Source organism: Aliiruegeria lutimaris (genome assembly GCF_900099935.1).
In the GTDB taxonomy this organism is placed as follows: Bacteria; Pseudomonadota; Alphaproteobacteria; order Rhodobacterales; family Rhodobacteraceae; genus Tropicimonas; species Tropicimonas lutimaris.
Genome location: NZ_FNEK01000002.1, coordinates 1 through 57344 on the forward strand (window position 1 = coordinate 1; position 57344 = coordinate 57344).

The following is a 57344-nucleotide window of genomic DNA, read 5'->3' on the forward strand; positions in this document are numbered from 1 at the left end:
CTGAACCCGGCCGGATGTCATCGGGTGAGATTGCTGCCATGACCGGTTTGGCACCGGTCCCACATGACAGCGGGGCGATGCAAGGCAGACGCGTTATCGCGGGCGGACGAAGATCATTGCGACATGTGCTGTACCAGGCCGCGCTCGCCGCCGCTTGTCACAATCCGGTTCTGAAGCCGGTCGCAAAACGCCTCAAGGAGCGTGGAAAGCCACACAAGCTCGTCATCATCGCAATCGCCCGAAGGTTGGTCACAATCGCTAACGCGATCATCAAAACCGATACCCCATGGCGTCTTAAGCTCGATGAATAGACACAGTTGCTAGCAACGTCATTGCCAATGCTGCCCGCGGCGCTGGCATTGAAGGCCGAAGCGCCCACGGCCTGCGCAAATCACGCCTGACAATAATGGCGGAACTCGGCGCACCGGCTCATGCGATCATGTCGTGGAGCGGTCACAAGACGTTGGCAGAGGCGCAAGAATTCACGGTCAAGGCGGACCGGAAACGGGTGCTGATTGGACCGGAACAAAAACAGAACACGGTAAACCAAGCCAAACTGAGCAGTAAACTGGAAAGAAAATGATGCTGTATCAACATCTTACAGAAGGGATGGCGACCCCTACAGGACTCGAACCTGTAACCCCGGACTTAGAAGGACCGTGCTCTATCCAGTTGAGCTAAGGGGCCGTTTGGGCGGGCCGGTAACTGGGCCGCGAACCTCTCTTACAGGCAATCGGACGCTGTATCAAAGGGCAATTCGGAGGCGCCAGCACACCGCGCCGTTCCGGTGTTCGAGCGTGGCGCCCGACAGGCCGACCGTGCCGGAACTCAGTAGCCGCGCCGGCGGCTCGCCTGCAGGATCGGCTCCCAGACAGACCGCAGCGGTGTGCTTTCGGGCGTGACATTGGTCCCGATCAGCTCCGCCTTCCGGCGCAGGGAGGTCGCTTTCCTTGGCGCGGTGCCCGTTAGGTAGAGCCGCGTGGAAAGGCGCGCACAGCCGAGCGCCTCTGCGCGCGGAGCGAAACCGGCATGGCCGACGATCAGCAGCGTCTCTGGACGGGCCGATGCGATGACATAGTCCTCCAATTCCCGAAGCTCGCGTGACGCTTTCAGCGGCAGACAGATATGGATCGCGTCGAACATGTCATAGGAGGCGAAATTTCGTGCCTCGCCTTCCAGAACACCCGCCTTCGGGGCGCCGGCGTTGCTGAACAGGTCCCGGGCGGCCTGCGCGCAGTCCGGATCGCGTTCGAGGCCGTAGGCCTCGTCGAAGAACTGCAATGCCGAGAGAACCTGAAGGCCGACACCGCAGCCCACGTCGAGAAAGCGGGTCCGCTCATGGCGGTCCTGTGCCTTGAGAACCCGCCAGCACGCGAGCGCAAGCGCCATGAACTCGGATTGCGACAAGCCGGTCTGCGTGCCGTATCCCGCCCTGCCGGTCGCGGCGGATGGCTGGTTCGGGGCGAGCACGCATAGCAGTTGCGCCATGGTACGGTCCGCCGCATCGAGCGCTGCCGTGTGAACGGGACCTGCCTTTTCCCTCTGGTATTCGAGGCTGCGCCGGCGCGGCGGGCATTGCTCCGAGATCCGGGCCTGCACGGTATTCCATCCATTGGCCCAGTTGCGCATCAGCCCAACCTGCGCCGAAAAGGCGAGCCAGTCCGGCGGGCGGATCTGGCGGGCATCGCCGTCCACCTCCAGCGTCTCGCCGGCGGCGTGATAGGCGGCGTCGAACTGTGGGATCAACTGGCGCAGTTGGTGGATCTGATGGGTAATCCGGGTCTGCGCGGCGAAGATCGCCGGCCGGTTCATCCGGTCCGCCTTGTCGAGTTCCCTGGCGATGAGTTGGCACTGGGCATGGATTTCTTCGCGCAACCCGTGAAGGCGTTGTGCAATCTGCTCAAGGCTCTGGTTCTCATGCAGCACGGCCATTCCCCGCTTTTGGCGGTTTCGCTCAGAAGGAAAGCCTAGGGGATGGGCCCGCCCCGGTAAAGGGCGCCCGGGCCTAGTAGCCGCGCTGGCGGTCCACGACGTGGAGAAAGGGTTTTCCCTGCTCGCCACGGCGGATGTTGTCCACGATCACCTTCGAGGCGGTTTCCGCCCGGGTCGCGGATGCGATATGCGGCGTGACCGTCACCCGCGGATGAGACCAGTAGGGGTGCTCTGCCGGCAGCGGCTCGGTGCGGAAGACATCGAGCGTTGCATGGCCGACATGGCCGCTGTCGAGCGCTTCGAGCAGGGCCGTGTCGTCGATCAGCGGGCCGCGGCCCGGGTTGAGAATACAGCAGCCCTCCGGCAACTGGTCGATATGCGGGGCGTTCAGCATGTTCTCGGTTCCGGGCGTCAGCGGCAGCAGCAGCACGAGAATCTGGGCCCGCGCCAGCGCCTGTTCGAGCCCTTCCGGCCCCGAGAGACAGGAGACACCCGCGACCGATTTCGCGCTGCGGCTCCAGCCCGTGACCGGGAAATTGAGCGCCGCGAGCGCTTTCGCGCAGGCCGAGCCGAGCGCGCCGAGGCCGAGCACCGTCACGGGGCGGTTGCGGGCGAGCGGCGGCACCTTGGGCAGCCATTCGCCGGACTGGTTGGCCAGCGCATGGTCGATATCGAGATGGTAGCGCAGCACGTGGCCCACCACCCATTCGACCATGCCCTCGGTCAGCCCGTTATCGACCATGCGTGCGAGAGGCACCTGCAGCGTCGGGTTGCCGACGACATCCTCCACCCCGGCCCAGAGGTTCAGCACCGCTTTCAGCCGCGAATAGGGCCGAAAATCCTGCACCTCCGAGCTGGGTGCGTAGACGATGTAGTCGATCTCGGAAGGGGGCCCGAGATCGGGGCCGAGTTGTGCCTCGATCCCGGCCTCCGCCAGCCAATGCCGCAAATGCGGCTCGTATTCCGCCCAGCCGGTTTCGTTGGCGGCGAAGAGGATATTGAGCGTCATGCCGGGCCTCGCGGACGGTGCACATGGGCGGATTGGACGAGGCCGAAGGCGGCCAGCAGCACCAGCATGGCGGAGCCTCCATAGCTGACCAGTGGCAGCGGCACGCCGACGACCGGTGCCAAGCCCATGACCATGGACATGTTCACCGCGAAAAACAGGAAAAAGGTCGCCGCGATGCCAATTGTCAGCAGCGAGGCGAAGCGGTCCTTGTTCGTCATCGCTGAAGCGATGCAAAAGACGATGATCAGCCCGTAGAGCGTCAGCAGCGAGGCCGCGCCGATGAAACCGAATTCCTCGGCCAGCGTGGTAAAGATGAAATCGGTATGCTTTTCGGGCAGGAAGTTCAGCCGCGACTGCGTGCCCTGCATGAAGCCGCGGCCGGTCCAGCCGCCCGAACCGAGGGCGATTTTCGACTGCGTGATGTGGTACCCGGCGCCGAGCGGGTCGGAATCGGGGTCGAGGAAGGTATCTATTCGCCGGAACTGGTAGTCCTGGATCAATTGCCAAGGCGTGCCACGCGATTTCAGGACCGCTGCCACCAGCCCGACACCGGCACCGATGACGGTGGCGAAATAGGCCCAATGCACGCCCGCGGCGAACATGACGATGCCGCCGCCCGCGACCAGAAGGATCGCGGTGCCGAGGTCCGGCTGGCGCAGAACGAGGAAGGTCGGCAGCAGGATGATGAGAACGGGCAGGATCACCCAGAAGATGCGGCTGACCTTTCGGATATCGAGCCAGTCGTAATAGGCGGCCAGGAACATCACCAGGGTGATCTTGGTCAACTCCGATGGTTGCAGCCGCAACGGTCCGATATCGATCCAGCGCTGTGCGCCCATGCCTGTCGTGCCGACAAACTCCACCGCGACCAACAAAAGGAGCGAGACGAGATAAGCCAGAGCGGCGATGTTGCGCCAGAAATAGACCGGCACCATGGCTATTACGAACATCGCGACCATTCCGAGGGCGAAACGCTTCATCTGTGGCTCGGCCCAGGGCGTGAGCGAGCCGCCCGCGACCGAGTAGAGCATCAGGAAACCCATGGACGAGACGGCGGTCAGCAGCAGGATCAGGCCCCAGTTCAGGTAGAGAACCTTCGAAAAGCCGGTTGGGACGGTCTGTACGCGGTATTCAAGATAGGACATTCCCGGCCCCTTACGCCCGATCGCTTACATTCGGCCCGCTCTCCCGGCTGCGCAGGGGCATGGACTCGAAAATCTCGGCAACCTTGGCCCGCTCGCCGGCCGGGTAGACCTCAAGCGGCGGCACGTCACCATGCAGGGCGCGGGCCACGATGTCGCGTGCCACTGGTGCGGCTGCGGAGGAGCCGCCGCCGCCATGTTCGATGACAACCGACACGGCGATACGCGGTTTGTCGTAGGGCGCGAAGCAGACGAAGAGCGCGTGGTCGCGCTGCTCCCACGGCACCTCGGAGTTCTTCACTACGACCGAACGGACCTGGCTGGTGCCTGTCTTGCCGGCGAATTCCATCTCGTCGGGCAGCAGCCGCGCGCGATAGGCCGTTCCGCGCCGCGAGTTGACGACCGAGAACATCGCCTTGCGCACCTGTTGCAGGGTGGTGGGCGGCAAGCCGATCGGACCATCGGTCAGGATGGGTTGCTCGACCGAGTCGACGGATTTCACCAGCCGCGGGCTGATCGCCTCCCCGGTGGCGATCCGGGCGGACATCACCGCGAGTTGCAGCGGCGAGGCGAGCACGAACCCCTGTCCGATAGAGGCATTGAGGCTGTCGCCCACCATCCAGCTCTCCTGCCGGCGGGCCTCTTTCCACGCCTTGGTAGGCGCGAGGCCCTCGGCGACGGCGGACATGGGCAGCTCATGGCGGATCCCGATGCCGAGCCGCTTTGCCATTTCCGAGATCTTCTCGATCCCCACGCGCTCGGCCAGTTCGTAATAATAGACGTCGCAGGAGCGCATCAGGCTGTCATGCAGGTCGACGAAGCCATGCCCGCCCCGCTTCCAGCAATGGAAGCGGCGGGTGCCGAGCTGCTTGTAGCCGCCGCAATAGATCGTCTCGCCGGCTGTTACCACGCCTGCCTCATGCGCGGCCAGCGCCGTGACCATCTTGAAGGTGGAGCCGGGCGGATAGGTGCCCTGAACGGATTTGTCCGCGAGCGGGCGGTGGTCATTCTCTGTGAGTGCGCGGTAATCCTTCACGGAGATCCCGCGCACGAACAGGTTCGGATCAAAGGCCGGCGCCGAGGAAATGGCGAGGATGTCGCCGTTGTTCACATCCATCACCACGGCCGCGGCGCTTTCGCTGCCCAGCCGGGCGTTGACGAAATTCTGCAGGTCGTGATCCAGCGTGAGCTGGAGATCCGCCCCTTTCTGGCCTTCCTGCCGGGACAGTTCCCGCATCACCCGGCCACCGGCATTCACCTCGATTCGCTTGGTGCCGGCCGATCCGCGCAGCTGATCCTCGCGCTTCGCTTCCAGCCCGATCTTGCCGATCTGGAATTTCGGGATCTGCAGCAGCGGGTCCGGGTCTTCCAGCTTGGACAGATCGTAATCCGAAACCGGGCCGACATAGCCGACCACGTGGGCGAAATCGGCGCTGAGCGGATAGTGCCGGGTCAGGCCGACCTCCGGCGTCACGCCGGGCAGGGCAGGGGCGTTGACCGCAACTTCGGCCACGTCTTCCCAGTCAAGCTGATCCGCGATCGTGACCGGCACGAAGGGGCTGCGCCGCCGGACTTCCCGCAAGGCGCGCTCGACATCGTCATCCGAGAGCGGCACGAGGGTGCGGAGCTTGGCGAATGTTTCGTCCAGATCGCCCGCATCCTCGCGAACGATCACGATGCGGTAGTTCTGAACATTCTCGGCAATCGGCTGGCCGGTACGGTCGAAGATCAGCCCGCGCGCCGGTGGAATCAGGCGGATATTGATCCGGTTTTCCTCGGCCAGCAGGCGGAACTCCTCGGCCTGGTCCACCTGCATGTAGCGCATCCGGCCGGCGAGCACGCTCATGAAGGCCAGCATGGAGCCGCCAAGCACCAGCCCGCGGCGGGTGATCCGGCGGGCGCTTTCCTCTGTATCCTTGGGCGGGCGTCTCACAGGCGTCTCCCCAATGCATCGGCCTCACGCGGTGCGGCGGCGCGCACTCCGAGCACATAATGCGACAGGAGGACCACAAAAGGATAGACCGCCGCCGTGAAAAGTGATCGCAGTAGCGCCAGCCCGAGCGGCGGTCGCTGGATCATCACGATCGAAAGCGCGATCTGGTTGAGCGCCACCATGGCCAGCATCACCGCCGTGACCGTTGCCCATTCCACCGGGAAGGGCAGCGCGCGGGACATGTCCCGGCGCGACCGCAGGATCTCTGTTCCGATGATAACCAGCGCCGCACCCAGCCCGGGCGGGCGTTGCAGGAGCAGGTCCAGGAAAAGGAACAGCGCGGCCAGCAACAGGACCGGCACATAGGACGAGCGCCGCAGTACCCAGGCGAAGGTCAGCGCAATGGTCAGGTCCGCCCCGGGCAGGTGGCCCGATCCGGTCCCCAGCGGCAACATCTGGAAGAAAGCCAGCAGGAGGACGAGCGCACAGAATAACAGCCGATAGCTCCACGTGCGCAGGGTAATCGGGTCAACCATCCTCGCCGGGCTCCCCATCTCCCTTTGCGTCCGCGGTCTCGTCGGGGGCGGGCTCGGGTTGCGGCTGGGGTGGCACGATCAGCCCGCCGGTATCGGTGATCACCTCGCCCTGGTGGCTGCGAAGAACGCGGAGGAATTCGAGTTGCTCGTAATCGGCCGCGAGCCAGACCCGGTAGCGTCCATCCGGCCCGAGCGCGAGCTGACCCACCAGCATGCCCGAGGGGAACACCCCGCCATCGCCGGAGCTGACAACCCTGTCACCGGGTTTTAGCGCGTCGAGATCCTCGACGAATTCCAGCGCCGGCCGGGCGGAGTTGTCGCCGGCAAGAATGGCCTTCTGGCCCGATGGCTGGATGGTGACCGGCAGTCGGCTGGCGGCATCGGTGAGCAGAATCACCCGCGAGGTGTTCTTGCCCACGCCGGAGATGCGCCCGACGATGCCGAGCCCGTCCATCGTGGCCCAGCCATCCTTGATCCCGTCCCGCTCACCCACGTTCAGCAGGACCGACTGCCGGAAAGGCGAGCCGGAATCGGCAACGACTACGCCGGAAACCGAGGTGAGCTTGGGGTCCAGCCGCACGCTATTGAGCGCCAGAAGCTTTGCGTTCTGCTGTTCCAGCTGAACCGCGGCTTCCTTCCAGGCCTTCATCTGCTGAAGCTCGCGGCGCAGTTCCTGGTTCTGCTGGTAGATGCGCTGATAGGACTGGAAGTCCTCCAGCATGCCGGCGAAATGCGTCAGCGGCACGCTGGCCCATTCGAAGCTGGGCACGACCCGGTCGACAAGGTCGGAGCGGTAACGCTCGACCCGCGGGCTGTCGATGCGCCAGATGAGAAAGACCGCAAGGCAGAACAGAACCAGCCCGCCGACAAGGATCCGGCGCACGGGGCGGACATAGTCGATATCCGAGTTGTTTCGGTTCTGTGCCAAGCGGGGTTGCTCCTGCCAGCCTGCCGGCCGGTATCAGGGCCGGAGCATCGGTTAGCTTTCGTAATCTATCGCATGCCGCAGCTGCTTTTCATACTCCAACGCCTTGCCAGTACCGAGGGCAACGCAACTCAGCGCTTCGTCAGCAACCGAAATCGCCAGCCCCGTCTGCTCGCGCAGCGCGAGGTCCAGCTCACCCAGCAGCGCGCCGCCACCGGTGAGCATGACGCCACGGTCGACGATGTCGGCGGCGAGATCCGGTGGCGTGGCTTCAAGCGCCTGCATCACCGCCTCGCAGATCGCCTGAACAGGCTCGGAGAGGGCCTCGGCCACCTGCGCCTGGTTGATCTCGGTTTCCTTGGGCACGCCGTTGAGCAGATCGCGGCCGCGAATCTGCATGCTCGCGCCACGCCCGTCATCGGGCATCCGTGCCGTGCCGATCGAGGTCTTGATCCGTTCCGCTGTGCTGTCGCCCACGAGGATGTTCTGCTGGCGGCGCAGATAGGAGACTATGGCGTCATCCATCCGGTCGCCACCGATGCGCACCGAGCGCGCATAGACGATGTCGCCCAGCGAAAGCACGGCCACCTCGGTGGTGCCGCCACCGATATCGACGACCATGGAGCCCGTCGGGTCCGTGATCGGCATGCCGGCACCGATGGCTGCGGCGATGGGTTCGGCAATCAGCCCGGCGCGGCGGGCGCCCGCCGAGAGCACGGATTGGCGAATGGCGCGCTTTTCAACCGGGGTCGCGCCATGGGGCACGCAGACGATGATCTTGGGCTTGGTGAAGGTCGTGCGCTTGTGCACTTTGCGGATGAAATGCTTGATCATCTCCTCCGCGGTGTCGAAATCCGCAATCACGCCTTCCCGCATCGGTCGGATGGCCTGAATGCTGCCGGGCGTGCGACCCAACATCATCTTGGCATCCTCGCCCACGGCCAGAACTTCCTTGCGGCCGTTCTTCGTGTGATAGGCAACCACGGAAGGCTCGTTGAGAATAACACCCCTGCCTTTCACATAGACAAGCGTGTTCGCCGTCCCGAGGTCGATTGCCATGTCTGAGGAAAACAACCCGCCAAACAGCGCCATATTAAGTCCTGTTCTTATCATGCCAATGGATTACAATCCCGGCGACTCCCCAGCCGCGGGACGTCGGACTTATAGTCGTGCGGGACGACATGTGAAAGCCACAATACAGAGAGCGTCGGCGGTGCATCGCCGGTCCGGCGCCGACTGCCCGAAACTCGTTCTTGTGCGGTTATGGCGGGAGGGCTTGTCCCGCAGGACAATTCCCGGTGAATTAAAGTAGCTCTCGTTTACAAAGAGGCGACAAGTAATCATGGAATGTGCCGGTCAACCCGAAGCGGCGCAAGAACAAGGCGGCGCGATTTGGATACGATCTTCTTCATACTCTCCAAGGTGGTATGGACCTGTCTCAAGCCCGAAACCTGGATCGTGGTCGGGCTGGTCGCGACCTGCCTTCTGTTGTGGCGGCGTCGGGTTGCGGGGGCCATGGTCTCGACCCTGGTGACGCTGATTTTCGTGCTGGTCGTCGGCTATTTCCCCATTGGGGCGTGGCTCTTGCGCCCGATCGAAGCGCAATACCCCCCGAACCCGCCATTGGAGCGCGTTGACGGAATCATCGTTCTCGGCGGTGGCGAATGGGCGCCGATCCACGGCCAGCCACAAGTGAATGAAGGCGCAGAACGGTTCATAGAAGCGATGACGTTGGCGCGGCGTTTCCCGGAGGCCAAGGTTATGTTCACCGGCGGAAGCGGGGCGCTGTCCGATCTCGGAACGGTGCCGGGCCTGTCGGCGGGCACGGCGGAGCTTTTCTTTAGCGCGATGGGATTGGAGCAGGAGCGTTTGCTGCTGGAGCCGGCCTCGCGCAACACCGCCGAGAACGCGGAAATGGGACTCGCGCTTGCCCAGCCGGCGCCGGACGAAACCTGGGTGCTTGTCACCTCGGCCTTTCACATGCCGCGGGCGATGCGCTCCTTCGAGGCGGTCGGGTGGACCGGCCTCGTCGCCTGGCCCAGCGATTTCCAGGCAGTGTCGGGCGCCGCGCCGAAATGGAGCTTCAAAGAGAATACCGGATGGTGGTTGGCGCTGAACCTCGAGAGCCTGAACGTGGCCGCCAAGGAATATGTTGGCCAGATCATCTATCGCCTGACGAACCGATAGGCGGGCGGGCCGGCACGCCTCGCGCCCGCCCGCCCGTTATCATCGATCTCAGCTCACCGCATCGCGATAGTCGATTTCCTTTTGATCCGTGCCCGTCTTCTTGCGGCGCACGATCAGACGGTTCAGCGCGGCAACATAGGCCTTGGCCGAGGCCACGACCGTGTCGGTATCGGCAGACTGGCCGGTGACGATGCGGCCATCCTCTTCCAGCCGCACGCTGACGGTGGCCTGCGCGTCCGTCCCGCGGGTGACGGCGTGTACCTGATAGAGCTTCAGATGCGCGTTATGCGGGAAGATCTGCTTCACGGCGTTGAAGGTCGCGTCCACCGGGCCGTCGCCGGAGGCCGAAACCATGTGGTCCACCCCGTCGACGCTCATTACCAGGTCGGCCGATTGCGGCGCCTGGGTGCCGCAGATCACGCGCAGGAACTTGACCTTCAGCTTGTCGTCGACCTCGCTGCCCGCGTCACGCATCAGCGCGATCAGGTCGTCGTCATAGACTTCCTTCTTGCGGTCGGCGAGCTCCTTGAAGCGGACGAAGACATCCTTCAGCTGGTTGTCGCCCAGGTCATAGCCCAGGTCATGCAGCTTGGCGCGCAGCGCGGCGCGGCCGGAATGCTTGCCCATGACCAGGTTTGTGGCGCTCAGCCCCACGTCCTCGGGACGCATGATCTCGAAATTCTGCGGGTTCTTCAGCATCCCGTCCTGGTGGATGCCGCTCTCATGCGCGAAAGCGTTCTTGCCCACGACGGCCTTGTTGAACTGAACCTGGAAGCCCGAGACATCGGCCACCCGGCGAGAGATGTTCATGATCTTCCGCGTGTCGATACCGGTGGTGTAGGGCATGATGTCATGGCGCACCTTGAGCGCCATCACGACCTCTTCCAGCGCGGTATTGCCCGCGCGCTCGCCCAGACCGTTGATCGTGCATTCGATCTGCCGCGCGCCGGCTTCCACCGCGGCCAGCGCGTTGGCGGTCGCCATGCCGAGGTCGTTATGGCAGTGGGTGGCAAAGATGACGTCATCGGCGCCCGGCACCCGCTCCAGCAGCATGCGGATCAGGTCGGCGCTCTCGCGCGGAGCCGTGTAGCCCACGGTATCGGGGATATTGATCGTCGTCGCACCCGCCTTGATCGCGATCTCGACCACGCGGCACAGGTAATCATGCTCGGTCCGCGTCGCGTCCATCGGTGACCACTGCACGTTGTCGCACAGGTTGCGGGCATGGGTGACCGTCTCGTGGATCTTGTCTGCCATCTCGTCCATTGTCAGGTTCGGAATGGCGCGGTGCAGCGGCGAGGTGCCGATGAACGTATGGATACGCGGGCGCTCCGAGTGGCGCACGGCCTCCCAGCAGCGGTCGATATCCTTGAAATTGGCGCGCGCCAGGCCGCAGATCACGGCATGTTCCGTCACCTCGGCAATATCGCGCACGGCTTCGAAATCCCCCTCCGAGGCGATCGGGAAACCGGCTTCGATGATATCCACGCCCATATCGTCGAGCATCTGGGCAATCTCCAGCTTCTCGTCATGGGTCATGGTCGCGCCGGGGCTTTGTTCGCCATCGCGCAGGGTCGTGTCAAAAATGACAACGCGGTCTTTGGTGTCGGTCATGGGGTCGGTTCCTTGGTGTCCTTCAATCCTGTGGCGCGCTTGCCAAGCCCTCTGAGCGGACGCGCCGAACTGGCACGCTCAGAGGCGGCTAAGGAGAAGGAGAAGACCGGCAAGCGGACGCGCCTGCGCAAAGGCAGGGGCGGAATGGATATGCCGGTCGGTCATCATGGGGGCGACTATACGCAGGCAAATCGGAAAGAAAAGGTTGAATTCTCGCAAAAGGCGGACAGAAGGCCGCGTTTTACAGTCCTGTGCCGCATGTGCCGCGTGCTTCGGCCGGAGAATTCCGGACGGAAGACGCCCGCATCCACGAAATAACGGCGCGAACGGCTCACTCGGTCGCGGGGGATTCTCCGGTATCGGCGGGTGTTTCCGTTTCCGCCGGTGCAGCGGTGGGCGTGGCTTCCTCGACCAGTTCGCCCTTTTCCCAGATCCCGGCGCGTTCCTCGCCACCGGCATAGCGCATCGTGCCTTCGCCCTGAGGCACGCCGGCGCTGAAGGCGCCTTCGTAGGTGTCGCCGTTCACGTAGGTGGCAACGCCGTCGCCGTCGATCTCGCCGCCGTTCCAGCCGCCTGTATAGGTGAAGCCTGAAGGCGTGGTCAGCGTGCCCTGGCCGCTGCGCTGTCCTTCGACGAAACCGCCCTCGTAGGTGCTGCCATCGGTATAGGTCGCCTTGCCCTGTCCGTTGCGCATGCCCTCGGCCCATTCGCCCTCGTAGCGGTAGCCGTCGGGATAGGTCATCACGCCGTAGCCGTGATATTTCGCCTCCTTGAAGGCGCCTTCGTAGACACCGCCATCGGCATAGGTCGCGACGCCCTGGCCCTCCATCACGTTCTCGACCCAGTCCCCGTCATAGGAATTGCCGCCGGGATAGGTGATCTTGCCCTTGCCATGGGCCATGTTGTTCTCGATCTGGCCGATATAGATCGACCCGTCGGGATAGGTCACCCGGCCCTGTCCCTCCATCTTTCCGTCCACCCACTGGCCGACATAGATGAAACCGTCCATGCCGGTGAAAGTGCCCTGTCCGGAGCGCTTGTCGTCCTCGAAAGCGCCCTCGTAGGTGTCGCCGCTGGGATAGGTGGCCTTGCCCGCGCCGTGCCGGCGGCCATTCACGAACAGCCCCTCGTAGACCTCGCCCGAGGGCTGGGTCAGCGTGCCGAGCCCGTTGATCTGACCGTTCTTCCAGGAGCCGTCATAGGTGAACCCGTCCGGCTTGGTCAGCTTGCCCTGACCGGACCGAAGGCCACGGCTGAGGTTGCCGACATAGACCGACCCGTCCTCCTCGGTGATCGTGCCCTTGCCTTCCTTGATGCCGGCCACCCACTGGCCCTCGTACTTGTAGCCGTCCGGCGAAACGAGCGTGCCCTGGCCCTCGTGCAACGCATTCACAAAGCCACCTTCGTAACGCATCCCGTTGGCATATTGGGCGATGCCCTGGCCGGTCATCTCGTTTTCGACCCATTCGCCCTCATAGGTGGAGCCGTCCGCAAAAGTGATCTTGCCATAGCCATGCGGCTTGCCCTTGGCGAAATGGCCTTCATAGACGGAGCCATCGGGGAAGCGGGCAATGCCCTGGCCGAGAATCTCGCCCTCGACCCAGTCGCCGACATACTCATAGCCATTGGGAAGGCGATAGGTGCCCTTGCCGTGCTGTAGCCCGTTCTTGAAGGTGCCCTCGTAGACCCCGCCATTGTCATACTGCTTGGTCTGAACGGTTGCGCCCTGCGAAAAGGCCGTGCCGGACGCGAAAAGCGCGATTGCCGAGGCCATCAGGATCGGTTTCGCCTGTCGGATCATGTCTGCTCCCCATGTGCGACCGGGGTTTTCTGCCGGGGTCGTTTGGGTGCCAACCCTACTTGCCGGCCCCTTGGGGAGCAACGGTTTTTGCCCCCGATAGGTCCTCTTCGGCTTCCATGCGCGCGCCTTTCTGCTAAGAGGTCTCCGGCCTCGCCCTCCCGAGGCCGCACGAAGGAGCCCGTACATGACCCGCTTCCGCCTGACGCTGGCACAGCTCAACCCCACTGTCGGGGATCTTCGCGGCAATGCCGCAAAGGCACGTGACGCCTGGTCCGCCGGCAAGGCGGCGGGCGCCGACATGGTGGCCCTGCCCGAGATGTTCCTGTCCGGCTACCAGTGCCAGGACCTGGTGATGAAGCCCGCTTTCGTGGCCGATTGCCGGGGCGTTCTGGAAGAGCTGGCCGCGGATTGCGCAGACGGTCCGGCGCTGGGGATCGGCCTGCCCTGGTTCGAGGGAGTGGAGCTGTTCAACATCTATGTCGTCCTCAAGGACGGCCAGATTGCGACTCAAGTGGTCAAGCATCACCTGCCCAATTTCAATATCTTCGACGAGAAACGGTATTTTTCGAGCGGCGACGTACACGGACCGACTTCCGTCGGCCCGATCCGGCTCGGCATCCCGATTTGCGAGGATGCCTGGCACCCGGATGTCTGCGAAACGCTGGCCGAGACCGGGGCGGAGCTGTTCATGGTGCCCAACGGCTCGCCCTATTTCCGTGGCAAGCGCGAGATGCGGTTGACGCATATGGTCTCCCGCGTGATCGAGAACGGGCTGCCGCTGGTCTATCTCAACATGGTCGGCGGGCAGGATGACCAGGTTTTCGACGGTGGTTCCTTCGTACTGAACCCGCATGGCGAGCTTGTTGTGCAGTTGCCGCTTTTCGACGAGGCGATCGCGCATGTCGATTTCGTCGAAGGAGCGGATGGCTGGCACGCCGAGGCGGGCGAGATGGCGCACCTGCCCGATGAGTGGGAGCAGGATTACCGCGTGATGGTCGAGAGCCTGCGCGATTACCTCGGCAAGACCGGCTTCAATAAGGTTCTGCTCGGCCTCTCGGGCGGGATCGACTCGGCTCTGGTCGCCGCGATTGCGGCTGACGCGATCGGGCCGGAGAATGTGCGCTGCGTGATGCTGCCCTCCGAATACACCTCGAAGGAATCGCTGGAGGATGCCGCGGGCGTCGCCAGGGCGCTGGGCACCCGGCTCGACGAGTTGCCGATTTCCGGTCCGCGAGCCGCGGTGACGGAGGCGCTCGCCCCGCTCTTTGCCGGCACCCAGCCGGATCTGACCGAAGAAAACATCCAGTCCCGCCTGCGCGGGCTGCTGCTGATGGCGCTGTCGAACAAGTTCGGCGAGATGCTGCTGACCACGGGCAACAAGTCCGAGGTCGCGGTGGGCTATGCCACGATCTACGGCGACATGGCCGGCGGCTATAACCCGATCAAGGATCTCTACAAGATGCGGGTCTTCGAGACCTGCCGCTGGCGCAACGCCAATCACCGCAACTGGATGAAGGCGCCGGAAGGCGTGGTGATCCCGCCGCGCGTGATCGACAAGCCGCCTTCGGCGGAGCTGCGCGAGGACCAGAAGGACGAGGATTCGCTGCCGCCCTATCCGGTTCTGGACCGCATCCTCGAAGCGCTGGTCGACGAGGACAAGAGCATCGGCGAGATCGTGGCCGAGGGCTTCGACATCGCGGATGTGCGCAAGGTGGAGCACCTGCTCTACATTTCCGAATACAAGCGGTTCCAGTCGGCTCCCGGCGCGCGGCTGACCCGGCGCGCCTTCTGGCTCGACCGTCGCTACCCGATCGTCAATCGCTGGCGTGACCGCTACGAGGGCTGACGATCAGAAGCTGACGATCACTGCCCCGGTGACGACGAGCGCCCCGCCGAGCATTTCCCGCGGGGTCAAAGCGTCACCGACCAGAAAGGCGAACAGGAGAATCAGCAAGGTCTCGGTCGCGATGATCGCGATATAGGCCAGACCAAGGCCGACATGCCGGATCACCACGATCTCGGCAGCCACGGTCGCGGCAAGGACCACCGCGATGGCGATGAGAATTGTCACGGAGATGGTATCGGCGGCCTGTTTCATCAGGAACGTTGCAAACGCCTAGCCGGTGGCGGCGCCAATGGCCATGAGAGTCTTGTTGGATACGATTTCTGTCAAGAACATGTGGTAAATCCAAATTGAACAATGGTACCGAGAGTACCATGACCCTACGGCAACCCCAAAGCCCTTACTTGTCCGAAGGGGAGTGATCGGTCATCACGGGTCTCGTGATCCAGAGACAGGTGATGCGCATGCCTTGGTGTCGGTGGTCCCGGGAACACATTGTACGACACGCATTCTCTGACGAGGTTTTCATGGCTGAAAAGGATCTTGCCCATGGATTGGGCATGTCCGGAACCAAACAGGCCGGAGTCTCCACGAACAAGATCGTCAGGCGGGTTGAGAAACTCATCCGGTCCGGTGAGCGGCGCAAGGTGCTGGCAATCATAGGCGAATGGGCGCCGTCGGATGTGCTCTCGCTCTTTGTCGGCCTGCGGACAAAAGATGCGCGCAGGTTGCTGGAATGGATGCCCGACGAGGTCGGGATCGGGGTGCTTGCCGAGTTGGACCCGCGCCTGCACGCGGTTTTGGCCGAGGAGGAAACGCGCTCCACCTTTCGCAAGCTGATCGAGAAGCTCGACCCGGACGCGGCCTTTCCGCTGCTGGACGAACTCCCACATGAGTATGCGCTCGAAATAATCGCCGGCCATGCCCACGAGGAGGCGCTGCGCAAGGCGCTTGAAGTGGACGAAGACCATGCCGCCGCCCATATGAGGCGCGGGGTGATGACGGCCGGTATCGACAGCACAGTCGGCGAGGTGATCGCCACGATCCGCGCCAATGCCGATGACATCGAGCGCCTGGAGCGGATCTACGTGATCGACGAGGGGCGTCATGTCCTGGGCGAATTGCGCCGGCGGGACCTGTTGATGAGCCCGGACGAGACGCCGGTGGCCGAGATCATGCGCGCTGATCCGGTGGTTGTCGCCGCCGATACCGACCAGGAGGACGTGCTGCGCCTGGCCAAGAAACGGCGCATCCATTCGATTGCCGTTGTCGATGCCGACCGGCGGCTGCTGGGCAGTATCACTCCGCGCGAGCTGCGCCAGATCGCGGTCGAGGAGGCCGAGGAAGACATGCTGCTCATGGGCGGCCTGCACCCGGATGCGACCGAGTTCGATGGCCCGCTGAAGATCGTGGCCCGCCGGCTGCCATGGATTCTCGGCGGTCTGATCGGGGCTTCCGTCGCGGCCTCCGTCATCGGTTCCTACGAAGAGGCGCTGACCGAGGCCGCGATCCTTGCGAGCTTCATCCCCGTGGTCATGGCGACGGCGGGCAATGTCGGCATCCAGGCCTCGACCATGTCGATCCAGGCTCTCGGGCATGGGGTAACCTGGCGGGGCGACTTCCTGCCGCGGCTCGGGCGCGAACTGCTGGCATCGGTGATGAATGGCGCCATCGTCGGGCTGGTGGTGGCCATGCTGGTGCTGCTGGCCTCTGCCTTCGTCGATTTTGCCAACCCCGCGCAACTCGCGCTGACCTGCCTGATCTCCATAACGCTGGTGACGATGGTCGCCGGTAGCTTCGGCGCCCTGATCCCCTTTGCCCTGCGCGCGTTCAAACTGGACCCGGCGGTGGCGACCGGCATTTTCATCACCACGTCGAATGACGTCTTCGGCGTTCTCATTTTCTTTACCATCGCCTCGGTCTTCTATTTATGAACTGCCCCATGCCTGACTCACGGTCCCCATGTCCCAAGATATCCTGACCCTCAGCCGCGCCTTGTCCTTCGCTGCGGAAACCCACCGCAACCAACGGCGCAAGGGTGCCGCGCAGGAGCCCTATATCAACCACCTGATCGAGGTGATGGAGCTTGTCGCGCGCGCAACCGGCGGAGAGGATACCGAGCTTCTGGTGGCCGCGCTCCTGCACGACGTGATCGAGGACGCGAAGCTCCCGGCGGAAGAGATCGAGGCCGAATTCGGCACCCGCGTGGCGCGCATGGTGGTCGAGAACACAGATGACATGCGCCTTCCCAAGCCGAAGCGCAGGGCGGAACGGATCGCGGGGATGCCGCACAAACTGGCGGATTCCCGAACGATCAAGATGGCCGATGTCATCTCGAACCTGCGATCCGTCGTGATCTCGGCCCCGGCGGGGTGGGATGTCGAGCGCAAGCTCGGATATCTCAATGCCTGCAGACGGCTCGTCGATGCGGGACGTGGAGCCAATGCGGAGCTGGAGGCCTTGTTCGACGAAACCGCCGCCGAGGCGGAGGCGGCCCTGCGCGGCGATGTTCCGATGAATGTCGAGGGGCGGGCTGAAGCGCTGCGCCATCTCGAGGTGGAGATCGGCCAGAAGGTTCACCTCGTCTACCTGCCCAACACGCAGATGCGCTGGCTGACCGGCGCCGATATCCAGAAATTTGCGCAGGAGGCGGATATCTTCTTCCCCTCCGCCGCGATCCACGAGGCGCATGCGACGTTTGACGGCAAGCTGCGCAAGATCCTGCTGGCCCGGATCCGGACCGGTGACAGCGACGCGGTCGTTGCCTTCGGCCAGCGCTTGTGCCGTGCCTTCGAGCAGGAATTCGTGGGGATCGAAGTGGGAGGGCGCTACATCCGCGTCTACGTGGACGACACGGACTGAGCGCCTTCCCGAAACGCTTCAGACGCCCGGAACGGGCAGTCCCTGTGCGTCGATCAGCAAGGTTCCGTTCGAACGCGCGAACGGCCCCTCGGGCCAGTTTTCCAGCAGGTCCAGCACCTTGCCGACCGGGCGGCAGAGAGCAACGCCTTTGTCTGTCCGAACGATGGGACGTTCCACGAGGACCGGATGCTCGATCATGGCGTCGAGGATCTGCGCGTCCGTCACGCCCTGTTCGAGCAGGCCAAGCTCCTGTGCCGGGCCGCGTTGGCGCCGAAGAACCTCATGCGGGGTCATGCCTGCATCCGCAAGGAGCTGCACCAGTTCCTCCCGGTCCCATCCGGCTTTCATGTATTGAACGACTTTCGGCTCATAGCCGGCAGCCTCGATGACCCGCAGCACGTCGCGCGACTTGCTGCAGGCCGGGTTGTGATAGATCGTAACGTCGCCCATCGGGGTATCAGAGTTCGATCAGCTTGGATTGCGGCAGCAGGCGTTCCACGTCGTCGCCGCGGCAAAGCTCGGTTGCAGGCGTGGCCACAGCCGCTGCGGCAGCGGCCGCGCCCCAGCGGGCCGCTTCCTGAAGGGTTTCACCGCGCGCGAGGCAGAGCGTGAAGCCACCCACGAAGCTATCGCCGGCGCCAACTTTGGAGATGACCTCGACCTTGGGAGCGGTGGCAAGCCAGGAGCCGTCCTTGGTGGTCAGCACCGAGCCCTCGGAGCCGCGGGCGAAGATGATGTTCTCGGCAACGCCCCGATCGATCAACTCGCGGGAGAAGGCGGCAGTGTCGGCCGGCGTTTCCAGCTTGCGGCCCGCAAGGCCTTCGGCCTCCTCGTCATCGGAGCGCAGCAGGAAGGGTGGCGAGCGGTGATCCTGGACGATCTGGCGCAGCGCGGGGCCGGAAGTATCGACGATCAGCTTCGCACCGGCTTCCATGATCGCGGCCGACAGGTGCTCTTCGAAATCGAGCGGCACGCCCGGCGGCTGGCTGCCCGACAGGATCACAAGGCCACCCTTGGGGGCATGTGCCGCGGTTGTCCGGATCGCTTTCTGGACGTGTTCTTCCTTCCAGGGCGGCCCTGGAAGCATGAAGCGGTATTGCTGACCGGTATTCTTGCAGTTCACCACCACGCTGGCGCGGGTTTCGCCCGGCGACGGAATCGGCATGACCGGAATGCCCTGCTCCATCAGCAATTCGAGCAGACGGTTGCCGTTATGGCCGGCAATCGCCACGACCGCCGTCGCGTCTCCGCCCATGTGGCGGATGGCCCGGGCCACGTTGATGCCCCCGCCGCCCGGATCCACAGTGGGTTCAGTGCAGCGGAGCTTCACGTCCGGAACGACCTTGTCGGCCTCGGTATTCATGTCGAGTGCCGGATTCAGGGTAATGGTGAGAATTTCGTGCACGGGGTGTAACCTCGTTTCCTCGATGTTTGCGCGCACAGTGCTCATTCACAGCGCTTTTGCAACCGAGTATGGCGCGGGATTTTAGCGCAGTCTGCATTGCTGATATTCCGAATATGCAACAAATGCATGATGCGGCGAAAACCCAGGCAATCCCCGATCAATATCACAAAAATCAGGTTACTTTTTATAGTCTCCGTGTGACGTTTCCGTGTGCCGCAGCGGGTATTTCCATTTCTGCGGTGCAGTGAACGCTCGCCGGACGGCAAAGCACGGATTCCTTGCGAATCCGGCCTGGTTCCGAACGAGCGAACGGGGGCCGGTCTCCCGGCCCCCGTCGCGCGCCCGCGGCGCCTGCACGGTTACAGAAGCTGGTAGCTCACCGGGACGTAGCGGAAGCCGTCCTCACGGGTTTCGACGAATCCGGCGGCGGGGAAGGGCATATGGTAGCCGATCATCGGAAGCTTGTCGGCTGCAAGCATGCCCAGCACCTTGCGTCGGGTCGCGGCGGCGGCCGTCTTGTCCATGTCGAATTTCACTTCCCAGTCGGGATAGGCCAGCGACCAAACGTAGTGATTGGCGAGGTCCGCCGCGATCAGGAGTTGCTTGCCCTCGCTTTCCAGCATGTAGTTCATGTGGCCGGGCGTGTGCCCGAAGGCGGCCATGGCGGTGATGCCCGGAGCAATGCTGTCGCCCTCGCCGATGAATGACATCTTTTCGGCCAGCGGCTTCACCTTGGTATCGAAACCTTCATTGCCGGCAGCGGCCCAATGGTCGAATTCCGCCTGCCCGGTCACGTAGCTGGCATTGGCGAAGGTCGGCGCGCCGTCATTCATCAGGCCGCCGATGTGGTCCCCGTGCATGTGGGTGAGAACGACCTTGGTGATGTCGTCGGGGCTCATGCCTGCCTCGGCCAGGGCTGCCGTGATGCCGCCGGCGTTCAGGCCGGTATCGAAGAGCACCACCTCATCCCCGCTGCGCAGAACGGTCGGGGTAAAGAAGAACTGGGCACTGTCGGTGGTGATGTAATTGGACTCGCTGACGGAAGCGAATTCCTCGGCGCTGACATTCAGGCCGAAAATCGACTGCGGTTCGGGCCGTGGCGCCGTTCCGGCCAGCAGGGTGGCACCCTCGAGCGCACCGACGCGAAAGCCGCGCGCCTTGCCCATCGGCAGCATCGCGGGCTTCTCGTCGGCGGCTTTGGCGGAAAAGGCGGTGGCGGCGGCGACGGGCGCGATGGCCGTGCTCAGAAGCGCCTGGCGGCGGGACATGGAAAGAGACATGGCGTACCTCAAATGTTTGAACTGGCCCAAATCGTAGTTCCGAAGGTCAACACGGCAAGAAGAAAATTGATAAATAAAATAAACGTGAAAAAAAATCGTTTTTAACGCACGACTACTCCCACCATCGGTCTATGCGTGCAATGTCAGCGTCGGACCAGCCAAAGTGATGCGCGAATTCATGCGTGACCACGTTCGCTACCAGGTCGCCAAGCGCGAAATCTCCCCGTGCCACCCATTCATCTAGGATGGCACGGCGGAACAACCAGACAATATCGGGCCCTTGCGGCGGGTCGATGACCGAACGTTCCGTCATCGGGGTGCCGTCATAAAGCCCGGTCAGCTCCAACGGGTCCTCGAGCCCGAGATCCGCGAGCATCTCGTCGCTTGCCAGTTCCTCGACACGCAGCAGAACCTGCCGCGCCGGATCGGCGAAAGGCGGCGGGAAGGCTGCGCGCACCTCCTCGGCGAGCTGGGCGAGATCGTCCAGGTTTGGTGCCGTGAGACCGTTCCAATTCGATGTACTGTCCGGTAAATCCATGGCTCCGGTATGGACAAGAACGCCGCCCTGTGGAAGAGGGCGCGGGATAGGAGAGCCGCATCATGACCGTCACCCGTTTCGCCCCGTCGCCCACCGGATACCTGCATGTGGGCAACCTGCGCACTGCGCTGTTCAACTGGTTGATCGCGCGACAGGCCGGCGGCACCTTCATCCTGCGCCTGGACGATACCGATCCGGAGCGCTCCAAGACCGAATATGCCGATGGCATCAAGGAAGACCTCGAATGGCTGGGTCTGACCTGGGACCGGGTGGAAACGCAGTCCTCCCGGCTGGACCACTACGAGGCTGCCGCCGATGCGCTGCGCGAGAAGGGGCGGTTCTACGAGTGTTTCGAGACGCCGGTGGAGCTCGACCTAAAGCGCAAGAAGCAGCTCAACATGGGAAAGCCGCCGGTCTATGACCGCGCCGGGCTGAAGCTTTCCGAAGAGGAAAAGGCAGCCCTGCGCGCGGAGCGCTCGGGTCACTGGCGTTTCCTGCTGGATCAGCAACGGATCGAATGGGTGGACGGGATCCTTGGAGAGATTTCCATCGACGCGGCCTCCGTGTCGGATCCGGTTCTGATCCGCGGCGACGGGCAGGTGCTCTACACGCTGGCCTCCGTGGTGGACGATACCGAGATGGGCATCTCCCATGTCGTGCGCGGTTCCGACCACGTGACCAACACAGCCACCCAGATCCAGATCATCGAGGCCCTCGGCGGCAAGGTGCCGAGCTTTGCCCACCACTCGCTGCTGACCGGCCCGCAGGGCGAGGCGCTGTCCAAGCGTCTGGGCACGCTGGCGCTGCGGGATCTGCGCGAGAAGGGCGTGGAGCCGATGGCGCTGCTGTCACTGATGGCGCGGCTCGGTTCGTCGGATCCGGTGGAAGTGCGCAGCTCGCACCAGGAGCTGATCGACGGGTTTGATCTCAATCGTTTCGGGGCAGCCCCAACCAAGTTCGATGCGGAAGACCTCTATCCGCTGACCGCGCGTTTCCTGCATGGCTTGCCCTTCGACGCGGTCTCCGCGCAGATTGCCGAGCTAGGTGTTCCGGACGCGCTGGCCGAAAGCTTCTGGAAGGTTGTGCGCGAGAATATCACTACTCGCGGCGATATGGCTGGCTGGTGGGATGTGCTCAAGAACGGCGCCGAGCCGCTGGTCGACCCGGAAGATGCCGAATTCGTAGCGCAGGCCATCGGAATGCTGCCGGAACTGCCGTTTGACGAGAGCACCTGGTCGAGCTGGACCGCTTCGGTCAAGGAAGCGACGGGGCGCAAGGGCAAGGGGCTGTTCATGCCGCTGCGCAAGGCGCTTACTGGCCGGCAGCGCGGGCCGGAAATGGCGGACTTCCTTCCATTGATGCAGACGCTTCCGCGTCTCTGACGGCGGGAGCGTCAGGCACGCCCGCCGCCGAACGGAGTTCGCGCGGCGGTGGCGCCGCCAATGGCGGCGCGCAGCTGCGCTGCGGACTGTTGTCGCTCAGCCTTGCGAGAAGGTGAAACGGGTGGTTTGCTCCCACGCCTCTCCCGGTTCCATGCGGATGGCGGGGAAGGTCGGGTGTGTCGGAGCGTCGGGCCAGAACTGGGCCTCGATGGCGACCCCGGCGCGCGGGCGATAAACCTTACCGTCATGGCCCGGCACGCCTTCGGCAGGCAGATGGCGGGTGTCATAGATTTGCAAACCGGGTTCGGTGGTCTCGATGCCGAGGCGGACGCCATCCGGTCCGGTCAGGCTACCGACCTGCCGAAGCGGGACACGTTGCTCTGACAGGCAGAAATTGTTGTCGATCACGTCGTCGGAGGTGAGGGCGCGCGCGATCCGGAAATCCATCTCCGTTCCCGCGACGTCGCGGATTTCGCCGGTCGCGATGTCGGTATCGTCGCAAGGCAGGTAGGTGTCAGCGTCGATCTGTAACTGGTGGCCGTGGAAATCGTCTTTATCGCCAAGGTTCCAATAGCTGTGATTGGCCAGGTTCATCAGCGTCGGCGCATCGGTTTCGGCGCGCAGCTTGAGGGTCAGGCCGGCGCCTTCGAGCACGAACTCGGCCTCGAAGCGGCGATTGCCGGGAAAGCCGCCTTCGCCATCCTCGGCAGTGGCGGAGAGCAGCACGCGCGTTTGCGTCGCCTCCTCCACCTGCCACAGCTTGTGATGCAGCCCCGCCGCGCCACCATGCAGCACATGGCCGCCAAGCCCGTTGGCGTCGAATTGCAGCTCCCGGCCGTCGAAGACGGTCCGCGCCTTGTAGATCCGGTTCGCCACCGGACCGACGATGGCGCCGAAATAGTGCAAATCGCCGCCGTCCTCGTAGTCGGTCACGGTGTTGCTGCCCAGGGTCAGGGGGCGGTCGCACCCGGCCATGCGCAGATCCTGCAAGGTCGCACCGAGGGTGATGATGCTGGCCCGGATCGCGTCGTTCTCCAGCGTGATGCGCTCGACAGGGCGACCGTCTTTCAGGCTGCCAAAGGGGTCCCGCGTCATTTTGTTTCCTTCCAGGCGATGCCGGCGGCAGGGATTTCGAGTCCGTCGAAAGACACGGCTTCGGGGGCGTAGTTGATGTAGAAGCGATAGACTTCCGTGTCGCGCAGGCGAAGGCCTTCGGGCATGTCTCGGGTCTCGATCCCAAGCTCGCCGCAAGCGCGGAAAAGGATGCGGGCGAGCGCCTGCGCGTCCGGCCATCCGGCGAGGTAATGCAAGCCCCCGGAACGCATCAGGACGGGTTGCCCGGAGGCCGTTTCCTCGACCACGTCTGCCGTCCCTTCGAGCCGTTCGAGCCAGCGGATGATCGCGCCGCCCTGGGCAAGCGGCTCGGGAGCGCTCGGCGGCAGGCTCTCGGTGAGGGCGATGGTGGCGTCCAACCCCGGTAGGGCGGGGGGCAGGGGGAGTGGAATGTTGAATTCCGGTCCGCGGGTGCCGCTTCGCGGGCCGATCAGCGTGATGCCTTTCCGCGCGGCCAGCCGCAACTTGAGCGCGTCAGGCAACTCGAAGAGGCCGGGAACAAGCAGCAGGGGATGGTCGCTCGTATCGGAATCGACCGGCAGGATGTCGATACTCAGGCCCAGCTTGCGCAAGCCGCGATAGGTTTCGAGGATCAGTTCGAAATAGTCGAAATCCGCGCCTTGCGGCTGGGTTTCCCAGGCCCAGCCAGAGGGATAGTCGAAGAGGATGGCGACCGGCGCCTTGGCCAGGCGGATCTCGGGCAGGGCTTCGATCTCAGCGGCGACCTGCGCGGCCTCGCCAAGGGCAGGGGCGGGGGCACTGTCGGGGCGGAGCATGCCGGCATGCATCTGTTCCTGCGCAAACGGCGCCTGCCGCCAGCGGAAATAGCAGACCGCCTCGGCACCATGCGCGATGGCCTCCCAAGCCCAGAGCCGCGCCATTCCGGGAAGCGGCGCGGGGTTGTAAGGGGCCCAGTTCACCGGGCCGGGTTGCTGTTCCATCACCCACCAGCGCCCTTTGCCCACGGCGCGGTAGAGATCATGGTGCAGCGCCTGCATGTCCGGATCGCCCTGCCGGAGGTAGCGGCGCTTGTGTTCGGGGCTGTCGTCCAGCCGGTCCGAGAGGAAGCCGATCGGGTAGCTGTCCCAGCTGGCGATATCGAGATCGTCGCCGACGTCGAAATGGTCGAATTCCAGCACCCGGCCCATGTAGTTGTGGATCAAGGGCGCGTTGGTCAGCGGGCGCAGGGCGCCTACCTGCGCGGCGTTATAGGCAACCAACGCGTCCGAACTGTAGCGGCGCCAGGCCATGACATGGGAGGGGTTGGGCTCGGTCACAGTGAGGTTCGGCGGGTCGATCTCGGAGAAATCGGCATATTCCATTGACCAGAACACGTTCCCCCAGGCGCGATTCAGCGCTTCGGGCGACTGGTAGCGCTGCGCCAGCCAGTCGCGGAAGCCCTCCACGGCGGCGCGGGAATAGCTAAGGGTCGTCTCGTGGCAGGCATATTCATTGTCGATCTGCCAGGCCTGCACATGGGGGTTCTTGCCGTAGCGTTCGCCGAGGATGCGCGCGATGCGGGCGCTCTCCTCGCGATAGCCCATGTGGGAGAAGCAGTAATGCCGGCGCGAGCCGAACTTGCGCGGGTTGCCCTGCGCATCGACGGCCAGCATGTCGGGGTGCTTGTCCAGCATCCAGCGCGGCGGGGTGGCGGTGGGGGTACCCAGCACCACTTTGAGCCCGGCTGCGCCCAGCGTTTCAATGGCGCGGTCCAGCCAGTCGAAAGTGAACTTTCCGGGTTCGGCCTCGATCCGCGACCAGGCGAATTCGCCGATGCGGACCCAAGAAAGGCCGGTCTCCCGCATCCGCGCGGCATCCTCGGCCCATTGTGTCTCGGGCCAGTGTTCGGGGTAGTAGCAGACACCCAGTTCCGGCTTCATAGGATTACCTTGTGTTCTTTCTGCCCGCGGGCTTGGGTTTGGGCGGTAAAGGTCATGCCGCTTTCGGGCCGGGCAGCGAGTTCTTCCGCTGTCAGGTCCTCGGCGGCCGAGGTGACGAAAAGCTGCGAAAGGTCCGGGCCGCCGAAGGCCGGACAGGTGGTCTTGCTCGCCCCGAATGTGATTTCCCGCAGGAACTCTCCCTTCGGATTGTAGACGCCCACGCGACCGGCGCACCAATGCGCGTTCCAGAAATTGCCATCGGCATCGAGCACGGCGCCATCCGGGCCCCAGTCATCCTTGCGCATGTCGATAAAGATCTCCGACGGGCCTTTGGGCCAGCCATGCTCCTGCTCCAGCGCGACCTTTCGGATCACGTGCTCGCGGGTGTCGCAATAGAGCGCAAACTGCCCGTTCGGGTCGAAGCACATCGCGTTGGGGATAGAGATCTCCGGGAAAAGCACGCGCAGCTCGCCACGGTAATAGCGATAGATCGCCCCTGCGCCCTGTTCGGCATTGTAGCCCATCGTGCCGATCCAGAAGCCGCCGAACGGGTCTGCGCGCCCGTCATTGGAGCGTGTCACCGGGTTGTCGACCTCCAGCGGAAGAACGTGGTTGCGCTCGCCGGTTTCGATATTGAAGGTGAACAACTCGCTGGCCGAGGCGATGAGGAAGGTATCCTCATCGACCCAGCCGGCGGCAGAGACGCATTGATCGAACTGCCAGAACTGCGTGACGCCGTCCTTTCGCGTTATCAGCCTGTGCTCGAGGATGTCGAACCAGAACAACTGTTGGCGCAGCGGGTGCCAGAGGGGGCCTTCGCCGAGCTGGCACATCGTGGAGTCGAAGACCTGGCTCATTCGAAGGCCTCGTCATAGGCTGCCACGATCATTTCGGCGCGCTCGCGGATTGTGGCGATATCCATGCCCGGCTTGTAGAGCGCCGAGCCGATGCCGAATCCGTTCGCGCCCGCGGCGATCCATTCGCCGAAATTTTCCGGGCCCGCGCCGCCCACGGCATAGATTTCGCAATCGGCGGGCAAAACGGCGCGCATGGCCTTCAGCCCACCAGCACCGGCCATGTTGCCGGGAAAGAGCTTCAGCCCGTCGGCGCCCGCGTCCAGCGCGGCAAAGGCCTCGGTGGGCGTGAAGATGCCGGGCCAGCTCTGCATGTCCAGCGCCTTGGTGGCGCGGATCACCTCCGGCACACAATTGGGCGAAACCACGAGCTTGCCGCCCGCGCCGGAGACCTTGGAGACCTGTTTCAGGTTCAGCACGGTTCCCGCGCCCACTAGCGCCCGGTCGCCCACCGCCGATGCCATCTCGCGGATGGAGGTGTAGGGATCAGGAGAATTGAGCGGCACTTCGATCCGGTCGATGCCGGTCTCGATCAGGACTTCGGCGGCGGCGATAGCGTCGGCGGGCGTGATGCCGCGCAGGATGGCGATGATGTTTCTGCTCATTTTTTGTCTTTCGTATCGAGGGCGCGGGCGGCGGCGAGGCCCTTGAGGACCATTGCCTCGCCGGCGGCGAGGGTCGGGGTGGCACCGAGGCTGTCGAGGGCCGATGCATAAAGGCGGGAGACGCCGCCCGCACCCACGATGGCGACGGCCTGGCCGAGCCAGTAGGGGCGGGTTGCGGCCAGTTCGGCGCCGATCAGCAGGCCGGAGAGGCGTGCCTTGGCCCGGCCTGCGGGCTGCTCGGACAACAGGCCCTCGGCGCGCAGGGAAAAGAGCCGGGCGGCCAGTTTCTCGGGGCGCGAAACCGCGTCGTCCACGGCCTCGGCAAAGGCCGCATCGTCCCAGTCATCGGTTTGCACCGAGTGGCGCAACACGGTGTGGCCCGAGATCGCTGCGAACAGGTCCCCGGTCATGCAGGTCTGGAAGCTGACCACCTCGCCCGCGCTGACATGGACCCATTTCGTATGCGTTCCGGGCAGGCAGATTACCCCGTCGAATTTCGGGTTGAGCGCCTGGAAACCGGCGATCTGGGTTTCCTCGCCTCGCATGACATCGGCCGGGGCCGCCTGGCTCAAGCCGCCGATGATCCGGAAGCGCAGACGCGGGTCCGAGACCGGGGCCTCGGTCATCTGCGAGTCCAGCGGGTGGCAGGGCACGGCGCGGTAGCTCGCCTCGACCCAGCCCTGCCGGGCTCCCACCATGCCACAGGCAATCACTTCGACCCGGTCGGCGCCGTCAATATGCGCGCCGACGAGATCGAGAAAGTTCGGCTCGAATTCGGACGGTGCCAGCCCGCCCATGCCACGGTCGGACTTTTCTTCCCAGAGCACCGTGCCGCTCGCGTCGAGCCCCCAGGCCCGCAGGGACGACGTGCCCCAATCCACCGCTATCCAGTCAAGTTCGCTCATCCGGTTGTCACTGTGCCTCCGTCAAGGACAAGCGCCTGCGCGGTCATCGCGGCGGAGGCATCGGAGGCGAGAAACAGCGCGCCCCCCACCATGTCCGCCGGCTCCAATGTCCGTTTCAGGCACTGTCGTTCCAAGTGTTTGGCCATGCCCTCGGGCGTCAGCCATTTGTCGAGCTGGCGCGGCGTGACCACCATGCCAGGCATGATTGCGTTGACCCGGATGCCGTCCGGGCCGAATTCGCGTGCCAATGTCCGGGTCAGCCCGGTGATCGCGGCATTGGCCGTGATGTAGGGCGCGTAACCCGCATCCGCCATCATGTAGCTGATCGAGGACATGTTGACGATCGCGCCCTTGCCCTCGGCCTGCATGGCCGGGATCACGTGCTGGGAGGCAAAGAAATAGGGCTTGAGATTGATCGCCATGGAGGCGTCCCAGAACGCCTCGTCGATCTCCAGCGTTTCGAAACGCTGGTCGTTGGCGGCATTGTTGAGCAGGACGCCGATCGGTCCATGCGCGCTGGCCGCCGTGTCGAGCGCTCCGCAGAGCGCGTCGAGATCGGTGATGTCGCACTGGATGAAGAGCGGGCGGTTACCGGTTTTCTCCTCCATCTCGTCGCAGAAATCCGTGGCGTCGCTGCGCTGGACAAAGGCGACCTGACTGCCTTGCTCGAGAAAACCCTCGGTCAGGGCCGCGCCAATGCCTGAACCGCCCCCGGTGATGAAGACGGAGGCGCCGGCAAGGTCAGGAAAAACAGGATGGCCGCTCATGGCAGATTCCTTTGCGCTCGAACATGTTCGGAATGTCGGCAGCATGCAGCGCTACCATGTCGGAAATGTCGAGGCGGCGAGTGGAAGCAGGGGGAGGGTTCAGGGCAGAGATGCAGGGGATCCCGCCCGCGCCCGTGAGGGAGTATGGGCGTGAGGGCGGGACCCACCTGCGGGTTTCGCGGCCGCACCGGGCGAGAGTCCGGTATCGGCTCCGGGAGACGGGGGGGAGCCGGGTCGCGATGGCATCAGAGCTTTTCCCCTTCGACGATCCACATACGCTCCGGGAAGGACCAGGGCAGCGCCACGCCTTGCGACATAAGGTACTGGCCTGATGCCTCTATCGGACCGTCCTTGAGCGCCATTGAGCCGCGCGAGAGAGCGTGCAGATCCTCGCGGTTGAGAATGTCCACACGGTAGCGCGCATCCGGGTCGAGCCCGGTCAGGCGCAACGGGCGCGGGGCGATCTGCGCGGATGTGTCGGCCTTGCCGGCAAACACCACGAAACGCTCGCCATCTTCGGCCAGTTGCTGCTCGGCGATCACTGCCGGGTCGGAACTGTCGAGACGCAGGATGTCGGCGCGTGTCATCCATGCCCGGTTGCGCTTCCACCAGGCCGTGACCTGTTGCAGCACCGCGACCTCGTCTTCGGACAGCTCGCGGGGATCCATCTCGAAGCCCATGTGCCGCTGGGCGGCGACCCAGGCGCGGAAGCGGATATCGAGCACGCGGCCCGAGGTGTGGCAGTCGCGCGGGCCGACATGCGAGCCTGTGACCGCCATCGGCAGGAAGAGCGCGGCGTTATGCTGGATGCGGAGCCGCTCCAGCGCGTCGTTGCTGTCCGAGAGCCAGACGCGATGCGTGCGGCTCAGGATGCCGAAATCGATCCGCCCGCCGCCGGAGGAGCAGCTTTCGATCTCCACGGTCGGGAAATCCCGGCGCAGCCGGTCGAGCAACTCGTAGGTGCCGCGCGGCTGCGCTGCATCAGGCATCGGCAGGACGCGGTTATGGTCCCACTTGATGTAGTCGATCTCGTTCTTTCCGAGCAGGTCCGCGAAGCAGCCATAGAGATAGTCGCGCACCTCCGGGTTCGACATGTCGAGGCACATCTGCTGGCGGCCGAGAACCTGATCCTCCGGCCCGAGCGCCCAGTCGGGATGGGCGCGATAGGTCTCCGATTCCGGGTTGATCATCTCCGGCTCCAGCCAGATGCCGAAAGCCATGCCCTCCGAATGGACATGCTCGATCAGCGGGGCCAGCCCGTCGGGATATTTGCGCGGGTCGATCTGCCAGTCCCCCAGCGAGCTGGTGTCGTCGTCGCGGGTGCCGAACCAGCCATCGTCCAGCACGAAACGCTCGGCCCCGAGTGCTGCGGCGCGGGTGGCGATCTCCTTGAGCACCGGCAGCTTGTGATCGAAATAGACAGCTTCCCAGCAATTGTAATGCACGGGGCGTGGGCGGTCCGGGTCCGGCCACGTGACGATCCGGTCGCGCAGGTGGCGCTGGAAAGCGACAGCGCAGCCGTTCAGCCCGCTATCGGAATACGTGGCGTAGAGCGTGGCGGTCTCGAAACGGGTTCCGAGTTCCAACTCGGTGCCGCTCGCATTGCCGAACTGAACCTGCCGCCGCCCGTCCGGCAGCTCCTCGGCCACCATCCGGTGCCCACCGGACCAGCCGTAGTGGAAGGCATAGGCCGCGCCCTGGGTGTTGGTCGCACCACGACAGGGCAGGATAAGGCCGGGAAACGCCTCGTGACCGGTGCGCCCGGTGCGGTTGTCGCGAAGCCGTGCCCCGGTCGTCCAGAGCGTGCGCGTGATCTGGAACTCGCCGCACCAGCGGCCGGTGAAATCCCACATCTCGTCGCAATGCTGCGGGGCGGGCAGGACCGGCGCCGAGAACCAGTGCAGCCGCACGGGGCGGTTGGCTTCGAGAACGGCGCGGGCCTGCAGGATATGTATTTCCGGGTCGATGGCGACATGAACGGTGTAGACCAGACCCAGTTCCGCGTCGGAAAAGGTCAACGAGACGTGGTTCTTGCCCGTCACCTCGCTTTCATAGGCGAAGCGGGGATGGAGCGATGCGCCATGCCCGTCGGCAAGCACGAGCCCCGGCTGGCCGGGGAAGCTGCGTGCGCTTTCGGGGCAGATCGACAGCTCCGGATTGGCATCGAGCATGCCGCCGGTCACATCGATTGCATGGGCATCGTGGAGCTTGCCCAGATCTTCGTCGTCCGGCAGCCCCGGTCCCCAGTAGATCACCTCCGGCAGGCGATCGTTCCGGGAGGCCAGAGCAATCGTCTGGCGGGACGTGTCGAGCCGCCAGACGCGGCTCATTTCACGGCTCCGAGCGTCAGGCCGGCGATGAAGTGCTTCTGCATTAGGAAGAACATGGCAACCGGGGGCAGGGCGGCGATGATGGCGCCGGCCGAGACGAGCTGCCACTGGGCGATCCACTGGCCATTGAGCGAGTAGAGACCGGCGGTCACGGGCTGGGTTTCCTTGGAGGTGGTCAGCACCGTGGCCCAGAAATAATCGTTCCAGATGAAGGTGAAGATCAGCACCGCGAGCGCGGCGATGGCCGGTTTCATCAGCGGCAGCACCACGTACCAGAAGATCTGGAATTCGCTTACGCCTTCGACGCGCGCCGCTTCGATCAACTCGCGCGGAAGTGCGCGGATGAAGTTGCGCATGAACAGCGTGCAGAAGCCCGTCTGGAAGGCGACGTGGAAGAGCACGAGGCCGGTCGTTGTGTTGTAGAGGCCGAGATTCACGGTCATGTCGCGGACCGGGACCATCAGGATCTGGAACGGCACGAAATTCCCTGCGACGAACATGAAGAAAACCCAGATATTGCCCCTGAAACGGTAAATGCCGAGCGCAAAGCCGGTCAGGCAGCTCAGGACCAGCGTGCCGATCACGGTCGGGATCGTCACCTTGAAGGAGTTCCAGATATACTGGCCGATGGGCGAGTTGGTGAACACATCGGCATAGTTCGACAGTGCAAGCTCGCTCGGCAGGCCGAAATAGTTGCCGGCGGCGAGGTCGGAGGCCGGTTTGACGCTCGTCACCGCCACGCCGATCAGCGGCAGCAGCCACAGGATGAGCGCAAGCGGCAGCATCACCTGGTATGAGATCTGGATCGCGCGGGATTGATGTTCGATTGGACGGGGGAACATGGATCAGAACCCTTTCCGTTCGTCGCCGACCATCTTCCAGATGAAGCCGGTGATGAAGACCATCATGATGAGGAACAGGATGACCGCAACGGAGGCGCCGTAGCCCATGCGGTAGCCGTATTCGGAGAGTGCCTGCTCGTACATGTAGAAACTGAGCACGCGGGTGGAGCCGTAGGGGCCGCCATCGGTCATGATCGACACCAGGTCGAAGGAGCGAAGCGCGCCGATCACCGTTACGACCATCGCAAGGAAGGTGGCGGGCCTGAGTTGCGGCAGAATGATGTACCAGAGCATCTTGAAACCCTTGGCGGCGTCGAGCCGGGCGGCTTCGATCTGCTCGGGGTCAACGGCGTTGAGGCCGGTGAGATAGAGGATCATGCAATAGGCGATCTGCGGCCAGAGGCCGGCAAAGATGATGCCGTAGGTGGCGAAGCGCTCATCGGCGAGGATGGCGATCTCGGAGCCGGTGATCTTCTCGATGATCATGTAGAACAGCCCGAAGCCCGGCGCATAGAACCAGGCGAAGATCAGGCCGACCACGACCTGGCTGATCACGAAAGGGAAGAAGAAGAGCGACTTGTAGGCGCGAATGCCCCGGACCTTCTGGTTGAGGAAGATCGCGATGCCGAGACCGGCGGGAATCGCCAGCAGGTAGAGCACCAGCCAGATGACGTTGTTCTTGAGCGAGGTGTAAAACGCTTCGTCGTCGAAAAGCTCGGCGTAGTTTGCCATTCCGATGAACTCTTTTTCGCCCAGCCCGTCCCAGTCATAGGTCGACAGCCAGAAGCTCTCGAAGATCGGGACGATGACATAGAAGAGAAAGAAGATCACACCCGGGATCAGGAAGATGTAGGGAGTCAGCTTCTGCTGGTTCTCTCGCCACCAGGACCGGGAGTGGGTTTCTGTGCTGGCAGAGCTCATGCGCGCAACCCTTCCGCAAAGTGTTGGGAGTGGGACCCGTCATCAGCCCGCGGGCGTGTCGGATCGGCAAGGGGTGGTGGGGCCGGTCGAACCGGCCCCACGAAGGAAGATCACTTGTAGATCCGGCCGCGGGCCTTTTCGAGCCGCTCGAGGATCTGATCCACGCGCTCGGGCTTGACCATGAACTCCTGGAAGCCTTCCATGCCCATCTTGGCCATCTCGGCCGGTGCGTCGCGGTCGAAGAATTGCGCGATGCCGCCCGGGGTGGTGGACAGAAGCTCGAAACCGGCGACGATGAACGGGTCGTCCTCGTTGACGGAAGCGTCCTTGTTGATCGGCAGCTGGCCCATGGCCGCGTTGATCTTGGTCTGGGCGTCAGCGCCGGCCAGGTAGGCCAGGAACTTCTTGGCGTCTTCCACGTTCGAGGCGCCCGACGGGATGTGGACCGTATCAGTCGGCGCCTCTTCGGCGCGCGGCACGTCCGGGTTGATCGTCGGGAAGGGCAGGAAGCCGAGGGTCTCGTCGGTCATGCCACCTTCCTTGAAGACGGCGACGGCGAAGTTGCCCATGACGTAGTTGGCGGCCTTGCCCTGAACGAGGAGCGCGGCAGCATCCTGCCAGTCAAGCGCGGCGTGGTTCTGGGTGATGTAGCCCGGCTCCACCAGCTTGGCCCATTCGGCAAAGGTGGCTTTCACCTCGTCGGAGGTCCAGGCGACTTCGCCATTGGCCAGCGCCATGTGGAACTCGTAGCCATTGGTGCGCATGTTCAGATAGTCGAAGATGCCGGCGCCCGGCCACAGCGCCTTGGTCCCGGTGGTGACGCAGTCGACTCCGGCTTCCTTGAAGGCGGCGCAGTTCTCGATGAACTGGTCCCAGGTTTCCGGAACCTCGACGCCAGCGGCGGCATAGGCCTCTTTGTTATAGTAGATGCCCCACTGGTAGTAGGTATAGGGCACGCCCCACTGCTTGCCGTCGATGGTCATCGAGGGCAGGGCGGAGGCGAGCGCGTCCTTCAGGCCGTGCTCTTCCCAGACGTCGGAAACGTCCATGAATTGGCCCGAATTGACGAAAGGCGCCATTCGGTTGCCGGCGTACCAGTTGGCCAGGTCCGGGGCATCGGCCGACAGGAAGTTGCGGATCGAGGTCTTGTAGCCTTCGTGGTCGAAGTTCTGGAATTCGACCTTGATGTCCGGGTTGGCGGCTTCGAAATCGGCGATGATCTCCTGCATGGCGGCGAGCGGCGCCGGATCGAAATCGCCGTAATATTTCACGGTTCCGGCCACGGAAGCAGAAGCGGCGATCAGGGCGATTGCCGAGATCGACACGGAGAGCATGGAACGCATGGTTTCCTCCCGTTTGCGTTTCATTCGGATGTTCCAAATAGTGAAACATCGTTTTGAATATTGAAACTCTAACTGCGAATCGCCTATGGTTGTCAACAGTCGAGCGGGCGAGTTCCCCAAAACGGTGCGTCGCGTCGACCGGGAGGGAAGATTTATGTCGTCAGCCGGTGATGGCACAGTAGGCAAGGCTTTGGACGTGCTGGACCTGGTCGCGGCGCAGGAAAAGCCGATACGATTTGCCGAGCTTCAGCGCATGTCCGTGCTGCCAAAGGCGACGCTATACAGATTAGCGCAAACATTAGTAAATCAGGGCATGCTGGTTCATAATCCAGAAGGCGGAACCTACTCCCTGGGCGTTCGTCTGGTCCGCCTGGCGCATGCAGCCTGGAGGCAGGCGTCGCTTGCGCCCATCGCCCGCCGGCATCTGGATTCGCTGTCGGTGGACACGGGTCTGACGGTACATCTGGCGCAGATGGATTACGGGCATGTTCTCTACGTGGACAAGCGCAACGCGTTGGAGTCGGCTGCGATGTTCTCCGACGCCGGCAAGATCGCGCCGGCCTATTGCACCGGAGTGGGCAAGGCGATGCTGGCTTTCCTCGACGCGGACGAACTCGACCAGATCCTTGGGATGCAGAGCTTTCACCGTTTCACGCCGACGACGCTGGCCTCGGAGGCCGTGCTGCGCCAGTCGTTGGAGCGGACACGGACGCGTGGCTTTGCCACCGACCGCGAGGAACATGAAGCCGGGGTGATCTGCGTGGCCATGCCGATCCTGTCCGATGAGGGACGGGTTCTGGGCGCGGCGAGCCTGAGCGGGTCCACCTTGCGCACCGACCTGAAATCGCTGGAGGCGCATATTCCGCGTCTCAGGCAATGTGTTGAGGCGATTGCCGAGGAGGCAACGCATTGGGCATTCCCCGTGGAGGGGAACGAAACCGGAGGGAGACTGGGATGACAGGCGTCGTTCTGAACAATGTTGTTAAGCGTTTCGGCGACGTGCAGGTGATCCATGGGGTCGACCTGGAAATCGAGGATGGCGAGTTCTGCGTCTTTGTCGGTCCGTCTGGTTGCGGCAAGTCCACCCTGCTGCGCATGGTGGCCGGCCTGGAGGAGACCACCGAGGGCAAGGTCCATATCGGCGAGCGGGACGTGACACATATGGATCCGTCCGAGCGCGGCGTGGCGATGGTGTTCCAGACCTACGCGCTCTATCCGCACATGACCGTGGCGCAGAACATGGGCTTCGGGCTGAAGATGACCGGGCACCCGAAGGAGGTGATCGCGGAGAAGGTCGGAGAAGCCTCCAGGATCCTGAAGCTGGATCCCTATCTCGACCGGACGCCCAAAGCGCTCTCGGGCGGGCAGCGTCAGCGTGTTGCCATCGGCCGCGCCATTGTCCGAGGCCCGGACGTGTTCCTGTTCGACGAGCCACTCTCCAACCTCGACGCCGAACTGCGGGTGGAGATGCGGGTGGAGATCGCGCGCCTGCACAAGGAAATCGGCGCAACGATGATCTATGTCACCCATGACCAGACCGAGGCCATGACGCTGGCCAACAAGATCGTGGTTCTGCGCGACGGCCGTATCGAGCAGGTCGGCAAGCCGATGAATCTCTATCGCGACCCGGACAACAAGTTCGTGGCGGGCTTTATCGGCTCGCCCTCGATGAACTTCATCGACGGGGTGATTTCCGGTGGCAAGGTCAGCGTACCTGGCCTGGCGCAGGAGTTGGAACTGCCGGTCAACATGCCCGAAGACGGCCGCAAGGTGAGCGTGGGCCTGCGCCCGGAGCATCTCGAGATGGACGCCAACGGCAACAGCCACAGGGTCGAGCTGACCGAGGCACTGGGCGGCGTCTCCTTCGCCTATCTGGAGGCGCCGACCGGGGAGCGGATCATCGTCGAGGAACGCGGCGATTTCCGTACCGAGGCCGGCGCCATGGTTGGCCTGACCTTCCCGATCGAAAAGACGTATCTGTTTGACGCGCAGACGGAGCTTCGTCTCCGCTAAGGCCATGGTTCCCAGTGGGATCGTCCCCCGTTCCGATCGCGCATCGGGGCGGGGTTCCCGTATTGCCGAGACCGAAAACGGGAATTGTCGGGCGGAGTGGTCTCAGCGCGGAGATCGTCGAATACTGCCGCGTTGCGGCGGTAGCGTTCGCAGAATTGACGATTCAGTTCACAAGTTTATCCACAGGCTGGGTGCGGCGGCAGGCGTATCGAACCGTCTTCGGCACTATTTTGGCGTTGCGTTCAGGTCGTTGCTCAGGGCCCGTTTTGTTTACCTTTTATTAATAAATCAGCGCATTAAGCGTCGATCCGTCGTTTCGGGCATCTATCCCGCCTGACGGTGTGCGCGGTTTGTGTGACGCAGGGTCAACATGCGCGTTGTAAGGCCTCGAATGGATCGAAAGTTATCCACAGTTCGACTTCGCGTCTGCGGAATCGCGGAGATTCTCCCGCCCGCGGGACAATTTCACGGGCGGGAGGGGGCTACAGTCCGAGCAGCAATCCGGGCAGGTAGAGCACGATGCCCGGCCACATGACGAGCCCTGCAATGGTCAGCGCATCGGCGACGAAGAAAGGCGACGTGCCGCGGAACACGTCCTGCACCGACAGGTCGGGGCGCACACCGGCCACGACGAAGCAGTTGAGCCCGATCGGTGGCGTGATCAGGCAGAGTTCGGCCATCTTCACCACGATGATCCCGAACCAGATCTCGCAGCCGGTGGCGGACATACCGAAGGCGCTGTCGGCGGCAGTGACATATTCTCCCCCGTTGAGCGCGATCACCGCCGGGTAGACGATGGGAAGCGTCAGCAGAAGCATGCCGATCGCGTCCATGAACATGCCCAGCACGGCATAGGCCAGCAGGATCAGCAGCAGGGTCATCATCGGCGGCTGGTGCAGGGACGTGATCCACTCCGAGAAAGCGCCCGGCAAGTCGGCAAAGCCGAGGAAGCGGACATAGATCAGAACGCCCCATATGATGGTGAAGATCATTACCGAGAGCTTCGCCGTCTCCAGAAGTGCGTCCTTCAACTGCGACCACCGCATGCCGCGCCAGACCGCGATGCAGAAGACGACGAAGGCGCCGAGCGCGCCCCCTTCGGTCGGCGTACCCCAGGCGTCACCGCCGAAGGGGTTGTAGACGAAGAAGAGGATGATTATCACCACGGCGACAATCGGGGCGGCGGCCGGAAGGGCAGCGAACCGCTCGCGCCAGGTGAAGCCTGTTACCGGTGGGCCGAGGTTTTTCCAGACCAACGCCATGCTGATCACCAGCGCACCATAGATCAGCGCGGAGAAGGCGCCGGGGATGAAGCCGGCAAGCAGCAACGCGCCAACATCCTGTTCGACGATGATCGCATAGATCACGAGGATCGCCGAGGGCGGGATCAACGAGGCCAGCGTGCCTGCCGCGGCCACGACGCCCGCGGCGAAACGCTTGTCATAGCCCACGGCCAGCATCTCCGGAATGGCGATACGGGCAAAGACGGCGGAGGTGGCCACAGACGCGCCCGACACGGCGGCGAAACCGGCGGTGGCAAAGACCGTCGCCACGCCTAACCCGCCCGGCAGCCATCCCACCCAGCGTTTTGCGGCGGTGAAGAGCGCCTTGGTCAGGCCCGCGTAATAGGCGAGATAGCCGATGAGGATGAAAGTCGGGATCAGGCTGAGCGCCTGGCTTGCCACCTTGGAATGCGGCACCTGTCCGGCGGTCTTGGCCCCGACCGTCAGCGCCCACATGAATTGCGACGGGTCATAGCCCTTCTTGGCCCAGAAGATCCAAACGAGTCCCGTCACCCCGGCAATCGCCGCGGCAAAGGCCACGCGGGTGCCGATCACCACGAGAAACAGCAACAGGCCGGTAACGATCAGGCCGATATCGATGGGTTCCATCAGCTGTTCTCCTCATCGAAACCGGAAACATGTTCGGCCTCATGCGCTGCCTGCGTGGCGGCATCCTCGATCAGCGGCACGGCTACGGGGCGGTCATCATTGCGGAGGAAGGCACGGCAATACCCCCAGAACTGCAGCAGCAGCCGAACGCACAAAACCGAGAGCGCCAGTGGCACCATCAGCTTCGCCGGCCAGATCGGCAGGCCGATATCGATGGAGCTGTCGCGGCTCCAAAGCGGGGAGGCAAAGTCGAAGCTGCGCTGGAAATGCGCCCAGCTGCCCCAGATCAGCAAGAGCGTCACTGCCAGCATGAAAAGGGTCGCGATTGCCTCTGAGAGCCAGAGCGCCCGGCCGCCAAGCTGCCCGACGAGAATATCCATCCGGATATGTCCACCCAGCCGCATGACATAGGCCACGCCCAGCATGGTGATCACCGGCATGAATTGCTCGATCCAGTCGACATAGCCGGGAAGCGGCGAGTTGAACCCGTTTCGCCCGGCGACATTGATAACCGCGAGGATCATCAGTGCGAAAATCGCCAGCCCGCTGATCAGTGCGAGCAATGTCTCTAGTCGAAAAAGCGCCCGGTCGGCGCGCGAAAGGAAGGAATCGTCGCTAAGGACGGAGGAGGCCCCGGCCATGTGCTCTCTTTCTACAAAAGGAAAAGGGCGCCCGCTCAGGGGCGCCCCAAAAGGGTCACTCGGCCAGCGTCGATTTCACGAGATCGAGCAATTCCTGCGCCGGAAGACCGCGCTTGTTCATGTCTTCTACCCAGGCTTCGGCGGCCGGGCCGGCAACGGCCTCGCGGAAGGCGGCAAGCGTGTCCTCGTCGAAGGTCACCTGCTCGATGCCTTTTTCTTCCAGCAGCGGGCCCCATTTTGCCATGGTGTTGTTGTTGTAGAAGTCCACGTAATAGGCCAGCGCCTCGTTGACAGAACCCAGCAGAGCTTCGCGTTCGGCGTCGCTGAGCGCGTTCAGCGCGTCCGTGTTTACCACCACCGGGCAGTTCACGGCGCCGGGGTTCAGGTTGGTCGTCCACCATGTGGCGTTTTCAACCGTGCCGAAGGACATGTGTGCATGCGGGGCAAAGGCCGCCGCCTTGATCACACCCGAATCCATCGCCTGGCGCACCTCGGAGGCCGACATCGATGTCGGCACCGCGCCAACGGTTTCCAATGCGCTGCCGATTCCGCCGGTGGCCCGCACGCTGAGGCCCTTGAAATCATCCAGCGAATGGGGCGCGTCGCCCACACCGATCACGTTGTATTGCGGCAGCGGCGAGGGCATCAGCAGCGTCGCGTTCCAGCGGCCGAGATCCTTCACCGTCGCGGGGTGCTGGTAAACCGCCATGGAGACGGCAATCTCCTTCTCCAGGGAATCGACCCCGAGGAAAGGCAGTTCCAGAACCGTGATCGATGGGTTCTTGTCCGGGTGATACCCCGCACAGAACTGCGCCATCTCGAAAGCGCCGATCTCGATCCCGTCGAGATTCTCGCGGTTCTTCGACAGGCCGCCATAGGAAATGTTGAAGGTAAACTCCCCGCCGGTCTTTTCCGAAACAAGCTCGGCCAGCTTCTCGACATTCTCGGTGAACGCGCGCCGTTTGCCCCAAAGCGAGACATTCCATTCGGTTGCAAGGGCTTCGCCAGCAAAGGTTATGCCGAGCGCGGCCACGAGGCCCGCCTTCATGGTCTGATGCATTATCTTCTCCCTGTTTCGTCTATTATGCCCGCCGCTTCTGTCGAGCGGTCGGACCCGTGGAACCCTGCGCGGAGGAGATTTCCATTGCAGGATGCCGCGCGCGCAAATTTTGAGCACGGGGAAAACTGCCCTTGCGTCAAGGGGGCGGGATGCATGCGCCTCCTGGAAAGGGGAAAAAACGCCCGAAGGGTTTCGAACCAGTACCGCGCGCCGTCATCTTTTCCGCAGCGATAGGCATGTTTTCCTCTTTCCGAAAATATCCTGGGGGGAGCGCTCGTGAGAGCGCTGGGGGCTAGCCCCCTCCTGACCCATCCTGTCTCGCCCAACGTTTCGACAGCCCGCCCACGTCAAAGCGACGCGTCCGGCTCCCTTGCCCTAGGGGGCGCCCCGGATGTAGGGGAGGGGCGGAAGAAAGCCGGAGATCCGCTCATGCCCAACCCGCTCTATGACGCTCTCTTTGCCCCGCATGTCGACAAGGAAACCCCTTTCCTTGTCATGGACACGGCGGATGACCTGACGCATGCGGCGTTCCTGCGGGAGGCGGCGCGTTTTGCGCATGCATTGGGCGAAATGGGCCTGCGCCCAGGCGACCGTCTCGCGGTGCAGGTTGACAAATCTCCCGAAGCGCTCGCCGTCTATGCAGCCTGCGTCATGGCTGGCATCGTCTTCCTGCCGCTCAATACCGGCTACACCCATCTCGAGGTCGATTATTTCATCGAGAATTCCGGCGCCCGGGCGGTGCTGGGGCGGGCCGACTCGCTGGACGAACTGCACAGGGATTGCGACCGCATGGGCGTGCGCTTCGAGACGCTCGAAGCGGACGGTTCCGGCAGCTTCACCGAACTGGCGACCTTCCTGCCGACGCATTTCGACCCGGTGGACCGCGCCGAGGACGATATCGCCGCGCTGCTCTACACGTCCGGCACCACTGGCCTGTCCAAGGGGGCGATGTTGACCCATCGCAACCTTCTGTCGAATACCCAGGTGCTCAGGGATACTTGGCAGTTCACCGAAAAGGACGTGCTGATCCACGCGCTACCGATCTTCCACACCCACGGGCTCTTCGTGGCAACGAATATCAGCCTGCTGGCCGGCGGCTCGATGATCTTCCTGCCGCGTTTCAATATCGAACAGGTGCTCGAAGCCTTGCCGCAGGCCACGAGCATGATGGGCGTGCCGACCTTCTACACCCGCCTGCTGGATCACCCGGAATTCACGCGGGAAACCTGCGCCAACATGCGCCTGTTCATCTCGGGCTCCGCGCCGTTGCTGTCCGAAACCCACCGGGCCTTTCAGAAGCGGACCGGTCACCGCATCCTCGAACGCTACGGTATGACCGAGACGAACATGAACACCTCGAACCCGATCGACGGCGAGCGGCGCGCGGGCACCGTCGGCTTGCCGCTGCCCGGAGTCGAGCTGAAGATCACCGATCCCGACAGCGGCAAGAGCCTGCCACACGGCGAAGTCGGCATGATCGAGGTGCGTGGCGACAACGTCTTCAAGGGCTACTGGAACATGCCCGACAAGACGGCCGAAGAGTTGCGCCCCGACGGCTTCTTCATCACCGGCGATCTCGGCGTGCAGGGCGAGGATGGCTATGTCACCATTGTCGGGCGCGGCAAGGACCTGATCATTTCCGGCGGTTTCAACATCTATCCCAGGGATGTCGAACTGGTGTTGGACGAACAGCCCGGCGTGCTCGAAAGCGCGGTCATCGGCGCGCCCCATCCGGATTTTGGCGAGAGCGTCGTTGCGGTGCTGGTGCCGGAACCGGGCGCGGTGCTGGATGTCGCCGGGATCGAGGCCGGGATCGGCGGGCGGCTGGCCCGTTTCAAGCAGCCGCGCCATTACGTGATCCTGGACGAGTTGCCGCGCAACTCGATGGGCAAGGTGCAGAAGAAGCTCCTGCGCAAGACCTACAAGCACGTCTTCAAGCGCTAGTCGCGCTGCAAGACCTTACCTGTCCCGCTCCCCGAGTTTCGGTGCGCTCCTGTCCAATGCCAGCTCGGCATCTGAAAACCGCCACGGCCCACGCACCCCGGGGATACCCTCTGGCGTGATCCTGAGCCCGCGCGCGATCACCTGCGGATCGGCAAAGACCCCCGCCATGTCATTGATCGGCCCGGCGGGAACCGTTGCGGCCTCCAGTGCTGCCAGCAACTCAGCCGACGGCCAATGGCCGGTCAGCGGTTCGAGGAAATCGGTCAGCGCCCCCCGGTTCTCCACCCGCGCGGCATTGCTGGCATAGCTGGGGTGGTCTGCCAGCGAGGGCTGCCCGAGCACCTCGCAAAAACGCCGGAACTGCCCGTCATTGCCAACCGCCACGATGATATGGCCGTCCGCGGTCGGCAGCACCTGGTAGGGGACGATGTTGGGGTGCGCATTGCCGCGCCGCGTCGGTGCCTCGCCAGTGGCAAGGTAGTTCATCGCCTGATTGGCCATCATCGCGGTGGCGCAGTCGAGCAACGACATGTCGATATGCTGGCCGCGCCCGGTCCGATGCCGCTGCTCAACCGCTGCGAGAACCCCCACGGCACCATAGAGGCCGGTCACGATATCGGTCACCGCCACGCCGACCTTTTGCGGCTGCCGATCCGGCTCGCCCGTCACCGACATCAGGCCGGACATGCCCTGGATCAGAAAGTCGTAGCCGGCGCGCGTGGCATAGGGGCCGCTCTGCCCGAAGCCGGTGATCGAGCAATAGATCAGGCGCGGGTTGAGCACCTTCAGGCTGTCATAATCGAGCCCGTATTTCTTCAACCCCCCGAGCTTGAAATTCTCCACGAGTATATCGGCATCGGCCACCAGCTCGCGTACGCGCGCCTGACCCTCTTCGGTGCGGAAATCGGCCACGACCGAGTGCTTGCCGCGATTGGCGGCATAGAAATAAGCGGCCGACACATCGCCATCGCGCTCGATGAAGGGTGGACCCCAGCGGCGTGTGTCATCGCCCTCGGGTGCTTCGACCTTGATCACTTCGGCGCCGAGATCGGCCAGCGCCTGGCCGATCCAGGGGCCGGCGAGAATGCGGGCAAGCTCGACGACTTTCAGCCCGGCCAGCGGTGTCATGCCTGTCCTCCTTTTTCGCTTCGGTTCCTTGTGGCGCAGCCTGTCCGGCAGCGCAACTCACGCCGAGCATGTCCCTGTTCTGTCGGCGTCGTTTTGGCCCGTGACATTCCCGGTGGGACCTTCTTTTTTATCGGGCATCGACGGGGGCGTCTACGAACGCGGTCTGAGAAGAACCCTTTGAACTTGAACCAGTATGACGCTGGCGGAGGGAGTCGGGGCAGACAGGCGAGTATCGACTGGCAGCCCGGGGTCTCCGCCACAGGAGACACAAATGTCCACCCCCTCGGAATCCCCTGCCGCCATGCGCGCCGCCGCGCCGCTGGTTCAGTGCATCACAAATTTCGTGGCGATGAATTTCCAGGCCGATGTGTTGCTGGCAGCGGGAGCCGCGCCGGCAATGGTGCATGATCCCGAGGAAGCCGGGGAATTCGCGGCCATTGCGCCGGTGGTCTCGGTGAATATCGGCACGCTCAGCCCGCGCTGGGTGGAAGGCATGCTCGAAGCCGCGTTGGTGGCGCGCAAGGCGAACTCGCCCTGGGTGCTCGACACGGTCGCCTGTTTTGCGACCGGCCTGCGCCGGGACGCGACAGCGAAGCTCATGCAGGTCGGGCCGAGTATCCTGAGCGGCAACGCCTCCGAGATCATAGCCGTCGCCGGGCAAGCTAGCGCGGGACGCGGCGTTGATGCGGGCGACACGGTTGCCGCCGCCGAAGAAGCTGCCTGCAAGGTCGCAAAGCAGGTTGGCTGTATCGTCGCCGTGACCGGGGAAGTCGACTATGTGACCGATGGCGAGAAGGCCGTGCGGATTTCCGGCGGCTCGTCGCTGATGCCGCAGGTCACCGCGATGGGCTGTTCGCTGAGTGCGCTGTGCGCTGCCTATGCCGCCGCCGTGTAGGACAGGTTCGCCGCGACCGTCGGCGCATTGAGCCATTTCGCGGCCGCCGGTGAAGCCGCCGCCGCCAAGGTCGAAGGTCCGGGGGGCTTCGCCTCCGCCTTCGTCGATGCGCTAGCCGCCGTCACGCCGGAAACGATCGGCGATGACCGGGTTGCCCCGGAATGAGGAAAGAGTTGGACCTTTCGGCCTATCTGGTGCTCGATCCCGGTCTTTGCGCCGGGCTCGGCATGGTCGAGACGGCGCGGGCTGCTGTCGCCGGTGGCGTCGGCGTTGTCCAGCTTCTCCACGAGCAGGCCGGCACCGCCGAGATGATCGAGATTGGCCGGGCCTTGCGGGTGGCGCTGGAGGGAACCGGCGCGGCGCTGGTGATCAATGACGTTGTCGCTGCCGCCGTCGCGCTGAGGGCGGACGGGCTGCATATCGGACAGGGTGACATGGCGGTGAAAAAGGCGCGTTCGGCCATCGGTCCGGAGATGCTACTGGGCCTGTCGGTGGAAAATCAGGCCCATGCGCGGGCGGTCGATCCGCATGTGGTCGACTATGTCGGCGTCAGCCCGGTTTTCGGCACGCCCACCAAGTCCGACCACGCACCGCCCGTGGGCATCGACGGGCTGCGCCGGATCGTCGAAATCTGCCCGGTTCCGGCGGTCTGCATCGGCGGGCTGGGACCACAGCACGCGGGCGATGTGATCGGGGCAGGGGCGGCCGGGCTGGCCGTCGTCTCGGCTGTTTGCGGCCGGCCGGACCCGGCAGCGGCGGCGCGCGCCTTGGGCAGTGCGATAGCGGAGGCACGAAAATGAGCGTTGCAACAGCATTGTCGATTGCCGGGTCGGACCCGTCAGGCGGCGCGGGCATCCAGGCGGATCTGAAGGCGTTCTCGGCGCGCGGCGTCTATGGAATGGCGGCAATCACCGCGCTGACGGCGCAGAACACGCAAGGTGTCGCCGGCGTCCACGTTGTGCCGGCTGAGTTCGTCTATCAACAGATCCGGTTGGTGTTCGACGATATCGACGTTCACTCGGTCAAAATCGGCATGATTGCCAATGCCGAGATCGCCGTGGCCGTGGCGGAGGCGCTGGCGGGGTTCTCCGGCGCCATCGTGCTCGACCCGGTGATGGTGGCCAAGGGCGGCCATCCGCTCCTGCCCGAGCAGGCGGTGTCGGCCCTGCGCGCGGCTTCTGCCACTGGCGACCGTTCTGACCCCGAACCTGCCCGAAGCCGGCGCGCTTCTGGGCAAGGATGCGGCCACCAGTCGGGAACAGATGAAATCGCAAGGGCTGGCGCTTCTGGAACACGGGCCGAAAGCGGTGTTCATGAAAGGTGGTCATCTGGAAGCCGAGGACTGCCCCGACCTGCTGATTGCGCGGGAAGCCGAAACCTGGCTCGATGGCCCGCGTTTCGACACCAAGAACACCCATGGAACCGGCTGCTCGATTTCTTCTGCCATCGCGGCAGAACTGGCCAGGGGGAAGGACCTTGCCGAGGCGGTGACTGCCGCCCGCCGCTGGCTTCAGGGCGCCATCGCGCAGGCTGACAGCCTCGGTATCGGCCATGGTCATGGCCCCACCCACCACTTCCACGCGCTCTGGCCCGTCGCCTGAGCCTGTCCGAACGGAGACTTCCCATGCGCATTCTCGCATTCGCCGTGGCGCTTCTGGCCGCAACCCCGGCGCTGGCCGCCGACAAGATGACCCTGATCCTCGACTGGTTCGTGAACCCCGATCACGGCCCGATCATCGTGGCCGAGGAGCTGGGATATTTCGAGACGGTCGGGCTGGAAGTCGAGGTGATCGCGCCGTCGGACCCGTCCGATCCGCCCAAACTGGTGGCCGCGGGCAAGGCGGATCTCGCCATTTCCTATCAGCCGCAGCTGCACCTTCAGGTGGCCGAGGGCTTGCCGCTCATCCGGGTCGGCACGCTGATCGGCAAGCCACTGACCTGCCTTCTGGTGTTGGAAAACGGGCCGGTGAAGGAAATCGCGGATCTGAAGGGGCGCAAGATCGGTTTCTCGGTCGCCGGTGTCGAGGAGGTGCTGCTGAACCGCGTGCTCGCCAATAACGAGTTGAGCATGACGGATGTGGAACTGATCAACGTCGCCCGGTTGCTCTCGCCGTCGCTGATGACGGGTCAGGTGGATGCCGTCATGGGCGCCTTCCGCAATTTCGAGCTGAACCAGATGGAGATCGAGGGCGTGCCCGGGCGCTGTTTCTATCTCCAGGAAAAGGGCCTGTCGCCCTATGACGAGCTGATTTACGTGGCCAACCCGGAGACGATGGACACTGACAGGATTTCCCGTTTCCTCGCCGCGACGGAGAAGGCGACGCATCATATCGTCAACAATCCAAAGGAGGCCCGGGAGGTGTTCTCCGGCACCGCTCGCGAGCTTCAGGACGAGATGAACGCGAAAGCCTGGGCCGACACCTGGCCGCGGTTCTCGCTTGCCCCGGCGGGGTTGGACGCCGGTCGCTATGCACGTTTCGAAGCCTTCATGCACGAGGCTGGTTTGCTGGAGGATACCCGTCCGGTTTCGACCTTGGCGATTGATCTCGGTGCGCAATGAGCGGGCTGGCGCAGGGCTGAGGCAGGATGGAGCAGGCACCGGCGATCGAATTCACCGGCACGGCGCGGTTCGACGCGCATCAACTCTTCCCGCCGGTTTCGCTGGAGATCGACGGTGGCGGCTGGTCCTGCCTGCTGGGCCCGTCGGGTTGCGGCAAGAGCACGATCCTGCGCTTGATCGCGGCGCTTGAAACCGGGGCAACCTTCGAAGGGCATATCCACAGCTCCGATGGCAGGCCGCTGGAAGGGCGGGTGGCCTTCCTGGCGCGGACGGACCTGCTGATGCCCTTGCTTGACGTGATCGGCAATGTGACGCTCGGGGCGAGAAGGCGGACACGGATGCCGCCCGTGCGTTGGTTGCCCGGCTGGGGCTGGAGGCGCATGCGGAGAAACGCCCCGCCCATCTCTCCGGCGGGCAGAGGCAACGCGTGGCGTTGGCGCGAACACTTATGGAGGACCGGCCCGTCGTTCTGTTGGACGAACCCTTCTCGGCGCTCGATGCGCGGATGCCTTCCGAGATGCAGGAGCTTGCCGCCGAGCACCTCGCCGGGCGCAGCGTGCTGCTCGTTACCCATGATCCGGGCGAGGCGGCCCGGATGGGTGACCGTGTCGTCCTGCTCGACGAGGCGGGAATGATCGAGGCCGTTCCGCCGAACCTGCAGACCATCCGCCCGGTGGACCACCCCGGGACGCTGGCCTTTCAGGCGCGGCTCCTGCGGGCCTTGCGGGAGTGGCGCTGATGGATGGGTTCAAGCGCGGATTGGCTGCGGCGGCGCTGTTTCTGGGCCTCTGGCAGGCGCTGGTGGCGTTTGGAGACCTGCCACCCTTTATCCTGCCCGGGCCATTTCGGGTGGCGGAGGCGCTGTGGTCGAATGCAGGGCTGATCGCATGGCATGCCGGTTCACCGTCGTCGGAGTTCTGGCCGGTCTGGCGCTCGGTACGGCTTTCGGGGCGGCCACGGCGCTGCTTCTGGCCGTCTCGCCGGCGGCGCGCTACCTGATCAAGCCGGCGCTCGTGGCGACCCAGGCGCTGCCCGTCTTTGCGCTGGCGCCGATCCTGGCGCTCTGGCTCGGATATGGCATCTGGTCCAAGGTGCTGATGGCGGTGCTCATCATCTATTTCCCCGTGGCCTCTGCCTTTTTCGACGGGCTGATGCGCACCCCGCCGGGATGGCTGGACCTTGGCCGGACCATGGGCGCCTCGCCCGCGCGGCTGCTGTGGCGCATTCGGGTGCCGGCAGCGATCCCGTCGCTGGCCTCGGGGCTGCGGTTGGCGGCGGTCTATGCGCCGATTGGCGCGGTGATCGGCGAATGGATGGGCGCGGCCGGCGGGCTGGGCTACCTGATGCTGCTGGCCAATGGGCGGGTAAAAATCGACCTGATGTTCGCCGCGCTCTTCGTGCTGGCCGCATTGACCCTGCTCTTGCACCGCGCGGTTGGCTGGCGCTGCGACAGGTTGGTGGCGCGGATCGACTGAACTTCGTCCACCAGGTTATCCACAGAAATGAACGGTTTTGGCCGGTGCCAGCCGCGCGTTGGCAGGGATAAATTGTCGGCTTCGGTATACATGTCGATTGTCGGCCGGGATTTTGGAAATGGTTTAATGTTATGAAAATTAAAAGAAAAATTCCAGATCCTCTGTGTTTTGTCACATATTTGGTGTGGGTTTTCACATTTCCGTTTCAAACCCGATACATCAACGCCATGCCTGTTTGATCTTCCGGTTACACGCCGCCGCAAAATGTGGGCTGTCGGGTCATGGGGGCTCTAAAGTTTTGCACATTGTGTCCGGGCGGTGCTGGCGGATGGAAGCCCAGGAGAAAGAGCATGGGGTTGCCGGTTATCGGTGCGGGACCTGCCTCAAGTTCTCTGCAATCCGGCTGTCGGTCGACAACGGACATGCTCATTACGCTTGTGCTACGACCGGGGAGCGCGCTTCGATATTTTCCTGCGCGCGGCGGAAGCCATGTTGGATCATGTTCACTTGCAGGATGCTGACGGATATGCCGATCGTTACTGACAGAACAGGCAGGGCAAGATCCACTGGCTCGCGATCTTCCGGGACGCCAACGAAATCCCCGCCTCGATGCACCATCTTCGTGCGCAGGGGGGTGCGGGGTGGCGACTTCAGTCATCAGGGCAAATTCCTGTTGCAACCGGGACGCTTGCAGGCAGAGGATCGGGACGGGCTGGATGGCCGGTCTGAAGACGTCGAAGGAGAAACAAGGAGCTTCACATGGAAGAAGCAGGCTTGCGGCAAAGGGTGATGATGCTGGAGTTCTGGCGCGATCTGCTGCTCGTGCTGACGCTGGCCGTGACCGGGCTGGTCTATGGCTCCGGGTTTCTCGTGCCCCTGACCTTCGCCGCCCTTGTCGTGGTGCTGCTGAATGCCGTGGCCGACCGGGTCTCCGCGATCCCGCTGGCGGGCCAGTTCGTGCCGCTCTGGTTGGCCAATGTGATCGGCATCCTGCTGGTATTGTTCGGCTTCGCGGTGATTGCCCTGATCCTGTCCAGCCAGGCCGACGGGGTTGCCGAGACCATTCCGCGATATGCCGAGCGGCTGGAGGCCATCCTGGCCTCGCTGGTGTCGCTGGTGGGCGAAGAGAACGCGCTGGAAGTGCGCCAGGTGCTGCAGGAGATGGACATGTCCGGCTGGGCTCTCGGGGCGCTCGGCTCGGCGGGCGGGTTTCTCAGCGGGTTCCTGCTGGTCATGCTCTACATCCCCTTCATGATGGTCGAAACCGGGCCGATGGGACGCAAGCTCCGGATCGCGGCGCCCAATCGGAGGGCCGCTGCGGAGATTTCCAAGATCACGCGATCGATCTCGCGCGGTCTGCAGCGCTATATCGGCGTCAAGACCTTCGTCTCGTTGCTGACCGGGCTGTTCAGCTATGCGGTGATGAAGCCGATGGGGCTCGATTTTGCCGAGACATGGGCAGTGCTGGCCTTCGCGCTCAATTTCATTCCGTCCATCGGCTCGGTCCTCGGTGTTGTCCTTCCGGCGGTCGTGGCGCTGGTTCAGTTCGACACCGTCACGCCGTTCCTGGTTATCGTGTTGGGGTGCGGCACGGTTCAGTTTTCCATCGGAAATATCCTCGAGCCAGCCATTTTCGGGCGCTCATTGAACCTTTCCCCCTTTCTGGTGATCCTTGCGCTGACCTTCTGGACAGCGGTTTGGGGGGTGGCGGGAGCGCTCCTGTCGGTACCGATCATGGTGGGGTTCCTGATCGTTTTTGCCCATATTCCGTGCACGCAATGGCTGGCCATTCTAATGTCGGGCGACGGGGATCTGTCGGGCATCAGGGAAATGGATGGGCAAGAGGGGGCGGAACGCGCATGAGCGGGACGTTCTTCGCAAAAGGTTCTGTCGGGTAAAGGGAGATCGAGATGCCACTCAAAGCGGATTTGGAACGCGAGGTCGCCGAACTGAAGCGCGAGCTGGAAGCCGTGCGCAAACGCGCGACATCATCGGATGACAGCGCCTCCGGGGAAGCCAGCGAACAGACGGCGGAGGAAGATGGGGATCAGGGCGGTGACGGCAAGCAATCCACACTGGACTGGGCACTTGGGCAGCTTGATGGCAGTGAACTGGAGCGGCTGTTCCGGGAATTTGTGGCCGAGTTGGAAGATATGCAGGAACACAAGCCCCTGTTGACGTTATTCGGTGCCTTCGTGCTGGGTTACGTTCTCGGGCGGGCACGGTAGCGGAGGGCGCCATGAGCCGTATTGCACGGAATTTCCAGATCATTCTTCGTTCGGAGAAGCTCATCGCCAGCCGGCAGGTGGCCGTAGCGACCCGCAAGGGTGGCCTGTTTGGGGCGGCGGCGCTGATGGGGGGCATCGCGGTCGTTTTCCTGAATGTCGCCGCCTATCTCGTCTTGGCGGCGCGGCTGGAGCCAGCGATGGCGGCCTTGATCGTCGCCGGCGCCAACCTAGTTCTGGCCGGAATCCTGATCGCGCTGGCGAAAGGCATGAGCGCGGATCGCGACGTGCAAGCCGTCAGCGAGGTCCGCGACATGGCCATGGCCGATCTGGAGGGCGAGTTGCAGGAGGCAACCGACGAGATTCGGGAGTTGGCCCAGAACGTGCGCAAGATGACCCGGGATCCCTTCAGTTCCGCCAGTCTGAGTGTGATTGGCCCGCTTTTGTCGCTGTTGTTGAAGAATCTCAAGAAGTGACCTGTCCAAAAAGGCAGGTAATCCGGGCTGCTGGATCGGCGCGGATTTCCCGGCCGTGACGCTTCTGTTGCATCAAAATTGATCAAGAAACCGACATTACGTTGGGAAAGGCGATTAATTTTAGATCACATGCTTTGATTGTAGCCGGAGTCGGGGCTTCGGAACGCCCATGATTTGCGCATAACCCTTGCCTGCCCTTTGATGCCTCGCGCAGGGCAAAGCGACCCGGCAATCCAGTACGCGGGTAGCGGAGTCCTCCTTCCAGCGCCTGCAACACAGAAACAGGTGGTACGGCCCGGCAGGGCGAACGCCATGCGCCCGGAGCGTGTGGGCGAACGCTCTTTACGTGCCTTCAGGCCGCCAAGAACAGGGACCTGAGACATGAAACTTCGTATGACCTCCGCGCTGGTTGGCGCTCTTGCTTTCGCGACCTCCGCGATGGCCGCAGATGACACGATCAAGGTTGGCGTTCTCCACTCGCTTTCCGGCACGATGGCCATCTCCGAGACGACCCTCAAGGACACGATGCTGATGCTCATCGAGGAGCAGAACGCCAAGGGCGGTATCCTCGGCAAGCAGCTTGAAGCCGTCGTGGTCGATCCGGCCTCCGACTGGCCGCTCTTCGCTGAAAAGGCGCGCGAGCTTCTGACTGTCGAGGATGTCGATGTGATGTTCGGCTGCTGGACCTCCGTGTCGCGGAAATCCGTGCTGCCCGTCATCGAAGAGTTGAATGGCCTGCTCTTCTACCCGGTGCAGTATGAAGGCGAGGAAAGCTCCAAGAACGTCTTCTACACCGGCGCCGCGCCGAACCAGCAGGCCATTCCGGCCACCGATTACTACCTCGAAGAGCTGGGCGTCGAGAAGTTCGCGCTGCTGGGCACCGACTATGTCTACCCGCGCACCACGAACAACATCCTTGAATCCTACCTGAAGTCGAAGGGCATTGCCGAAGAGGACATCTTCGTCAACTACACGCCCTTCGGTCATTCCGACTGGTCCAAGATCGTGGCCGATGTCGTGGCGCTCGGCGCTGACGGCAAGAAGGTCGGCGTGATCTCGACCATCAACGGCGACGCCAATATCGGCTTCTACAAGGAGCTGGCCGCTGCCGGCATCTCTGCCGACGACATCCCGGTCGTGGCCTTCTCGGTCGGTGAGGAAGAGCTCTCCGGTCTCGACACTACCAACCTCGTCGGACATCTGGCCGCCTGGAACTACTTCCAGTCCGCCGAAGCCGAGTCCAACGATGCCTTCATCGAAGCCTGGAAGGCCAAGATGGGCGAAGATCGCGTGACCAACGACCCGATGGAAGCCACCTATATCGGCTTCAACATGTGGGCGAACGCTGTTGAACAGGCCGGCACCACCGATGTCGATGCCGTGCGCTCCGCCATGTGGGGCCAGGAATACCCGAACCTGACTGGCGGCACCGCCGTGATGGGCGTGAACCACCACCTCTCCAAGCCGGTCCTGATCGGCGAGATCACCGAGGACGGCCAGTTCGACATCATCAGCCAGACCGAAGAAGTTCCGGGCGACGCCTGGACCGACTTCCTGCCGGAATCGGCGGTCCTGACGTCCGATTGGAAAGATCTCGATTGCGGCATGTACAACACCGAGACCTCGACCTGCGTGCAGATCAAGTCCAACTACTGATCTGACATACGGACGAACCTAAAGGGGAGGGCGGTCAACGCCCTCCCGATCCCTCAGGGCATATCCAGGCAATGACAAGACTAATAATGGCAGCATTGGCCGCCCTGATGCTTTGCGTCAGCATGGCCGCCGCACAGGACAGCCCGATCCAGGCGCTCCTGCAGGAGCACAGGGTGCTTATAGAAGAAAGTTCTCGCAAGACGATCCAGCCGGCGATCGACGCGCTGCGCGACAGCGGATTTCCCGAGGCGCAGGCCGTGCTGGAGAAATGGCAGGCCAAGGATCTTTGGCAACGCGAGGCCGACAAGCTGTTTTTCTTCGTCGAGAAGGTCGACAGCAAGAACTACCGACTGCTCGACATCGCAACCGGCGAAGCGGCGGGCGAATTTCCCAAGAAGGAGCTGAATCAGCTCAAGCCGAATTCCGGCGTGCGCTCGCTGATCGGCGCCGCGCTGGTGCAGTTCCAGCTCATGGCCAAGGATCCTGCGAAGCGGATCGAGGCGCTGGACGCGATCCAGCGCGATCCGGCCGCGGAGCACCTTGTCGCCCTCTCCGGCGCGATCGCGAAAGAGACCGACCCGGATATTCGCGACCGCAAGGAACGCCTCGTCCGGCTTCTGACCATTTCCTTCGGCGAGACGGAAGAGGCCCGCATTGCCGCCATCGAGAGCTTCAAGGGCGATCTGGGGGTGGATGTGCGCGGCGCGCTCAACCCTTTGGTGGCGACCTCGCGCGAAGTGGCTGTTGGCACGCTTCCCGAAGGCGTGAATATCGCCGCGGTTCTGAAACCGGGCAGCACGGCATTCAGCGAAGCCGAAGCCTATGACCTGCTCGTATCGAAAGACCTGGTGCTGCCGCGTATCACCGCCGCGGACAGGCGTGCGGCCCTGCAGGAGAACATCACCGACGCCCGCGTCGGCGGTGTCCCCGTCGCGCAGTTGAACACCGAAGAGGCCAGGGAACGGGCCTATCAGGCACTGGCCGAAGCCGGGCTGGTGCGCGCAGCGGCAACCCAGGCGCAGATTGCCGAGGCGCTGGCCGCCCATGTCTTCTTCGAGAAATATGCCGAACCCTCGGCGGCCATAACCGAGGCCGCCAACGACACGCTCTCCAGTATCAACACCCAGGTCGGTTTCAACCAGTTCATCGACCTGACGCTTGACGCGATGTCGCTTGCCTCGATCTATTTCCTCGCCGCCATCGGCCTTGCCATCACATTCGGCGTGATGGGGGTCATCAACATGGCCCATGGCGAGTTCATCATGATGGGCGCCTACACGGGCTACGTTGTCCAGCAGGTGATCCCGGATTACACCGTTTCGATCATCGTTGCCCTGCCGCTCGCCTTTGCCGTCACCTTCGCGGCCGGCGTGGCCATGGAGCGGTTGGTGATCCGCTGGCTCTATAACCGTCCGCTGGAGACGCTGCTGGCGACCTTCGGCATCTCCATCGCGCTGCAACAGCTGGCCAAGAACATCTTCGGCACCCAGGCCCGTCCGCTCACGTCGCCCGCCTGGCTCGATGGTGCGCTGGTGCTCAACGACGTTGTCTCGATCAGCTATATCCGCATCGCGATCTTCGTGCTGGCGCTGATCTTCCTCGGCGTCTTCCTCTTCATCATGCGACGCACAAGGCTGGGCCTCGAAGTGCGCGCCGTGACGCAGAACCCGCGCATGGCGGCCTCGATGGGCATCAACCCGGACCGGATCAACATGCTGACCTTCGGTCTCGGTTCCGGCATCGCCGGTATCGCGGGCGTTGCCATCGGGCTTTATGCCAAGGTCACCTCCGAGCTCGGCTCCGATTATATCGTGCAGAGCTTCATGACCGTTGTTGTCGGTGGGGTCGGCAATATCTGGGGCACCCTGCTCGGGGCCTCGATGATCGGCTTCCTGCAAAAGGGGATCGAGTGGATGAACCCGTCCAACACGCTCGCCGCGCAGACCTACATGATCATCTTCATCATCATATTCATCCAGTTCCGGCCAAGGGGCATCATCGCCCTCAAGGGCCGCGCGGCGGGGGATTGAGCCATGGAAAAGAGCTTCTTCGCACGCAATCCCTCCGTTCTGATCTTCATCGGCTGTCTGGCCCTCTTCACCATCGGCGTCACGGCGATGAGCGAGGCGATGGGCACGGACGTGATCTCCACCTCCTTCTTGAAAACCCTCGGCAAAACGCTCTGTCTTTGCCTCGTCGCCATCGCGATGGACCTGATCTGGGGGTTCGCCGGCATCCTGAGCCTCGGGCACATGGCGTTTTTCGGGCTCGGCGGCTACATGGTCGGCATGTGGCTGATGTATGCCCGGACGGAAATGATCGTCGTGGCCTCCATGGCCAATGCCGAGATCCCGCCCACCGCGCAGGAAGTGGTCGACGCCATCGGCACCCAGATCTTCGGCGTCGTCGGGTCCTCCGACTTCCCGGTGATCTGGGCCTTCGCCGACTCGCTCTTCCAGCAATTGCTGCTGGTCGTCGCCGTGCCCGGCCTTCTGGCGCTCGTCTTTGGTTGGCTGGCCTTCCGTAGCCGGGTCACCGGGGTTTATCTCTCGATCCTGACACAGGCGATGACGCTCGCGCTCGCGCTCTACCTCTTCCAGAACGATTCCGGTCTGCGCGGCAATAATGGCCTGTCGGGGCTGCAGAACCTGCCGGGCGCCGACGCCATCCCGCAGGCTCAAATCTCGCTCTGGTTCTTCTGGGCGTCCGCCTTTGCCCTTGGGCTGGGCTACCTGCTCGCGGCCTGGGTGGTCTCCGGGAAGTTCGGCTCCGTCATCCGCGGCATCCGCGACGACGAGGCGCGCGTGCGGTTTCTCGGCTACTCGGTGGAGGGCTACAAGCTTTTCGTCTTCACCCTGACGGCGGTCATCGCCGCCATAGCAGGTGCGCTGTATTACCCGCAGGCCGGCATCATCAACCCGGCCGAGATCGCGCCCATCGCCTCGATCTATCTCGCGGTCTGGGTCGCCATCGGCGGGCGTGGGCGGCTCTACGGCGCTGTCATCGGGGCTGCTTTCGTCTCGCTGCTTTCCACCTGGTTCACCGGCGGACAGGCCCCCTCCATCCCGCTCGGCTTCTACACCATCAACTGGGTCGATTGGTGGCAGGTTCTGCTCGGGATCTCCTTCGTCCTTGTCACGCTCTTTGCGCCCAAGGGGATCGGCGGTCTGGTTGACCACTTAACAGGCCGCGTGTCGCCGGAGCGCTATGGCGCGGATCTCGGCCCCGATTCCGGCAGCCTTCAGGAACAGGAGGCCGAAAAATGAGCCAGCTACTCGAAGTCTCCGGCGTTTCCGTCACCTTTGACGGCTTCAGGGCCATCAACAACCTGAGCTTCTCCATCGGTTCCGCCGAGCTGCGCGCCATCATCGGGCCGAACGGCGCGGGCAAGACGACCTTCATGGATATCGTCACCGGCAAGACCCGCCCCGACGAGGGCTCGATCCGCTGGGGCGATATGAGCCAGTCGCTCCTGAAGATGAACGAGAGCCAGATCGCCCGCGCTGGCGTCGGCCGCAAGTTCCAACGTCCGACCGTGTTCGAGGACCAGTCGGTCTATGACAACCTCGCCATGGCGCTGAAAAAGGATCGCGCGCCGTGGTCGGTGCTCTTCTTCCGGCCCAAGCCGGAAGACCGCACCCGCATCGAGGAGCTTGCGGCGGAGATCGGCCTCTCGGACCAACTCTATCGCAAGTCGGGCGAGCTTTCCCACGGTCAGAAGCAATGGCTCGAAATCGGTATGCTGCTGGCGCAGGAGCCACGCCTGTTGCTGGTGGACGAACCGGCGGCCGGCATGACGCTCGCCGAACGTGAACACACGACCGATCTGCTAAAGGAAGCCGCGAAGACGCGCGCCGTTGTCGTGGTGGAGCATGACATGGAGTTCGTCCGCCGGCTGGAATGCAAGGTCACCGTGCTGCACGAGGGCTCGGTTCTCGCCGAGGGCAGCCTCGACCACGTGACAAAAAACCAAGACGTCATCGACGTCTATCTGGGGCGCTGAGAGATGCTGAAAACCGAAGGCCTTACCCTGCATTATGGCGGCAGCCAGATCCTCCACGGCATCGACCTCGAGGCCGCCGCCGGCGAGGTGACCTGCGTGATGGGCACAAATGGGGTGGGCAAGACCAGTCTGCTCAAGGCGATTTCCGGAACACATCCCCGCTCCGGCGGCTCGATCGAACTGGACGGCGAGAAAATCGGCCGGATGCCGTCCCATCTGCTTGCCCGAAAGGGCGTGGGCTATGTGCCGCAGGGGCGCATGATTTTCCCGCTGCTCACGGTGAAGGAAAATCTCGAAACCGCCTATGCCTGCCTGCCCAAGGCTGAGCACGGCATACCGGACGAGATTTTCGAACTGTTCCCGATCCTGAAGGAGTTCATGTCCAGACGTGGTGGCGACCTGTCCGGCGGCCAGCAACAGCAACTCGCCATCGCCCGCGCCATGCTGACCAAGCCCAAGCTGCTGCTGCTCGACGAGCCCACGGAGGGCATCCAGCCAAATATCATTCAGCAGATCGGCCGCGTGATCGAATACCTGCGTGACAGGGGCGACATGGCGATTGTTCTTGTCGAGCAGTATTTCGAATTTGCCTATGGCGTGGCCGACCGCTTCGTCGTGCTCAAACGCGGTGAGATCTCGATGAAGGGCTCAAAATCCGAGCTGGCCAAGGAAGACCTCAAGGGCGCTGTCTCTGTCTGACGGTTGCGAGACCTGCACGCAGACCGTTTGATGAGGCGTGGATGCGTTGGCGATCAGGCCAGCACCATCCCCAACACGATACCGACGGACACCACGAGGAACGAGACCAGCCCGGAAACAAGCGCGAGCTTGGCTGTCGAATAGGGCCGCTCGCCGAACGTCTGCCCATTGATGCCCGACACCACGACCTTGTAGGGCCGGCCGGAATGGTCGTAGTGGAAGATCCAGACCGGCAGCAGGATCCTGCGGTATCTTGCAGCAATGTCATCTGTTCGAACGGCCAGGGACACGTTTTCCCCGAAGGCGCGGTCTTCGCAGACCTTTCGCTTCGTCCGAAGCCGCTTGTCGGGCGCGTTGAAGGCGAACCCCTCGGCAACGCTCTGGTGGTGGCGCTCGGCCGCGAACCCGGCCAGGTAGCGCGCATCGAAGGACCTCAGCGCGCCAGGGGCGAATTCATGCAAGATGCCGTCGCGGATCAGGGGTGTGACATGCGGCGAGGCGGGCACCAGGAGATCGTCGAACGCGACATCATGGTGACCGGAGGAGCTTCGGGTCACCATGCGCTTGTGCTCGTACTCCATCCAGGTGGCCATGTAGGTTAGCGCCTCGGATGTGTCGAAGGTCCAGAACGGCGCATAGAGACCGGCGGTCCTCGCGGTCCTGGCAACGTGCTCCGTGAGCTGGTTGGGCGCGCCCTCGCGCTTGGAAATCCAGTCCAATGCGCGTTT

The 57344-nt window shown here is 63.6% G+C and carries 50 protein-coding genes, 1 tRNA gene and 4 pseudogenes (1 of these 55 running past the window's edge); 25 read left to right on the plus strand and 30 right to left on the minus strand.

Annotation, left to right across the window (positions count from 1 at the left end; all coding sequences use genetic code 11):
• Both BLR85_RS01280 and BLR85_RS28975 read left to right on the plus strand, forming a co-directional pair.
• Positions 1-311 (plus strand): transposase (locus tag BLR85_RS01280; protein WP_139188281.1); only part of this gene is annotated, 311 nt, incomplete at its 5' end.
• Between the two features lie 20 nt (positions 312-331).
• A complete protein-coding gene (locus BLR85_RS28975; protein ID WP_342028764.1) occupies positions 332-583 on the plus strand; it encodes a site-specific integrase in 252 nt (83 codons plus the stop codon).
• 27 nt (positions 584-610) lie between these two features.
• Here the strand turns inward: BLR85_RS28975 and BLR85_RS01285 are convergent.
• The 8 genes from BLR85_RS01285 to BLR85_RS01320 all read right to left on the minus strand — a co-directional run bounded on the left by BLR85_RS01285 (position 611) and on the right by BLR85_RS01320 (position 8569).
• A tRNA-Arg gene (locus tag BLR85_RS01285) sits at positions 611-687 on the minus strand.
• A gap of 141 nt (positions 688-828) precedes the next feature.
• Positions 829-1932 (minus strand): class I SAM-dependent methyltransferase, encoded by a 1104-nt coding sequence (locus BLR85_RS01290; RefSeq protein WP_093147911.1) that lies wholly within the window; start codon positions 1930-1932, stop codon positions 829-831.
• 73 nt (positions 1933-2005) lie between these two features.
• The gene (locus tag BLR85_RS01295) at positions 2006-2941 is read right to left on the minus strand and encodes a 2-hydroxyacid dehydrogenase (protein WP_093147915.1); all 936 of its coding nucleotides are present in this window, start codon (positions 2939-2941) and stop codon (positions 2006-2008) included.
• On the minus strand, positions 2938-4086 hold the full coding sequence (rodA, locus tag BLR85_RS01300) for a rod shape-determining protein RodA (RefSeq protein WP_093147920.1): 1149 nt from the start codon (positions 4084-4086) through the stop codon (positions 2938-2940). The genes BLR85_RS01295 and rodA overlap by 4 nt, the downstream gene beginning before the upstream one ends.
• A 10-nt stretch (positions 4087-4096) precedes the next feature.
• Positions 4097-6016: a penicillin-binding protein 2 gene (gene mrdA / locus BLR85_RS01305; RefSeq protein WP_093147925.1), complete on the minus strand. Its 1920-nt coding sequence runs from the start codon at positions 6014-6016 to the stop codon at positions 4097-4099.
• Complete coding sequence (locus BLR85_RS01310) at positions 6013-6552, minus strand: hypothetical protein (RefSeq protein ID WP_093147928.1); 540 nt, start codon at positions 6550-6552, stop codon at positions 6013-6015. Before BLR85_RS01310 ends, mrdA begins: the two co-directional genes overlap by 4 nt.
• Positions 6545-7480 carry a rod shape-determining protein MreC gene (gene mreC, locus BLR85_RS01315; RefSeq protein ID WP_093147932.1) on the minus strand — a complete coding sequence of 312 codons (936 nt, stop codon included), beginning with the start codon at positions 7478-7480 and terminating at the stop codon, positions 6545-6547. Before mreC ends, BLR85_RS01310 begins: the two co-directional genes overlap by 8 nt.
• Positions 7481-7531: 51 nt before the next feature.
• A complete protein-coding gene (locus tag BLR85_RS01320) occupies positions 7532-8569 on the minus strand; it encodes a rod shape-determining protein (protein WP_068309010.1) in 1038 nt (345 codons plus the stop codon).
• A gap of 300 nt (positions 8570-8869) precedes the next feature.
• On the opposite strand from BLR85_RS01320, the gene BLR85_RS01325 reads away from it, so the two are divergent.
• Positions 8870-9664: a YdcF family protein gene (locus BLR85_RS01325; protein ID WP_170844420.1), complete on the plus strand. Its 795-nt coding sequence runs from the start codon at positions 8870-8872 to the stop codon at positions 9662-9664.
• 48 nt (positions 9665-9712) lie between these two features.
• Here the strand turns inward: BLR85_RS01325 and BLR85_RS01330 are convergent, their stop codons facing one another.
• Both BLR85_RS01330 and BLR85_RS01335 read right to left on the minus strand, forming a co-directional pair.
• Entirely contained in the window at positions 9713-11278 is a 1566-nt protein-coding gene (locus BLR85_RS01330; RefSeq protein WP_093147940.1) for a 2-isopropylmalate synthase, read from the minus strand.
• 331 nt (positions 11279-11609) lie between these two features.
• Positions 11610-13052 (minus strand): MORN repeat-containing protein, encoded by a 1443-nt coding sequence (locus BLR85_RS01335; protein ID WP_244520579.1) that lies wholly within the window; start codon positions 13050-13052, stop codon positions 11610-11612.
• 211 nt (positions 13053-13263) lie between these two features.
• Here BLR85_RS01335 and BLR85_RS01340 point away from each other — a divergent pair, with 211 nt between their 5' ends.
• Entirely contained in the window at positions 13264-14925 is a 1662-nt protein-coding gene (locus BLR85_RS01340) for an NAD+ synthase (protein ID WP_093147947.1), read from the plus strand.
• Positions 14926-14928: 3 nt separating this feature from the next.
• Here the strand turns inward: BLR85_RS01340 and BLR85_RS01345 are convergent, their stop codons facing one another.
• Positions 14929-15177: a hypothetical protein gene (locus BLR85_RS01345; protein ID WP_093147953.1), complete on the minus strand. Its 249-nt coding sequence runs from the start codon at positions 15175-15177 to the stop codon at positions 14929-14931.
• A 272-nt stretch (positions 15178-15449) separates the two neighbouring features.
• On the opposite strand from BLR85_RS01345, the gene mgtE reads away from it, so the two are divergent.
• Together mgtE and BLR85_RS01355 are read left to right on the plus strand one after the other, a co-directional pair.
• A complete protein-coding gene (gene mgtE / locus BLR85_RS01350; RefSeq protein WP_170844421.1) occupies positions 15450-16856 on the plus strand; it encodes a magnesium transporter in 1407 nt (468 codons plus the stop codon).
• Positions 16857-16884: 28 nt separating this feature from the next.
• A complete protein-coding gene (locus BLR85_RS01355) occupies positions 16885-17784 on the plus strand; it encodes an HD domain-containing protein (RefSeq protein ID WP_093147962.1) in 900 nt (299 codons plus the stop codon).
• Between the two features lie 18 nt (positions 17785-17802).
• On the opposite strand, the gene arsC is transcribed toward BLR85_RS01355, so the two are convergent.
• From arsC to BLR85_RS01375, 4 genes are all read right to left on the minus strand, one after another.
• Entirely contained in the window at positions 17803-18234 is a 432-nt protein-coding gene (gene arsC, locus BLR85_RS01360; protein ID WP_093147965.1) for an arsenate reductase (glutaredoxin), read from the minus strand.
• A 7-nt stretch (positions 18235-18241) separates the two neighbouring features.
• Complete coding sequence (locus BLR85_RS01365) at positions 18242-19189, minus strand: 1-phosphofructokinase family hexose kinase (protein WP_093148513.1); 948 nt, start codon at positions 19187-19189, stop codon at positions 18242-18244.
• A gap of 359 nt (positions 19190-19548) precedes the next feature.
• On the minus strand, positions 19549-20469 hold the full coding sequence (locus BLR85_RS01370) for an MBL fold metallo-hydrolase (protein ID WP_093147969.1): 921 nt from the start codon (positions 20467-20469) through the stop codon (positions 19549-19551).
• Positions 20470-20581: 112 nt separating this feature from the next.
• The gene (locus tag BLR85_RS01375; protein WP_093147973.1) at positions 20582-21007 is read right to left on the minus strand and encodes a metallopeptidase family protein; all 426 of its coding nucleotides are present in this window, start codon (positions 21005-21007) and stop codon (positions 20582-20584) included.
• A gap of 62 nt (positions 21008-21069) precedes the next feature.
• On the opposite strand from BLR85_RS01375, the gene gltX reads away from it, so the two are divergent.
• Positions 21070-22389 carry a glutamate--tRNA ligase gene (gene gltX / locus BLR85_RS01380; RefSeq protein ID WP_093147978.1) on the plus strand — a complete coding sequence of 440 codons (1320 nt, stop codon included), beginning with the start codon at positions 21070-21072 and terminating at the stop codon, positions 22387-22389.
• 96 nt (positions 22390-22485) lie between these two features.
• On the opposite strand, the gene BLR85_RS01385 is transcribed toward gltX, so the two are convergent.
• The 10 genes from BLR85_RS01385 to BLR85_RS01430 form a co-directional block, all read right to left on the minus strand.
• Positions 22486-23484, minus strand: coding sequence for an aldose epimerase family protein (locus tag BLR85_RS01385; RefSeq protein ID WP_093147982.1), 999 nt, complete (start codon positions 23482-23484; stop codon positions 22486-22488).
• Complete coding sequence (locus BLR85_RS01390) at positions 23481-25382, minus strand: beta-galactosidase (protein WP_093147987.1); 1902 nt, start codon at positions 25380-25382, stop codon at positions 23481-23483. The genes BLR85_RS01385 and BLR85_RS01390 overlap by 4 nt, the downstream gene beginning before the upstream one ends.
• Entirely contained in the window at positions 25379-26239 is an 861-nt protein-coding gene (locus BLR85_RS01395) for an SMP-30/gluconolactonase/LRE family protein (RefSeq protein WP_093147991.1), read from the minus strand. Before BLR85_RS01395 ends, BLR85_RS01390 begins: the two co-directional genes overlap by 4 nt.
• Positions 26236-26841, minus strand: a complete 606-nt coding sequence (locus tag BLR85_RS01400) for a 2-dehydro-3-deoxy-6-phosphogalactonate aldolase (protein ID WP_093147995.1) — start codon at positions 26839-26841, stop codon at positions 26236-26238. The genes BLR85_RS01395 and BLR85_RS01400 overlap by 4 nt, the downstream gene beginning before the upstream one ends.
• Positions 26838-27746, minus strand: coding sequence for a 2-dehydro-3-deoxygalactonokinase (locus tag BLR85_RS01405; protein ID WP_093147998.1), 909 nt, complete (start codon positions 27744-27746; stop codon positions 26838-26840). Before BLR85_RS01405 ends, BLR85_RS01400 begins: the two co-directional genes overlap by 4 nt.
• A complete protein-coding gene (locus BLR85_RS01410; RefSeq protein WP_093148002.1) occupies positions 27743-28513 on the minus strand; it encodes an SDR family NAD(P)-dependent oxidoreductase in 771 nt (256 codons plus the stop codon). The genes BLR85_RS01405 and BLR85_RS01410 overlap by 4 nt, the downstream gene beginning before the upstream one ends.
• A 245-nt stretch (positions 28514-28758) precedes the next feature.
• The gene (locus tag BLR85_RS01415) at positions 28759-30843 is read right to left on the minus strand and encodes an alpha-galactosidase (RefSeq protein WP_093148005.1); all 2085 of its coding nucleotides are present in this window, start codon (positions 30841-30843) and stop codon (positions 28759-28761) included.
• Positions 30840-31685: a carbohydrate ABC transporter permease gene (locus BLR85_RS01420; protein WP_093148008.1), complete on the minus strand. Its 846-nt coding sequence runs from the start codon at positions 31683-31685 to the stop codon at positions 30840-30842. Before BLR85_RS01420 ends, BLR85_RS01415 begins: the two co-directional genes overlap by 4 nt.
• Positions 31686-31688: 3 nt before the next feature.
• Positions 31689-32606, minus strand: coding sequence for a carbohydrate ABC transporter permease (locus tag BLR85_RS01425; protein ID WP_068308971.1), 918 nt, complete (start codon positions 32604-32606; stop codon positions 31689-31691).
• A 110-nt stretch (positions 32607-32716) separates the two neighbouring features.
• Entirely contained in the window at positions 32717-33973 is a 1257-nt protein-coding gene (locus BLR85_RS01430; RefSeq protein WP_244520572.1) for an ABC transporter substrate-binding protein, read from the minus strand.
• A 130-nt stretch (positions 33974-34103) separates the two neighbouring features.
• Here BLR85_RS01430 and BLR85_RS01435 point away from each other — a divergent pair, with 130 nt between their 5' ends.
• Both BLR85_RS01435 and BLR85_RS01440 read left to right on the plus strand, forming a co-directional pair.
• Positions 34104-34907: an IclR family transcriptional regulator gene (locus BLR85_RS01435; protein WP_093148011.1), complete on the plus strand. Its 804-nt coding sequence runs from the start codon at positions 34104-34106 to the stop codon at positions 34905-34907.
• Entirely contained in the window at positions 34904-35962 is a 1059-nt protein-coding gene (locus tag BLR85_RS01440; protein WP_093148014.1) for an ABC transporter ATP-binding protein, read from the plus strand. The genes BLR85_RS01435 and BLR85_RS01440 overlap by 4 nt, the downstream gene beginning before the upstream one ends.
• A 482-nt stretch (positions 35963-36444) precedes the next feature.
• Here the strand turns inward: BLR85_RS01440 and BLR85_RS01445 are convergent, their stop codons facing one another.
• The 3 genes from BLR85_RS01445 to BLR85_RS01455 are packed head-to-tail and all read right to left on the minus strand — an operon-like array spanning position 36445 to position 39555.
• Positions 36445-37854 carry a TRAP transporter large permease gene (locus BLR85_RS01445; RefSeq protein WP_093148017.1) on the minus strand — a complete coding sequence of 470 codons (1410 nt, stop codon included), beginning with the start codon at positions 37852-37854 and terminating at the stop codon, positions 36445-36447.
• A complete protein-coding gene (locus BLR85_RS01450) occupies positions 37854-38495 on the minus strand; it encodes a TRAP transporter small permease subunit (RefSeq protein ID WP_093148021.1) in 642 nt (213 codons plus the stop codon). Before BLR85_RS01450 ends, BLR85_RS01445 begins: the two co-directional genes overlap by 1 nt.
• 55 nt (positions 38496-38550) lie before the next feature.
• Positions 38551-39555, minus strand: a complete 1005-nt coding sequence (locus BLR85_RS01455; protein ID WP_093148025.1) for a C4-dicarboxylate TRAP transporter substrate-binding protein — start codon at positions 39553-39555, stop codon at positions 38551-38553.
• Between the two features lie 429 nt (positions 39556-39984).
• On the opposite strand from BLR85_RS01455, the gene BLR85_RS01460 reads away from it, so the two are divergent.
• A complete protein-coding gene (locus tag BLR85_RS01460; RefSeq protein WP_093148028.1) occupies positions 39985-41499 on the plus strand; it encodes a malonate--CoA ligase in 1515 nt (504 codons plus the stop codon).
• A 15-nt stretch (positions 41500-41514) separates the two neighbouring features.
• Here BLR85_RS01460 and BLR85_RS01465 read toward each other — a convergent pair whose 3' ends face one another.
• Positions 41515-42627: a CaiB/BaiF CoA transferase family protein gene (locus tag BLR85_RS01465; protein ID WP_093148032.1), complete on the minus strand. Its 1113-nt coding sequence runs from the start codon at positions 42625-42627 to the stop codon at positions 41515-41517.
• Positions 42628-42898: 271 nt separating this feature from the next.
• Here BLR85_RS01465 and thiM point away from each other — a divergent pair.
• From thiM to urtE, 15 genes and pseudogenes are all read left to right on the plus strand, one after another.
• A pseudogene (gene thiM / locus BLR85_RS01470) lies at positions 42899-43687 on the plus strand (hydroxyethylthiazole kinase).
• The gene (gene thiE, locus BLR85_RS01475; protein WP_093148035.1) at positions 43684-44322 is read left to right on the plus strand and encodes a thiamine phosphate synthase; all 639 of its coding nucleotides are present in this window, start codon (positions 43684-43686) and stop codon (positions 44320-44322) included. The pseudogene thiM and the gene thiE overlap by 4 nt, the downstream one beginning before the upstream one ends.
• A pseudogene (gene thiD / locus BLR85_RS01480) lies at positions 44319-45123 on the plus strand (bifunctional hydroxymethylpyrimidine kinase/phosphomethylpyrimidine kinase). Before thiE ends, thiD begins: the two are co-directional and overlap by 4 nt.
• A 23-nt stretch (positions 45124-45146) precedes the next feature.
• Positions 45147-46082, plus strand: coding sequence for an ABC transporter substrate-binding protein (locus tag BLR85_RS01485; protein WP_093148039.1), 936 nt, complete (start codon positions 45147-45149; stop codon positions 46080-46082).
• 26 nt (positions 46083-46108) lie between these two features.
• Positions 46109-46321: pseudogene (locus tag BLR85_RS30325) on the plus strand (ATP-binding cassette domain-containing protein); the annotation flags it as partial.
• A gap of 113 nt (positions 46322-46434) precedes the next feature.
• A complete protein-coding gene (locus BLR85_RS30330) occupies positions 46435-46821 on the plus strand; it encodes an ATP-binding cassette domain-containing protein (protein WP_342028763.1) in 387 nt (128 codons plus the stop codon).
• Positions 46821-47557: pseudogene (locus BLR85_RS01495) on the plus strand (ABC transporter permease). Before BLR85_RS30330 ends, BLR85_RS01495 begins: the two are co-directional and overlap by 1 nt.
• A 759-nt stretch (positions 47558-48316) precedes the next feature.
• Entirely contained in the window at positions 48317-49420 is a 1104-nt protein-coding gene (locus BLR85_RS01505) for an AI-2E family transporter (RefSeq protein ID WP_093148046.1), read from the plus strand.
• 47 nt (positions 49421-49467) lie between these two features.
• Positions 49468-49785 (plus strand): hypothetical protein, encoded by a 318-nt coding sequence (locus BLR85_RS01510; protein ID WP_093148050.1) that lies wholly within the window; start codon positions 49468-49470, stop codon positions 49783-49785.
• An 11-nt stretch (positions 49786-49796) separates the two neighbouring features.
• Positions 49797-50258: a phage holin family protein gene (locus BLR85_RS01515; protein ID WP_093148055.1), complete on the plus strand. Its 462-nt coding sequence runs from the start codon at positions 49797-49799 to the stop codon at positions 50256-50258.
• A 381-nt stretch (positions 50259-50639) separates the two neighbouring features.
• A complete protein-coding gene (urtA, locus tag BLR85_RS01520) occupies positions 50640-51914 on the plus strand; it encodes an urea ABC transporter substrate-binding protein (protein ID WP_093148059.1) in 1275 nt (424 codons plus the stop codon).
• A 71-nt stretch (positions 51915-51985) separates the two neighbouring features.
• A complete protein-coding gene (gene urtB, locus BLR85_RS01525) occupies positions 51986-53944 on the plus strand; it encodes an urea ABC transporter permease subunit UrtB (protein WP_093148064.1) in 1959 nt (652 codons plus the stop codon).
• 3 nt (positions 53945-53947) lie between these two features.
• Positions 53948-55180: an urea ABC transporter permease subunit UrtC gene (gene urtC / locus BLR85_RS01530; protein WP_093148068.1), complete on the plus strand. Its 1233-nt coding sequence runs from the start codon at positions 53948-53950 to the stop codon at positions 55178-55180.
• Positions 55177-55917, plus strand: a complete 741-nt coding sequence (gene urtD / locus BLR85_RS01535; protein ID WP_093148072.1) for an urea ABC transporter ATP-binding protein UrtD — start codon at positions 55177-55179, stop codon at positions 55915-55917. Before urtC ends, urtD begins: the two co-directional genes overlap by 4 nt.
• A 3-nt stretch (positions 55918-55920) precedes the next feature.
• On the plus strand, positions 55921-56616 hold the full coding sequence (gene urtE, locus BLR85_RS01540) for an urea ABC transporter ATP-binding subunit UrtE (RefSeq protein WP_093148076.1): 696 nt from the start codon (positions 55921-55923) through the stop codon (positions 56614-56616).
• A 53-nt stretch (positions 56617-56669) separates the two neighbouring features.
• Here the strand turns inward: urtE and BLR85_RS01545 are convergent, their stop codons facing one another.
• Positions 56670-57344, minus strand: partial view of a hypothetical protein gene (locus BLR85_RS01545; RefSeq protein WP_093148080.1) — the 3' portion only. Its footprint extends 432 nt past the window's final position; only the last 675 of its 1107 coding nucleotides appear in the window; its start codon lies off the right edge, out of view; the stop codon is at positions 56670-56672.

Bases quoted from the DNA above. Each gene is read 5' to 3' on its own strand.
- mgtE (WP_170844421.1), top strand. From the start codon at position 15,450: ATGGCTGAAAAGGATCTTGCCCATGGATTGGGCATGTCCGGAACCAAA.
- BLR85_RS01420 (WP_093148008.1), bottom strand. From the start codon at position 31,685: ATGTTCCCCCGTCCAATCGAACATCAATCCCGCGCGATCCAGATCTCA.
- BLR85_RS01430 (WP_244520572.1), bottom strand. From the start codon at position 33,973: ATGAAACGCAAACGGGAGGAAACCATGCGTTCCATGCTCTCCGTGTCG.
- BLR85_RS01310 (WP_093147928.1), bottom strand. From the start codon at position 6,552: ATGGTTGACCCGATTACCCTGCGCACGTGGAGCTATCGGCTGTTATTC.
- thiE (WP_093148035.1), top strand. From the start codon at position 43,684: ATGAGGAAAGAGTTGGACCTTTCGGCCTATCTGGTGCTCGATCCCGGT.
- BLR85_RS01290 (WP_093147911.1), bottom strand. From the start codon at position 1,932: ATGGCCGTGCTGCATGAGAACCAGAGCCTTGAGCAGATTGCACAACGC.
- BLR85_RS01320 (WP_068309010.1), bottom strand. From the start codon at position 8,569: ATGGCGCTGTTTGGCGGGTTGTTTTCCTCAGACATGGCAATCGACCTC.
- BLR85_RS01445 (WP_093148017.1), bottom strand. From the start codon at position 37,854: ATGGAACCCATCGATATCGGCCTGATCGTTACCGGCCTGTTGCTGTTT.
- BLR85_RS01415 (WP_093148005.1), bottom strand. From the start codon at position 30,843: ATGAGCCGCGTCTGGCGGCTCGACACGTCCCGCCAGACGATTGCTCTG.
- BLR85_RS01450 (WP_093148021.1), bottom strand. From the start codon at position 38,495: ATGGCCGGGGCCTCCTCCGTCCTTAGCGACGATTCCTTCCTTTCGCGC.
- BLR85_RS01355 (WP_093147962.1), top strand. From the start codon at position 16,885: ATGTCCCAAGATATCCTGACCCTCAGCCGCGCCTTGTCCTTCGCTGCG.
- urtC (WP_093148068.1), top strand. From the start codon at position 53,948: ATGGAAAAGAGCTTCTTCGCACGCAATCCCTCCGTTCTGATCTTCATC.
- urtA (WP_093148059.1), top strand. From the start codon at position 50,640: ATGAAACTTCGTATGACCTCCGCGCTGGTTGGCGCTCTTGCTTTCGCG.
- urtB (WP_093148064.1), top strand. From the start codon at position 51,986: ATGACAAGACTAATAATGGCAGCATTGGCCGCCCTGATGCTTTGCGTC.
- BLR85_RS01460 (WP_093148028.1), top strand. From the start codon at position 39,985: ATGCCCAACCCGCTCTATGACGCTCTCTTTGCCCCGCATGTCGACAAG.
- BLR85_RS01485 (WP_093148039.1), top strand. From the start codon at position 45,147: ATGCGCATTCTCGCATTCGCCGTGGCGCTTCTGGCCGCAACCCCGGCG.
- BLR85_RS01465 (WP_093148032.1), bottom strand. From the start codon at position 42,627: ATGACACCGCTGGCCGGGCTGAAAGTCGTCGAGCTTGCCCGCATTCTC.
- BLR85_RS01400 (WP_093147995.1), bottom strand. From the start codon at position 26,841: ATGAGCAGAAACATCATCGCCATCCTGCGCGGCATCACGCCCGCCGAC.
- BLR85_RS01390 (WP_093147987.1), bottom strand. From the start codon at position 25,382: ATGAAGCCGGAACTGGGTGTCTGCTACTACCCCGAACACTGGCCCGAG.
- arsC (WP_093147965.1), bottom strand. From the start codon at position 18,234: ATGGGCGACGTTACGATCTATCACAACCCGGCCTGCAGCAAGTCGCGC.
- BLR85_RS01370 (WP_093147969.1), bottom strand. From the start codon at position 20,469: ATGTCTCTTTCCATGTCCCGCCGCCAGGCGCTTCTGAGCACGGCCATC.
- BLR85_RS01295 (WP_093147915.1), bottom strand. From the start codon at position 2,941: ATGACGCTCAATATCCTCTTCGCCGCCAACGAAACCGGCTGGGCGGAA.
- BLR85_RS01340 (WP_093147947.1), top strand. From the start codon at position 13,264: ATGACCCGCTTCCGCCTGACGCTGGCACAGCTCAACCCCACTGTCGGG.
- BLR85_RS01330 (WP_093147940.1), bottom strand. From the start codon at position 11,278: ATGACCGACACCAAAGACCGCGTTGTCATTTTTGACACGACCCTGCGC.
- urtE (WP_093148076.1), top strand. From the start codon at position 55,921: ATGCTGAAAACCGAAGGCCTTACCCTGCATTATGGCGGCAGCCAGATC.
- BLR85_RS01345 (WP_093147953.1), bottom strand. From the start codon at position 15,177: ATGAAACAGGCCGCCGATACCATCTCCGTGACAATTCTCATCGCCATC.
- BLR85_RS01410 (WP_093148002.1), bottom strand. From the start codon at position 28,513: ATGAGCGGCCATCCTGTTTTTCCTGACCTTGCCGGCGCCTCCGTCTTC.
- BLR85_RS01515 (WP_093148055.1), top strand. From the start codon at position 49,797: ATGAGCCGTATTGCACGGAATTTCCAGATCATTCTTCGTTCGGAGAAG.
- BLR85_RS01395 (WP_093147991.1), bottom strand. From the start codon at position 26,239: ATGAGCCAGGTCTTCGACTCCACGATGTGCCAGCTCGGCGAAGGCCCC.
- BLR85_RS01375 (WP_093147973.1), bottom strand. From the start codon at position 21,007: ATGGATTTACCGGACAGTACATCGAATTGGAACGGTCTCACGGCACCA.
- gltX (WP_093147978.1), top strand. From the start codon at position 21,070: ATGACCGTCACCCGTTTCGCCCCGTCGCCCACCGGATACCTGCATGTG.
- BLR85_RS01440 (WP_093148014.1), top strand. From the start codon at position 34,904: ATGACAGGCGTCGTTCTGAACAATGTTGTTAAGCGTTTCGGCGACGTG.
- BLR85_RS01435 (WP_093148011.1), top strand. From the start codon at position 34,104: ATGTCGTCAGCCGGTGATGGCACAGTAGGCAAGGCTTTGGACGTGCTG.
- rodA (WP_093147920.1), bottom strand. From the start codon at position 4,086: ATGTCCTATCTTGAATACCGCGTACAGACCGTCCCAACCGGCTTTTCG.
- BLR85_RS01505 (WP_093148046.1), top strand. From the start codon at position 48,317: ATGGAAGAAGCAGGCTTGCGGCAAAGGGTGATGATGCTGGAGTTCTGG.
- BLR85_RS01455 (WP_093148025.1), bottom strand. From the start codon at position 39,555: ATGCATCAGACCATGAAGGCGGGCCTCGTGGCCGCGCTCGGCATAACC.
- BLR85_RS01335 (WP_244520579.1), bottom strand. From the start codon at position 13,052: ATGGCCTCGGCAATCGCGCTTTTCGCGTCCGGCACGGCCTTTTCGCAG.
- BLR85_RS01385 (WP_093147982.1), bottom strand. From the start codon at position 23,484: ATGACGCGGGACCCCTTTGGCAGCCTGAAAGACGGTCGCCCTGTCGAG.
- BLR85_RS01425 (WP_068308971.1), bottom strand. From the start codon at position 32,606: ATGAGCTCTGCCAGCACAGAAACCCACTCCCGGTCCTGGTGGCGAGAG.
- urtD (WP_093148072.1), top strand. From the start codon at position 55,177: ATGAGCCAGCTACTCGAAGTCTCCGGCGTTTCCGTCACCTTTGACGGC.
- BLR85_RS01405 (WP_093147998.1), bottom strand. From the start codon at position 27,746: ATGAGCGAACTTGACTGGATAGCGGTGGATTGGGGCACGTCGTCCCTG.
- BLR85_RS01510 (WP_093148050.1), top strand. From the start codon at position 49,468: ATGCCACTCAAAGCGGATTTGGAACGCGAGGTCGCCGAACTGAAGCGC.